Source organism: Youngiibacter fragilis 232.1 (assembly GCF_000495435.3).
In the GTDB taxonomy this organism is placed as follows: Bacteria; Bacillota; Clostridia; order Clostridiales; family Clostridiaceae; genus Youngiibacter; species Youngiibacter fragilis.
In genome coordinates this window covers 1-57671 of record NZ_AXUN02000185.1, presented here as the reverse complement: position 1 = coordinate 57671, position 57671 = coordinate 1, and the positions used below count along the sequence as shown (strand labels likewise).

Genomic DNA, 57671 nt, shown 5'->3' with positions numbered 1-57671 from the left:
GGAAATGAATACAAGGATCCAGGTCGAGCATCCTGTAACAGAAATGGTAACTGGTGTGGACCTTATAAAGGAACAGATAAGGATCGCCCTTGGCGAAGCCCTTTCCATAACAATGGAATCAGTGGAATTCAGAGGACATGCCATAGAGTGCAGGATCAATGCTGAAGACCCATGGAACAACTTTGCTCCATGCCCGGGAAAGCTTACATTCGTCCACTTTCCTTCAGGCAACGGTGTGAGGGTAGACAGCGGAGTATACAGCGGCTTCACGATCCCTCCTTTCTACGACTCCATGGTGGCAAAGCTCATAGTCCACGGCAAGGACAGGGATGACGCAATCATGAAGATGAAGAGCGCACTTGACGAGCTTACGATTGAAGGCATCAAGACAAACGTGGAGTACCAGGAGAGGATACTTAGAAGTGACTTCTTCCTTACAGGCGGTTACCATACTGCGACGCTTGATGAGATTAGGTGGGATGACTGATGGGAATCTTTAAGAAAAACAAGCAGTATTTCACGCTGCCGCCTCAGGAGACAATGGATCGGAGAGACGAGGCTGCCGCTTCAGCCCCTTCGATCCCTGAAGGCCTGTGGACCAAATGCGTGAAGTGCGAGAAATTCATAATAACGGATGACCTTGAGAAGAATCACGGGGTATGCCCCAAATGCGGAGCATACCACAGGCTCGGGGCACATGCCAGGATCAGCCTTGTGGTTGACGCTGATACCTTCAGGGAGATCAATGAGAACATAGTCGGCAACGATCCGCTTGGATTTCCGGGCTATGGCAACAAGCTTGAGACCTCAATGAAGAATTCAGGTCTCAAGGAAGCTGTCATCACAGGATATGGGAACATAGGAGGCATAAGGACTGCCATAGGCGTAATGGAACCCGGCTTCATGATGGGCTCAATGGGAACCGCTGTAGGCGAGAAGCTTGCTTCACTCGTTGAGTTCGCGATCTTCTACAAGCTTCCTCTTGTAATATTCTCTGCTTCAGGTGGAGCAAGGATGCAGGAGGGGATAATGTCCCTCATGCAGATGGCGAAAGTATCAGCAGTACTCAAGAGACATTCGGATGAAGGCCTTCTGTACGTATCGGTCCCGACGGACCCGACCACAGGCGGAGTGACCGCGTCATTCGCGATGCTCGGTGACATTATAATCGCTGAACCCGGAACGCTTATAGGTTTCGCAGGCAGAAGGGTGATAGAGGGAACCATAAGGCAGAAGCTGCCTGAGGATTTCCAGAGTGCGGAGTTCCTGCTGGAACATGGCTTCCTCGATGCTATAGTAAAGCGTGAGGACCTGAAGGATTACCTTCACAGGCTCCTCATGATACACAGGAGAAATTAGATGGGTGCATGGGAAAAGGTACAAAAGGCAAGAGACAAGCACAGGCCGCTTCCACTTGACTTCATAGACGCCATGATAGATGGCTTCATGGAGTTCAAGGGAGACAGGCTGTTCAAGGAAGACGGAGCTGTTATTGGCGGAGTCGGCTTCTTCATGGGCACTCCTGTGACAGTGGTCGCAATTCAGAGAGGCAAGACACTTGAGGAGAACATAATGAGGAACTTCGGCAATCCAAATCCGGAAGGATACAGGAAGGCGCTGAGGCTCATAAGGCAGGCGGAGAAGTTCAAAAGGCCTGTCATAATCCTCATTGACACCAAGGGTGCAGGCTGCGCTGTCGAGGCTGAGGAAAGGGGACAGGGCGAGGCCATCGCAAGGTGCCTTTTTGAAACAGCAACTGTGAAGACCCCGATAATAAGCTTCATAACAGGAGAAGGCGGAAGCGGTGGGGCTTTAGCCCTTGCTGTAGGAGACCAGGTGTATATGCTCGAGAATTCCATATACTCCATACTCTCACCGGAAGGCTTCTCATCCATACTTTACAAGGATGCCTCCAAGGCGAAGGAAGCCAGCGAGATCATGAAGATAACCTCCGATGAGCTCCTCAAGCTGAGGGTGATCGAGGGCATTGTCCCTGAGTACGGCGGTATCGACAAGGACTTCAACCTTGTGGTAAGGGATATGTCAGGAATAATAAGGACCTTCATCGACAATGCCAGGAAAGAGACAGACGATACTCTTGTAGAAGCAAGATACAACAGGTTCAGGTCATTCGGAATCGGAAAATGGGATGCATAGGAATCCAATAGGATGCCTGGCGTCCCATTTCCATTTTTGAATCTGTCAATTCTGGTCTGTACATATGGGTACTCTTCCGGCAAGAGGTGCTTCACCGGAAAGTAAAATAATGTTGGAAATATGCATGGATTAGGATATAATAATTTGGTTGAATACAATTTGGTTTACCCTTTTGGAGGAATGATTTTTGGACAAGTACAAGTTAGGTCTCGTGAGCCTCGGCTGCGACAAGAACAGGATAGACTCTGAGATAATGCTGGGGATGCTCAGGGACAAGTATGTCCTCACCGAGGATCCGTCTGAGGCTGATATCATAATAGTCAATACATGCGGATTCATTGAGAGCTCGAAGCAGGAATCTATAGATACCATCCTCGAGATGGCAGAATACAAGAAGTCGCACAACTGCAAGCTGCTTATGGCCACAGGGTGCCTGACCCAGAGGTACGGTGAGGAGCTCCTTACGCTCATGCCTGAGCTTGACGTCATCCTCGGTGTCAATAACTATGGCTTCCTTGACACGTACGTGGAGAAGTTCATAAACACGAGGCAGAAGATAATGATGCTGGATTATTCGGATTCAGGTATCAACGAAGGCGAAAGGGTGGTTACCACAGGCTTCGGTCAGACCGCATACCTGAGGATCTCCGAGGGCTGCAGCAACTTCTGCACTTACTGCATCATCCCGAAGATAAGGGGCAAATACAGGAGCAGGGAAATGGACCATATACTGAATGAAGCCAGACTACTCGCTGAGAGCGGAACCACCGAACTGATCCTCGTTGCGCAGGACACGACCAGATACGGTACCGACCTATATGGGAAGAAGGCTCTTCCTGAGCTCTTAAGAGGTCTCAAGGAGATAGGCGGCATCAGGTGGATCAGGGTCCTTTACCTCTATCCTGAGGAGTTCGACGATGAACTCATATATGAGCTGAGGGACAACGAAAAGGTCGTTAAATACCTTGACCTCCCGATACAGCACATATCGGATTCCGTCCTCAAGAGAATGGCAAGAAGGACCACAAAGAAGACAATAACCGAGCTCATATCGAAGCTCAGGAAGGAAATACCTGAAATAGTCCTCAGGACATCCCTCATTGTAGGCTTCCCTCAGGAAACCGATGAGGAATTCCAGGAACTTCTTGATTTCGTCAATGATGTCAAATTCGACAGACTCGGCGTATTCACCTATTCCAAGGAGGAAGGGACTCCGGCAGCCCTTATGCAGGGACAGGTAAAGAAGTCAGTGAAGGAACAGAGAAGGGACGCCATAATGTCGCTTCAGCAGGGAATATCCAGTGATGTCAACGGTACCAAAGTCGACAGGGTATACGATGTCCTTGTTGAAGGTATTGATGAGAACGGATGGTATGGAAGGACGTCTGAGATGGCTCCTGAAATTGACGGTCTCGTATATATCGAGACTGACGAAGAGCTTATCGCAGGCTCCTATGTCAGGACCAGGATAACGGAATCAACAGAATATGACTTGTACGGAGAAATAGAGATCCAATAATATCTATGGGGGTGCTTTCCTTGAATTATGTGGTAATCATACTGATAGGCTATCTTTTCGGTAATCTGCAGTCAGCATACATACTTGGCAGGATTTTCAAGAAGGTGGACATCAGGAAGCTCGGCTTCGGGAACTCAGGAGCTTCAAATGCGGCTGTATCCTTCGGCTGGAGCTGGGGAATCGCAGTTGCTCTTCTTGACATAGCAAAGGCGGTCCTGTCGGTTGTGATCGTAAGAAGGCTCATGGCATCAGGCTATGTGGACCAGGGCTATCTGCCCATGTACCTTAACGGTGCGGCAGTAATCTTCGGCCATGACTTCCCGTTCTACATGAAGTTCAAGGGAGGCAAAGGCACCGCCTCATATGCGGGAATGCTCCTGGGCATCAATCCCCTGCTGGGAATTGCAGGTATACTCCTTACAACCCTGGTAACTGTGGTTACAGACCATATAGCCATAGGAACCCTGGTACTGGTCACCTCGGGAGTGATCAGCGCAATAGTCCTTGGGCATGGATTGCCGAGCGTCATGGTATCCCTGCTTCTGTGGGCAGTAAGCTTATGGAAGCACATCCCCAATTTCAAGAGGATCATGGCAGGTACTGAACACGGCCTGAGGCATGCCATAAACAAGCACAAGAAAAATAAGTGATAAAAGATGGAAGAAGCACCCTCGATGAGGNNCCTCATCGAGGGTGCTTCTTCTTTTCAATTCACTATATCCTAATAATCGGATCCGAACCATACCTCAGCCTCTCGCTTTGCGCTTTCCGGACTGTCGGAGGCGTGTACTGTATTTTCAGACGTGCTAATCCCATAAAGTGCACGTACTGTTCCTTCTGCGGCCTGTCTGGGGTCGGTCTTGCCGTTTATCTCCCTGACCCTTGTGATGGCATCTTCCCCTTCAAGTACCATTGCAACGATTGGGGAACGTGTGATATAGCCTATGAGGTTGTCATAGTAGGGTCTTCCGAAGTGCTCCATATAGTGCTCCTCGGCAGAAGCCTTCGTTGCATGGACCATCTTAAGTCCTGTCACCTTCATGCCATTCTTCTCATAAAGGGCGATGATGTTTCCAATAAGGCTGCGCTCCACCGCATCCGGTTTTATCAGCACAAGTGTCTTCTCCATATGCATCAACTCCATATCCTAGGTTTATGCTCCAGCATTCGCTGAAAGCGTTTAAACCGATTGTACCACAAGAGTACGCAGAGTCAAAGCACTGAGGCATACTGCAGCCCGGCTTATGACCAAAACAAGGATCCTATCCTTAATCGCGAACTTCCCAGATTTCAGCTGATGATGTGCCATTATTCGCTGAACTGGAAATTCATGTTCTTATATTTTTGTTAAAGAATAGTCCAGGTAGTGCAAATTCGCCCGGGCTATGTGATAATTTATTTACTGCAGTTAATTTTTTTATAATAATTTAGCGCAGAGCTAATTTATTGCAGCTATATTCTTAACATATTGGCAATGTTATAAATATCTGATTAATCGCCACTAACTTATATGGAAATTTGCACGAATAATGCTGCCAATTGTCGGATTGCTGACTTCTAAAGATTCTAATATGCACGGAGTGATATTATGTACGATGATAACCTGATAAATATACGGACGGACGACTCCTGGGCCTTTATCGAAGTTGACGGGCAGGGAAGAATAACTGACTTCAATGACAAGGCTGTAAGCTATTTCAAAAGCATAAAGGCAGGAGAAATGCTGACTGGTCTGCTTCCATGGTTCAGTGCGGGCTGGCTGAAAGACAACATCTACAAGAGGATCGCAAAGACATCGCTCGAGGACAGGTTCCTTCTCCAGTTCGTAAAGAAAGGGGAAGACAGTGTAAAGGTCCTTCTAAACGACATCTTCGAGTACAAAGATGTCATGCAGGCGTGGTGTGAGATAGGAGAAAGCCTAATAAAGCTGCAGTCGTTCATCGACTGCTATGATGATTCTGTCATGATCACTAACGGCAAAGGTATAATCAGGGCATTCAACCAGAATTTCAAGAGGGTTTCAGGCCTTGAGAATGTTGAGATCATGAACAGGTCCATATATGAGCTCGAATCTGAGGGCCTGTTCCCTTACTGTTCAGTAATGGAGGTCATAAAGATCGGGGAAGAAAGGGATTCCGTCGTAAGGTTCGCAAACGGTACTGAAGTCATAATGACTTCAAAGCCTCTCTTCCATGACGGCAGGCTGATAAGGATAACCTCGAACATAAGGAACGTGAACGAGCTCAACAGGCGCTATGAGGAGCTGTCTGAGAACAGGATCAGGAACAAGAAGAAGTACATTACAAAACTAAAGCTTAATGAAGCTGTTGAAAAGCTGAATATCGGCCTCTACTCAAGTGAAAGGATGGAATCTGTGATGGATGTCATCGAGACAGTCGCAGACTACGACCTTCCGCTTCTCCTCACCGGTGAGTCCGGAACAGGGAAATCTATGATCGCCAAGTGCATATACCTGAGCAAGAGCAGCTGCAGGGGCAGCTTTGTCCACATAAACTGCAGCGCCATTCCTGAGAACCTAATAGAATCCGAGCTGTTCGGGTTCGAAAAGGGATCCTTCACAGGAGCCGACAAGCCAAAGAAGGGGTTGTTCGAAGAAGCGAAGGATGGCGTCATCTTCCTCGACGAGATTGGCGACATGCCTGTCCAGCTTCAAGCGAAGCTGCTTAACGTCCTTCAGGAAAAGAGGTTCTACAGGGTTGGAGGGACTAAGCCCATCGAAACCAATGCCCAGGTCATTGCTGCAACGAACCGGGACCTTAAGGACCTTGTGGCAAAAGGGCTCTTCAGGGAAGACCTTTACTTCAGGCTTAATGTCATACCTATCGAGATACCTGCCCTGCGTGACAGGAAGGAGGATATCCCGATACTCGCAAAGAACATGGTGGATGAGCTGAATGCAACATACGGATGCAATAAGATCATTGATACTGAAGCGATGAATCTCCTCAGGGAATATGAGTGGCCTGGCAATATCAGGGAGCTTAGGAACCTGATGGAGAGGCTCATACTTCTTTCAAAGAACAGCCTGATCACTGCAAAGGACCTTCCGGAAGATATTGCTTCCGCATCAGGAAGGAGATCCTATCTGGGAAGCAATACTGTCAGAGAAGGCGACATTTTTGATTCAGGAAAGAGCTTCAAGGAGATAATGTGCGAGGTTGAGGCTGAGCTGATCGAGCATGCCATCGAAAAGTACGGATCGATAAGGAAGGCTGCCGCTGAACTGTCAATAAACGAATCTACCATAACAAGAAAGAAGAAGAGGTCAAGAGTCAGTCAGCCTAATGTATGAACCTCAAATGCCGTGTGCAAAAATGCATTATATTGCAGATTTGCACACGGCATTTATTTTTCCAACCCTGTTTTATTCTTGACAAGCTTGTTAAAAAAACCGCTCAGTATACTGACATTTCCTTGTCAAAGACTTGTTTTTTATCTCTACCCACATTTTGGCATGACTTTTGCTGTATAAGACATCGTTAATAGTAAAACAAAAAAAGGGGAGAGCAAAAAATGACAGTGAAAAACACAATAATACCTGAATTCGGGCCGCTTGCAGGAGTGCGGGTGCTATCACTCGGATCAATAGTTGCAGGTCCAAACACAGCAAACCTTCTGGCCGATTTTGGCGCTGAGGTTGTCCATGTAGAGAGGCCTGGAGTAGGAGACACTTTGAGGGTGCTTGCTCCTTTTGCCAAGCACGGGGACAAGAAGGTATCGACGACCTGGGCACAGGATGCGAGAAACAGGCTTAGCCTCACCATGGAGTTTTCACTTGATGTCCCTGAATGCAAGGAAATGTTCATGGACCTTGTCAAGTCGTCTGATATTGTTGTGGAGAACATGGTGTGGCTTGACAAGTTCGGCATCTACAACGAAGAGCTGCTCGCTGCTAATCCAAAGCTTGTAATCTGCCACATCAGCGGCTTCGGCAGGCCTCAGTTCGGAGGAGACCCGGAGATATGCGACAGGGCTTCCTATGACATGATCGGTCAGGCATATGGCGGATATGCGTTCATAAACGGCAATCCTGAGCCAGCTCCACCAGCGATAGTCAAGCCATGGTTCAATGACTACCTGTCATCCTATGTCGCTGCGTTCGGAATCCTTTCAGCCTACATCAACGCTGAGAAGACCGGCAAAGGACAGGAGGTCGACCTCGCGCAGTTCGAGGCCTGTGCCAAGCTTCTTGCCGATACAGTCGTGACCTATTCAGAGACAGGAGCAGTCAAGAGAAGGAGCGGCCCTGATTCACCGGCATTCCAGCCTTACGGATTGTTCCAGGACAAGACCGGCGCATACCTTGTCATCGGAGCATACGGACCTGGCGTCTACAAGAGGGCCATCCAGGCATTCGGGCTTGACATAAACACATATTCCTTTGCAGAGGCTGGCGGATCACCGCAGGCCATGAACTCCGAGAGAGGCAAGGAACTCAGGGCATACATCGTCAACTGGTGCGGTGAAAGGACCTGTGAGGAGATTGTCAATCATCTGGCAAAGTTCAAGGTCCCTGCAAGCAAGATCAACTCTGTCGAAGACATAATAAATGACCCGCACTGGATAGACAGGGGCGACATCATCACGTACAGGGACGAGACACTTGAGAAGGATATCAAGGCTGTCGGAATAATTCCCAAGCTCTCGGGAACTCCGGGAAAGGTATGGAGGGGAGCGCCTACTTTGGGACAGGACACTGAAGACATACTCAGGAAAGTTCTGGGTTACTCCGAAGAAAAGATAGAAGTCCTTAAGGATAAGAAGCTTGTTTAGATAAAGCAAAAAGGAGGTACTGACTTTAATGAACATAAAACAGAATGAAATGGTCAGAAAGATGGCAAGGGAGCTCGTGAAGAACGAGGTAATGCCATACGACAAGGAGATGGACCAGACGTCCGAATTTCCCTGGCACGTAATGAAGGAAATAGCAAAATACGGAGCCTTCGGCCTTACTGAGGATCCAGCATATGGCGGCGCAGGGCTCGATTCCTATGCAGAGGCCATATTCACGGAGGAGATGGCTTATGGAAGCTCAAGCGTTGCAATAACACTCGACGCACACTACCTGGCATCACACATATTCGCCAAGTATGCCAGCAAGGAGCTCAAGGACAGGCTGATGCCCCAGATAACTGCGGGAGAATGCATAGGCTGCTTCGCCCTTACTGAGCCCTCAGCCGGGTCTGATGCTGCAGGTATACAATCAACAGCACACCTCGATGGAGATGAATGGGTTATCAACGGCCAGAAGGCATGGATAACTAACTACAGCGTAAGTGGATTCTATCTGCTGGCAGTGCTGACAGACAAATCAAAGGGTACAAGAGGCATCAGCGTCATCATGGTCGAAAAGGGCAATCCCGGACTTAAGTTCGGACACAAGGAAGACAAGATGGGCATACGGGGCTCCAATACCGGAGAGATATACATGAACAACTGCAGGGTACCAAAGGGCAACCTGATAGGCGAACTTGGCAAGGGCTTCAAATACTGCATGGAGGTACTTGACGTAGGAAGGCATCTCATAGGTGCGATGAGCGTTGGAGTAATAAGAAGATGCATAGACGAATCAGTTAAGTACGCAAACGAGAGGAAGGCATTCGGACAGTCCATAGGAAAATTCCAGGCAATCTCCTTCAAGATAGCTGACATGAAAATCGCTGAGGAGACTACAGCAGCACTCACTGAAAAGATATGCGCACTACGTGAAAACAAGCAGCCGTTCTCAGTACCTGCAGCCTGCCTTAAGGCCTATGGCGGCCAAAGGGCAGTCTGGGCAGCTGATTCAGCCATCCAGATCCATGGCGGGAATGGATACAGCAAGGAGTTCGTTCCTGAAAGGCTGCTGAGGGATGCGAAGATACTTGAAATAGGTGAAGGCACCACTGAGATACAGAAGATGATCATAGGAAATTCAACGCTGAGCATGAAATAACTGGAGGTATGATACTTTGAAAATCGTAGTTTGCATCAAGGAAGTATTCAATTCTGATGATGTCAAGATAGACAAGAAGACCAAGAACATAGACAGGAGAGGAGCAGAGCTTTTCATTAACCCATACGACCTCAATGCAGTAGAGCTTGCCCTCGAGCTGAAGGAAAAGTTCGGAGCCGAGACCTATGCAATCACAATGGGTATACCTTCAGCTGAAAGCTCACTGAGAGAGTGCCTTGCGATGGGAATAGACAAGGGTATCCTTCTTACCGACAGAGCCCTTGCAGGATCAGATACAATCGCCACTTCCCTCGCACTCACCGAGGCAATCAGGAAATATGTTCCTGATTGCGACCTGATACTCTGCGGAAAGCATGCAATAGATGCTGAGACAAGCATAGTAGGACCGGCAATCGCTGAAAGGCTTGGAATCGCACAGCTGACATACGTGGACGAGCTGGTTTCCATTGAGGCTGGAAAGGTGATTGTAAAGAAAGCCGCAGAGAACGGTGACCTTGAAGTTGAGGCAAAGCTTCCGGCAATGCTCTCTGTAACCGGAGAGGTCAACAAGCCACGATACATGGACCTTAAGAACATCAGGGTTGCAGTAAGCTCTGAAATCGAAGTCGTTGATATTGCAAAGCTCAACCTTTCAGCTGAAGATGTAGGAGTACCAGGCTCGCCGACTGTAGTCGGAGAAATGCACATGGTTGAGAGGGCAGCAGGAGCATGCAGGATGCTTTCCGGCAGCACAGTCGATATCGCCAGGAAGATTGCAGAACTTGCAAAAGCCGCTAAGTAAACAATATGCGTGAAGTAAGGATAGGTGAAGACATGTCTACAGATACAGGAATTTGGGTTGTTGCCCACAGCAGCCAAGATAAGGTACCTCAGGTCACATTCGAGCTGATAGGCAAGGCTAAGGCTCTGGGGACGAAGTTTGATGAGAAGGTTACCGCAGCCATTATCGGCCATGGAATGAAGAAATCACTTCTTCAGCCATACGCCTACGGAGCTGATGAAGTCATATATGTCGATGAGGAGAACCTCAAGGATTATGATGCAAACAGCTATGCTAATGTCCTGGAAGTCCTGATAGGTAAATACAAGCCCGCATCGGTCCTATTCGGAGCTGACAGCGTCGGAAGGGACCTTGCACCAAGGATAGGTGTCAGGCTTGAGACAGGCATCTCAGCCGACTGCATAGACCTTGACATGGATATCATAGACGGAGCCAAGCTCCTCATGCAGAAGAAGCCATATCTCAACGGTGAAGTGGTAGTCGACATACTCTGCAAAGAAAGAAGACCTCAGATGGCTACAGTGAAGCCCGGAATGCTTGAGCTTGTGAAACCTGATGAGTCAAAGTCAGGCACTCCCATAAGAGAGGAAGTAAAGGTCAATGACGCTGAAATCCTGACCAGGATAATCAAGTCGATCCCAAGGGTCGAATGCGAAAACGACATATGCAAGGCTGATGTCATAGTCGCAGGCGGAAGAGGCTTCAAGACGAAGGGTGACTTCGACAGGCTTCAGGAACTGGCAGACCTCATTGGCGGAATGGTTGGAGCAACCAGGCCAATTGTCCAGGAAGGATGGATATCAGAGGAGTTCCAGATAGGACAGAGCGGAAAGATTGTAAAGCCCAAGCTCTATATAGCCTTCGGAATAAGCGGTGCCGTCATGCACACCGGCGGAGTCATCAAGCCGGGAACATTCATAGCCGTTAATGAAAATCCCGAAGCGCCAATTTTCAACGTAGCCCACTACGGCGTGGCAGGAGACTGCAAGGACGTCCTGGCAAGCCTTATCGAGACTTTGAAGAAATAGCACAGGCTGCATTCCAGGATACCGGGACAAGCTGAGGCTTGCACGAAAGTCAAATAAGAATGTATAATTGAGCCATCCTAGCGATGGCTCATTCTTTTGCTGAATTTCCCCCCAGGAGGCTTGTATGGTTCACTTAAGGCTTTCAGGTAAATCAGGCCTCGATGAGATCATTCCACTGATATCCCTTGTCGAAGACAAAGCTACAAAACGCAGCGGCAAAAAACCTCCTGAAGAGGGTAGCGGATGCCTTCTGGCAATCATTTTGGCAGTCATTTACTTTCTGCTGAGGCTCGCTGGCTTAAGGTGAAGCAACCTTTCTGCCTTCAGGCTTCAGATCATGGTTAACCATTTTGCATTTGTCCCTTTTTCCTTTTTCATTTTTGCTTTTTGCCATATTTTTTTGTTGACATGCCTGTTTGGTTTGGATATAATAACTTGGTAAAGAAGAAACGGCCGTTTCTCACCTTACGGTTATGCTGTATGGTCAAGGATTCATGGATTTATCAATGAGTTTTGAGGACGGTTCATACCGTCCTTTTTTATTATCATTGTTTCAGCATTCCAAATTCGGAGGTGAAAACTATAAATAAAAACGTACCAATCAACAACGAGATCAGGGAGAAGGAAGTAAGGCTCATTTCCAGCACAGGCGAACAGCTCGGCATCGTATCATCGAAAGATGCATTAAGGATGGCAGAAGAGAAAGAACTTGACCTTGTCATGATAGCACCTACTGCAAAACCGCCGGTGTGCAAGATCATGGACTACCACAAGTTCAACTATGAGCAGGCAAAGAAGGAAAAGGAAGCCAGGAAGAACCAGAAGGTCATAACCCTCAAGGAAATACGCTTCAGTCCGTCAACTGAGGAACACGACATCGACATCAAAGCCAATAATGCAAGGAAGTTCCTGCAGGACGGCGACAAGCTGAAGGTAACCGTGAGATTCAGAGGAAGAGAAGCTGCTTATTCTCAGAACGGTTTGAAGATACTGGAATCCTTCGCCGGCAAGTTGGAAGATGTTGGCATCATTGAAAAACCTGCAAAAATGGAAGGCAGGAACATGATTATGATTATGACACCTAAAAAATCTTAACTCAAGGGGAGGAAACCACTATGCCAAAAATGAAGACACATAGAGCCACTGCAAAGAGGATAAAGAAGACAGGAAGCGGAAAGTTCAAGAGAGCGAAGGCGTTCAAGAGCCACATCCTCACGAAGAAGTCTTCCAAGAGGAAGAGAAACCTCAGGAAGAGCGGATATGTATCAGCTTCCCAGGTAAAAACGATCAAGAAGCTGCTGCCTTACATTTAGTAGGAATACGGGAGGATAGAAAATGGCAAGAGTAAAAAGGGCGGTAAACGCTCATAAGAACCATAAGAAAGTATTGAAGCTCGCCAAGGGTTACTACGGCGGAAAGAGCAAGCTCTTCAGGACTGCTAATGAAACAGTAATAAGGGCACTCAGAAATGCATATGTTGGAAGGAAGCTCAAGAAGAGAGACTTCAGAAGCCTCTGGATAGCAAGAATCAACGCTGCAGCAAGGATGAACGGACTCACCTATTCAAAGATGATGAACGGACTCAAGCTTGCAGGTATCGAGATCAACAGGAAGATGCTCTCAGAGATCGCAATCAATGATCCTAAGGCATTCACTGAGCTTGTTAACACAGCAAAGACAAAGCTAGCTTAATTAAATAACTCATATTGAGCCAATAAACCTGACTTCATGTCAGGTTTTATTGATTTGAAGGCAAAACATCCCAGTACTTAGAGGTTTCACTGGACATGATTGCTTGAAGTAAAGCAATAATAGATATATTATTATAGAATAACAAAGTTTCGAGGTGCGTCATGAGAATACCCGTTACCAAGAAAAGATCGCTCAATCCGGTCCAGATATTGTCGATAGGCTTTGCAGCGGTTATACTGACCGGAGGACTTGTGCTTTCCCTGCCGGTTTCTTCACAATCCGGTGAGTTCACAAATTTCCTTGATTCGATATTCACAGCGACATCAGCTGTGTGTGTGACCGGACTTGTCACACTTGACACAGGCACACATTGGAATTATTTCGGCAAGACCGTGATTGCAATATTGATAGAGCTTGGCGGTCTTGGATTCATGTCCGTGACTACTTTGGTGGCATTGGTCATCGGAAAGAAGATCACTCTCAGGGAAAGGCTTGTAATGCAGGAAGCTTACAATGCCCAGAACCTTCAGGGGATCATAAAGCTTGTCAGGTACCTGCTGTTCTTCACCTTTGGAGTCCAGCTCACAGCCGCATTGGTATTCATGACACAGTTCATACCTGTACATGGCGTAGCCAAGGGCATATACCTGGGTTTCTGGCATTCAATATCAGCCTTCTGCAACGCGGGATTCGACCTGTTCGGAAACGAAGTCACCGGAAAGTTCCAGTCCCTGACACTCCTTAACACAAACAAGATAATCATCATTACGACCGGGGCACTGATAGTCATAGGTGGTTTAGGATTTTCGGTATGGCTTGAGCTATGGAATAACAGGAAGAGTCCAAAGCTGCTGAAGAGGCTTTCACTGCATGCCAAGGTAGTGCTCCTTATAACCGGCATACTTATATTGGGGGGCATGCTTACCTTTCTGGTGCTTGAATGGAACTATACCCTGTCTGGAATGACATTCGGGAACAAATTGACAAATGCCTGGTTCGCTTCTGTCACGCCCAGGACAGCTGGCTTTAATTCTGTGAGCCTGACAGACATGGCACCGGCAAGCAGATTCATAACCATGCTCCTGATGTTCATAGGAGGTTCTCCTGGCTCTACTGCAGGCGGAATAAAGACTACCACCTTCGGTATTGTACTGTTCACCATATATTCAGTACTTAAAGGCCGGGAGGATACCGAGCTGTTTGGCAAGCGACTGTCCAAGGGTACCGTATACAAGGCAATTTCGGTCTTTGCAATAGGTATTGCACTTGTACTCCTTGATATCATACTCCTGGCTATGACTGAAGCCGGAAAACCTATGGAAATGATCATGTATGAGGTTTTCTCGGCGTTTGGTACAGTGGGACTTTCACTTGGAATAACTCCTGACCTGTCATCGATGGGAAAGGTCATAATAGGAGTCACCATGTATCTTGGAAGAGTAGGGCCGCTGACTGTAATGCTGGCACTTGCCAACATCAAGCATCCGGCTGCAATAAAATACCCTGAAGACAAGCTATTAATCGGATAAAGGCGGTAGAATTCAAATGGCAAGCAAGCAATATGTAGTTATAGGACTCGGAAGATTCGGAAGGTCTGTCGCAGAGACACTGTTTACCATGGGACATGATGTCCTGGCAATTGATTCGGATGAAGACGTCATACAGAATATCTCTGACAAGGTCACCCATGCGGTCCAGATGGATGCAACTGATGAGTATGCGCTGAGGACCCTTGGGATCAGGAATTTCGATGTGGCTGTCGTCACCATAGGCTCGAATGTGCAGGCATCGATCATGACAACACTTATCCTAAGGGAATCAGGTGTCAAATATATAGTAGCAAAAGCTCAAAGTGAGATGCATGCCAAGGTTCTCACAAAAATCGGCGCTGACAAGGTCATACTTCCAGAAAAAGACATGGGAGTCAGGGTCGCCCACAACCTTGTTTCATCCAACCTGCTTGATTTCATCGAGCTTTCACCAGATTACAGCTTAATTGAGATACAGGCACCTCCAGAATGGTACGGGAAGAACATCCTTGAGCTCGATGTAAGGTCCAAGTATGGCATTAACATAATGGCCATCAAATCACATGATGACATCAACATATCTCCCAATGCCAAGGATATGATCAAAGAAGGAGACGTGCTCCTATGTATCGGAAACACCGATGACCTTGCAAGGCTTGAGCACATGATATCAGGTGACTAGAGTAATAGCCATAGAGAGCAAAAGCAACCCCAGGATCAGGGAAATCAGAAAACTCCTGGACAGGAAGGAACGGCGCCTTAAGGGACTTTTCCTCACCGAGGGCTTCAGGATGGTCCAGGAGGCCTTCAAGGCCGGAATGGACGTGAAGACTGTCATCTATGATTCCGGATCGGAAGACCAGCTGCAGAGGTATCTTGGAAGTTTCCTTGCTTCTGACGGTATCGAACTGATCTCAACCAATCCGGATGTGATAAGACAGCTTTCCTCAACAGAGACGCCTCAGGGAATCGTGGCGGTTGTTTCAGATTCAAGGAAGGTCACTGGATCCAGAGGACTTGTAGTCTATCTCGACAGGCTTCAGGATCCGGGTAATGTAGGAACTATAATAAGGTCCTCACATGCAGGAGGAGCTTCAAGGGTCATTCTTGGAAAGGGCTCGGCAGACCCTTACTCTGAGAAAGCCATGAGAAGCTCAATGGGGTCCATATTCCACATACCTGTTACAATTGACGGGGACGACGAACTTGAACGACTTGCAGCTGAAGGCATCCCTCTTGCTGTCACTTCGCTGGAGGCCAGCAAAAGCATATATTCAGCAGACCTTACAGGAGATATGATACTTGTAATCGGAAACGAGGGGAACGGTGTCAGGCAGGAACTGATGGACAAGGCTACGATCCTCCTCAGGATACCCATGCCAGGTAACGCTGAAAGCCTAAATGCATCGATAGCTGCCTCAATAATCATATTCGAAAGGGTACGTCAGCTGGAGGAACAAAGGAAATCCTGATAAAACATGGGTCATACCCTGCTTGAATTTCGTTTTCCAATGAATTATAATTAATTGGCATATTATTTACAGGCACTGATTAAGAGAGTAGTCTGGAATGCTTCCACAAAGGGATGCTGCGCCGCAGACTGAAAGCGCACATGGAAAGCACCTGATGAAGTTCACTTATGAGCTCCGGAGATGAAAAAAGTAGTCTTCGGCGGTTAGAACCGTTATATTCCTAAAGTGGGCTGAATTAAGCCAACTTAGGGTGGTACCGCGGAAATATCCGTCCCTATCCAGGGGCGGTTTTTTTATTTTCAAAAATCTTGTTTTATTAAGCACGGAAATGGAGGATAACATGAGAAACCAGATTGAATCGATCAAACAGGACTTTCTTGCGAAAATAGCTGAAGTATCAAATATGGAAGAGATTGAGAAGCTGAGAGTTGATTTCCTTGGAAAGAAAGGCGCATTCACACAGGTGCTGAGGAGCATGGGAGCTCTTTCACCCGAAGAGAGGCCGCTTATGGGCAAGCTCGTGAATGATGCGAAGGAAGAGCTGGAATCAAGGATTGAAGCTCTCAAAGGTGAGCTAAAGAACAAGGAGAGGGAAAGGAAGCTTGCATCGGAAGTAGTTGATATAACACTTCCAGGCAAGAGGCCGGTAATAGGCGGTAACCATCCGCTCAGCCTTACCCTGAACGAAATTGAGAAGATATTCCTTGAAATGGGCTTCACCATAGAGGAAGGACCTGAGGTCGAGCTCGACTACTACAACTTCGAGACACTAAACATTCCGAAGGACCATCCTGCACGAGGCGAGCAGGATACCTTCTACATCAACGACAATGTGGTCCTTAGGACCCAGACCTCACCAGTCCAGATCCGCACAATGGAGACGCAGAAGCCTCCGATAAAGATGATATCCCCGGGTAAGGTATACAGGTCAGATGACCTTGATGCAACCCATTCGCCTATCTTCTACCAGATCGAAGGTCTTGTCATCGACAAGGGAATAACCTTTGCAGACCTCAAGGGCACTCTGGAGCAATTTATAAAGAAGCTATACGGCGAAGGGATAAATACCAAGTTCAGGCCTCACCACTTCCCGTTCACCGAGCCTTCGGCAGAAATGGACGCCACCTGCTTCGTATGCGGCGGCGAAGGCTGCAGGGTATGCAAGGGTGAAGGCTGGATCGAGGTTGTCGGCTGCGGGATGGTCCATCCGGATGTCCTCAGGAGCGGCGGAATAGACCCTGAAGTATATTCAGGCTTCGCATTCGGCTTCGGACTGGACAGGCTTGTAATGCTCAAATATGGAATCGACGACATCAGGCTCCTGTACGAAAGCGACATGAGATTCCTGAAGCAGTTCAGATAGGAGGAACGGAATATGAAATTACCTGTGAATTGGCTGAAAGACTACGTAGATGTAGATATAGACATAAAGACTCTCGGTGACAGGCTTACAATGTCAGGCTCCAAGGTCGAGGGCATCGAGGAGACTTTCAAGATAATCGAGAATGTAGTCACCGGAAAGATAGTTGAGCTAGGAAAGCATCCCGAAGCTGACAAGCTCTTCGTATGCCAGGTGGATACCGGAAACGGGTCAGTTATTCAAATAGTGACAGCAGCAACCAACATGAAGGAAGGGGATACCATTCCTGTTGCGCTTCATGGCTCCACCCTTTGGGGAGGTCTGAAGATAAAGAAGGGCAAGCTCAGGGGAGTTGAATCCAATGGGATGTTCTGTTCCATGGAGGAACTTGGTCTCGCCGAAGAGGGTACCTGCGATGGCCTGATGATCCTCAAGGATGGAACACCTCTGGGAAAAGATATCAAGGATGTCCTCGGCCTGAACGGCGGAGTGCTTGACCTTGAGATAACCTCCAACAGGCCAGACTGTCTCAGCATGCTCGGAATGGCAAGGGAGACGGCAGCAACCCTTGGACTGAGGTTAAGACAGCCCGGTTATTCATATACGGCAACTGCAGTCTCTGATGAGCCGGTATCCGTTTCAATCGATACCGACAAATGCAGAAGGTATATGGCAAAAGAGATCGTGAACGTTAAGATAGAGGAAAGCCCTGAATGGATCCAGTCAAGGCTTCTTGAAGCCGGGGTAAGGCCTATAAACAATATCGTCGACCTGACGAATTTCGTAATGCTTGAGCTTGGCCAGCCCCTTCACGCCTTTGACAGAAGGGAGATCACCTCAGGAACAATAAGGATAGCGGAATCAGTTGAAGGGACCAAGTTCACAACACTTGATTCAGTCGAGAGGACCTTAAACTCCGGCACAGTTCTCATACAGGATGATTCCAAGGTCATAGGGCTTGGAGGAATCATGGGCGGACTTGATTCGGAGATAAAGGAAGATACCACGAGGATAATCCTTGAGGCGGCAAACTTCGACGGAGTATCCATAAGAAGGTCAGAGGGCTTCCTTGGCCTCAAGACTGAAGCATCCCTGAGATTCAACAAGGATATTGACCCCAACCTCTGCGAGCTTGCAGTGAACAGGTTCTGCAGCCTGGTGCAGGAGCTAAAGGCTGGAGACATTGTCTCTGAAACTGTCGATGTGTACAATGCGAGAAGGGTACCGAACACTATCTCCCTTGGTGTAAGCTATGTGAACTCATTCATAGGTACAGACATAAGCGGAGAAGAGATGGTAAGGATACTTGAGAGCCTTGACATGAAGGCAGAGCTTGATGGTGACATTCTTACCGTGACTACTCCGACCTTCAGGGGTGACCTTAACATAAAGGAGGACATCACCGAGGAGATTGCGAGGATCTATGGATATGACAGGATTCCAGCTACGGTACCTTCCATAAGGACTGTCAGGAGCGGAAAGTATCCTGTCCAGAGGATGAGGGATACTCTGAAGCAGGTTCTAGTCGCATCCGGACTGTATGAATCCATTGCCTACTCGTTCATATCAAGGAAGGACCTTGACAAGGTGCTTGTTCCTGCTGATTCAGACCTGAGGAAAGTAGTCGAGATAAGGAATCCCCTTGGAGAGGACTATTCGATAATGAGGACAACCTCCGTACCTTCAATGATGGAAAACCTTTCAAGGAACCTGACAAGGAGCAATCCTGAAGCAGCCCTGTTTGAAATCGGCAGGATATACCTGGACAGGAATGAAGTCCTTCCTCTTGAGAAGGAAGTCCTTACCGTCGGCATGTATGGCGGAGACCTCCTCTTCGAGGTCAAGGGTCTGCTTGAGACGATTTTCGAGGAATTCGGCATAGAAAAGGTAGCTTACGACAGGTCGAAGAAGGTAGCCTACCATCCGGGAAAATCAGCAGACGTATCGGCTGCAGGCGAAGCCATCGGCACATTCGGCGAGATCCACCCTTCAGTTCTGGACAACTATGGAATAGATGTTCCGTGCTACGTACTGGAGCTGGACCTTGATACTCTTTACAGAAAGGCATCGCTTGCAAGAAAGTACAGCCAGCTTCCTAAGTACCCGGCAATTACAAGGGACCTTGCGGTGCTTGTTGATGATTCTGTGCTTTCAGGCCAGATTGAGGCAGTGATAACCAAGCAGGGCGGAGCCCTCCTCGAAAGCGTAAAGCTCTTCGATGTCTATAAGGGATTACAGGTTCCGGAAGGCAAAAAATCAATAGCATACAGCCTGGTCTACAGGAATCAGGACAGGACATTAACTGACGGAGAGGTCCAGAAGGTCCATGACAAGATCCTCAGGAGCCTTGAGTACCAGCTTGGGGCAGTTCTGAGATAACCAGATAGGCCGCTAAAAAGCGGCCTTCCTGCTGTCAATAAAAGCAAAATCCTGATTGGGAGGGTCTGCAATGAAGGAAAACAGCAAAAGAAGGATACAGGCTGAAGAGACCAGGGACAGGATATACAAGTCAGCCATATACCTTATGAAGACAAAGGGCTACGAGAATTTCACTGTAAGTGAGGTTTGCAGGAATGCCGGGGTTTCCGTAGGTTCGTTCTACTCCTACTTTGTAACCAAGTACGATATTCTGGTAGAGATATTCAAGAAAGCCGATGATTATTTCAAGGATGTCGTTGAGGAACACCTGATGAAGGGAAATGGCCTTGATGATATCGTACTTTACTTCAGATATTACGGAATGTATATCAACATGACAGGCACGGATCTTCAGAGGCAGCTCTTCAGTCCTAAGTCCAAGATGTACGCTGCACAAGCGCGCTATATGGTTGAGCTTCTCAGGAAGGTCGTAGCCCGGGGACAGGAAATAGGAGATATAACCAATGATATGACAACTGATGAGATTATGGATCTCCTTCTGATTACTGCAAGGGGAGTCTCATTCGACTGGTGCGTGAAGGATGGAGAATATGATGTCATATCGCGCATTGAAGACTATACACGAAAACTTACTTCAATATTGAAACCTTGAAGAAGGAGGCAACATGAATCCAATAGTTCACTTTGATGCAAAGGACAACCTGGCTACCACCCTGAGACCTCTCTCAGCTGGAGAGAAGGTAATTGTAGAAGGCCACGAGATTGCTGTAAATGAGAATATTCCGCAGTACCACAAGATAGCACTCACCTTAATCAGAGTTGGTGAACCGGTCATAAAGTACGGAGAGGTCATAGGAAGGGCTGCAAAGGATATCGAAGAAGGAACCCATGCCCATGTCCACAATATTGAAAGCCTGAGAGGCAGGGGGGACAAATGAGGATCAGGGGATATGCAAGGGAAAACGGAAGCTTCGGAATAAGGAACCATATTCTTGTCATACCTGCTTCAGTCTGCGCTTCTGAGACTGCTTCCAGGATAGCGTCACGGGTCGACGGTGCCGTAGCCATACCTCACCAGCATGGCTGCTGTCAGGTGGGGGCTGACCTTGTCCAGACTATAAGGACACTCATCGGTTTCGGAAGGAACCCTAATGTAGGGGGTGTGCTTGTCGTAGGTCTGGGCTGTGAGGGAATACAGGCGAATATTATCTCGGATGGCATAAGGGATACTGGAAAGCCAATTGAGACAGTAATCATCCAGGATGAGGGCGGTACTCCAAACACCATTGAAAAGGGTGTTAAGCTGCTCGAAAAGATTGCTGAAAAGGCAAAGGAAGCAATTTTAAGCGAGTTTGACATAAACGAGCTCATCCTCGGGCTTGAGTGCGGAGGGTCCGACCCCACATCTGGAATTACAGCCAATCCTGTGATAGGAGCGGCTTCGGACATCCTCATCGGTCATGGGGGAAGCTGCATACTGAGTGAGACAACAGAGGTTATTGGTGCGGAGCACCTTCTTGAGAAGAGGTTCCATGATGAAAAGGCAAGAAGGAGATTCCTTGAGATGGTCGATGATGTGGAGAAGAAGGCTGTCGCCATGGGCTCAGACCTGAGGGGGACTCAGCCTACTCCCGGGAACATCGAAGGCGGACTTACAACAATCGAGGAAAAATCCCTTGGATGCATGTTCAAGGCAGGTGAAAGCGATTTCGAGGGAGTCCTTGAATATGGTGAACAGCTTCCTTCATCTAAGAAGGGCCTTTACTTCATGGATACTCCCGGTGAGGACATAGACTCCATTACGGGCATGATAGCCGGAGGGGCACAGATAATCGTATTCTCGACCGGGAGAGGAACTCCTACAGGAAGCCCCATAGCCCCTGTCATCAAGCTTACAGGCAATCCTGAGACCTACAGGAGGATGAAGGTCAACATAGACCTCAATGCCGGCAGCGTAATTTCTGAAGGCAAGACAATAAAGGAAGTCGGCAGGGATCTATTTGACATGATAGTTGAAGTGTCAAACGGAAAGCTGGTCAAGGCTGAGGAACTTGGACACAGGGAATTCGGCATTTACAGGATCGGGGCAACCTTCTAGACCGGAAAACAACCACATAAGTATTCCAAATGAAAAGAAGCGCAGATTTTGCGCTTCTTTTCATTCCTATTCTAGTGTTATTGTGAAGGATGCCCTGAATTCGCCATCCTTATCAAGTCTTACATTGTCTTCCTTGCGACTGAAGTCACCGAAAAAATCCTCATAGTCAGCGTGGCCGAACCATGGTTCGAGGCATATGAAGGGTGCTCCTCCAGTCTTTGTCCATATTCCAAGGAGTGGGAATCCGGGGAAATCGAACCTTACTGCCTTATTGCTCCTTGCTGACTTAAGCCAGATGGTGTTTTCACTCAGATTCCCAAATACAAGGGCATCATCATCAAACAGGCTGAATGAAAGGTCAAGCCTTTCCATTGTTCCTATGCTTACGAGATTCCTTGACATGAAGCCTGATGGAAGTATCCTTTTTGACATGAGTGTCTCCATGGCGCTAAATTCGATGTAGTAGTCCGTAAACTCTTCCCCTTCGCTCCTGGGCGCCTGAAATGCAGGATGTCCTCCTACTGAAAACCATATTGGGCCATCATCCCTGTTTCTAACCCTGTATTCAACTTCAAGGCTAACCCCTTTGATCCTGTATGTCACAAAGAATTCGAACCTGAATGGATATGCCTTTAGGGTTTCGTCGCTTGAAGCCAGCCTGAACGAAACAGTGTCCGAAGCTGAGGAAACCACCTCAAAATCAGAGACCCTGGCAAATCCGTGCCTCACCATGTTGAAGTGCCTGCCTTCATGATGAAGCGTGTCATCTATGAGCCTTCCCACAACCGGAAACAGATGCGGTGCATGGTATGTCCAGTATTTCTTATCTCCCTGCCAGACGAATTCCTCACCTTCTGCATCCCTGATGCTCAGGAGCTCCGCACCGCGGTCCTCAAAGGTCGCTTCAATTTTCCCGTTTGATATAGTATGCTTCATAAGATCACTCCTTTGTTTCATCATAGCACTTCGGAGCTCTTTCATACAGGCATGGCTGAACAAATCGATGCAATAACCGGATGTAAAATTTCCCTGAAGGTTGCAGAGGTCCTGCCAAATGTGTATCATATATCTTAAAGCGGGTCAAATTAAAGGGGGGTCTTTCTTTGAACAGGGTCACCATGAGAATCAATGGAACTGAATACAGCATCAAGGGCAATGAGACCGAGGAACACTTGCGCAGGGTGGGAACCACAGTTAACAAGATGATCGAGTCGATACTCGAGAAGAATTACATGATCAGCACCCAGTCGGCTGCAGTGCTTGCGGCTATGAATGCTGTTGATGAGAAACTGAAGGCGGAAGATAAGCTTACGACTGTAAAGTCCCAGGCGGGGAGCGTTGAAAGCGGGGCAGCATCCCTGAACAAGGAAATATCCGACCTGAAGCTGGAGATAGACAGGCTCAGAAGCGAGAACGAAAACCTTGCAAAAGCATTGGAAGATAGAAAGAACAATGAAGGTGACGACTTGCTTGCAAAGGACAAGGAGATCAAGAGGCTTGAGACCGAGCTTCATTTGACCTCGGAAAGCGCCCGTGAGTACAGGGACGACAATGAACACATCTCAAAGATGAACAAGGAGCTGAAATTCGAGCTCCAGTCATACAAGTACAAGGTCCTGGACCTGCAGAAGAAGCTTTTCGATACGCAGATCAACCAGGTCAAGGACAAGAAGGAACGAAATCCCGTAATCAGGGAAAAGGCAAGAAGCACTAATCCATAGCAAAGATCCCGGACCATATCGGTACCGGGATCTTTGCTTTTCCAGTGTTTCCATCATGTCATGACATGAACAGGTATGCGATAAGAGGAAGTGTGGCTACCGAGGCCAGTGTGGTTATGAAAACGCCGATGGAGGCCATCCTGGTGTTGCCATTGTACTGGCTGCTGATCATGACTGTCATGGTACCTGCTGGAAGTCCGACATTTATTGTGATCATGTTGACAAGGAACTGGTCCTTCAGGACAATACTTAGCAGCACATAGCAGACCGATGGCATTATCAGGAGCTTTATCACGGAAAGCACATAAAGCCTTGGCTCCCTGAAAAGATCCTTTACCGGAATGAGTGCCAGTGATGACCCTATTGTCAGCATCGAGAGAGGTACAGTCGTGTCACCGACCAGGCTCATGATACTGATGATGCCTGAAGGAAGCCTGATCCCAGTGAAATACAGGATAAGCGCAACAAGCGAGGCAACGACCCCGGGATTCAGTATCTCCCTGAAACCGAACCTGAGGCTGTCCTTTGAACCTCTTGAAACCAGGTAGACACCGTATGTGAATACGAGGAAATTGAACGGCATATTGAGGATCGAACTGTAGAACACCGCCCAGTCACCGAACAGGGACTTCATTATTGGATATCCTATGAAGCTTGTATTTGCAAAAATCAGCATCATCTCATATGTTCCTGAATCATCGGGCTTCACACGCAGCAGTCTGACAGCGATCCTTGAGAATAGAGGGAGTATTGCGTACATCCCCAGCCCCAGCAGGAAGATTGTCACTACTTCAGATTTGTCGCCTGTAAGCGATTCGCTGAATACAGCCTTGATGATCATGAGCGGTGTTGTGATGCTAAGTACAAGCCTTGAAATCCTTCCGTTTGATACCTCGTCAAGGATTCCAGCCTTGTTTGCCCCGTAGCCAAGTGCCATTATCCCGAATAGCACCATCATCGTATCTAAAATAATAGAAATATCCATACTTCATACCTCGCAACAGATTAAAAATTCCATACTTATAGAGATTACACCTTATCATGACTCATTTGCAACTTCAGAAGTCATCTTTCATTCAATTTTTTAGAATCAGAAAAATTCTTGATTACTCAACAGGGACTATAACGGCTGGAATATCTACCATACCGTTTCTTAATGTTCCGAGAAATTTTTGCAGTATGTTTGAGATAACTGCATAATGGCTGATCATTAGATATTCTTACCCTTTGGTTCGCATTAATTTATGAATATTTGAAAATCCTATTGATTTATTCCTTATTGTTACCTATAATTGCATTAACATCACGTGAAAGGAGTTTTAAGAAATGAATGAGAAGTATTACACCGTTGAACAGATTTCAGAGATGCTTAACATGCATCCCAAGACCATACAGAGATATATAAGGGAAGGCAAGCTTAAGGCTGCAAAGGTCGGAAAGGGCTGGAGGGTCACCGGTCATGACCTGTCTGTGTTCACAGGAGGTTCCGAGAAGGAACCGGTCAGGAAATCAGGCTTCGATGGAGACGAGAGGAAGATAACCGTATCTTCGGTGGTAGACATAGAGGTCCTTGACCACAGTGAAGCTTTAAGGATCGTGAACACGGTAACTGCGCTCATGAACTCAAAGCCATCGGAGTACGGAAGGTCGAAGATGGCCACTCAGTACATTGAATCAGAAGGTACTGTGAGGATCATGATAACTGCAAGCCTCAGGGTAATGGAGATAATGCTGGCTTCAATCGCGTCATTGACAACGGAAGACTAGCCTTATGAAGATATGGCTTTCCGGAGTTGGGGGCAGGTACAAGGGTTTGTGCCTGTCCCTTGTTCCTGTGGTATAATCTATAGGGAAATAAATTTTGGAGTTGAATGAATTGGATAAGATAGAACTCCTTGCTCCTTCGGGGAGTATAGAAGCTATGGTTGCGGCGGTTCAGAACGGTGCCGATGCGGTATACCTTGGTGGTACAAGATTCTCAGCCAGGGCATATGCTTCGAACTTCACTGATGAAGAGCTTGAAAAGGCAGTGGATTACTGCCATGGCTACGGAGTCAGGGTATATATAACTATCAACACCCTCATCAAGGACAGCGAAATGGATGAGGCTCTTTCCTATGCTGAATTTTTATACAGGATCGGAGTTGACGCTCTGATTGTCCAGGACCTGGGGCTCGTATCCAACCTGAGGAGATTTCTTCCGGACTTTGAACTTCATGCGTCGACTCAGCTTTCTGTTCACAACGGTGAAGGCGCACTATGGTTCACTGAAAAAGGAATTAAAAGGATTGTCCTGGCCAGGGAACTGTCCCTGGAGGAGATCCGTCATATAAGCATGGATCTTGGGGTCGAAACTGAGGTCTTCATACATGGTGCACTCTGCATAAGCTATTCTGGACAGTGCCTAATGTCTTCAATACTTGGAGGCAGGTCAGGCAACAGGGGCAGATGCGCACAGCCATGCAGGCTTCCATATGACCTGATGGATTCAGAAGGGAAAAAGGCTGCATCGGCTTACCTTATGAGCCCTAAGGACATAACAGCTATAGACATGATCGGAGACATCAGGGCTGCCGGGACATCTTCCCTGAAGATAGAAGGCAGGATGAAGAAACCTGAGTACGTCGCCGAAACTGTGCGTGCCTTCAGGGAGGAGCTCGATGGGAAGTCTGACCCTAAGCATCGCGAAGAGCTGCTCCAGGTATTCAACAGGGAAGGTTTTTCTGATGGCTGGTTCAAAGGCAGGCATGGCAGGGACATGATGGCCTTCAAGAATCCGAAGAATGCAGGGCTTGAGATAGGTACTGTACTTCCAGACGGAACCATAAAGCTCAGGAAGCCTTTGTCAAAGGGTGATGGTGTAAGGGTCGGGGACGAAGGACAGACTGTCTCCAGGATGTATTCAGGCAGGGAAACCGTTGAATCGGCAGGAAAAGGAGATACCATAAAGCTTGACAGCAGCAGGAGGCTTCCTTCAGGCACACTCTACAAGACACTTGACAAGGGACTGATGGATGAGCTTTCAAAAAGCTATGAGAACAGATATGGAAGAAAACTCCCTGTCACTGCGAGGCTTAAATTCGCACCAGGAAGGGAAGCTGAAATAAGCACAGAGTTCGATGGAAGGATTTTCAAGGCCAGTTCCCGGACAGTGGAGACTGCGATGAAGGCACCTCTGAGCCTTGACAGGATCACAGAAGCCATGAAAAAGACGGAGGGACCATACTTCATATCAGAGCTTGTTCCTGATGTCTTCGAGGATGGCTTCCTGCCGGTTTCAGAGCTGAATGCAATGAGGCGTGACCTCCTTGAACAGCTTCTTGCATACCGGGTATCGGCTGCAAAGAGGTCTGTCCATGAAAGGAAGGTATCCGGTGCTGCTCGCAGGGTATCCCATCCTTCCATTCCATCAAAGCTTGTTGTTGCTGCCACAATAAAACAGGTTAAGGCCGCACTTGATGCCGGTGCTCTGGATATAGCCGTCTACCCCTGGTACAGAGGTATCCAGTATGTTGACCTCAAATCGCTTGAAGGTCTTGCAGGTGCGAACCCTGATGTAAGGTTTTACCTGAGGGCTTCATCGATACTTAAGGGGGAGTTCGACATGGTCCTTGCTTCAGCCAGGAGGCTTGCCGAATCCGGATCCATAAAAGGCGTGCTTACCTCCAACATGGGGCTTGTAAGAGCCCTCAAAGGCATCTGTCCGGTAATCGGGGACTATAAGCTGAACCTGTTCAACAGTTCAAGCCTTGATATTTTTGGCGATGAACTATCAGGCGGCACTGTCAGTGAAGAGCTCAACAGGTCTGAGCTTAAGGAACTTAAAGGTAAGGATGCCCTCATGTGCATCCTTTATGGAAGACAGGAGCTGATGCACAGTGAATACTGCCCAGTAGGGGCTGCGGTTGGAGGAATGACAAGGGAGAAAGCCTGCAACCAGGCCTGCATGAGGGAAAGCTATTCACTGAGGGACAGGATGGGTGAGGAATTCAGGGTAATGACAGACTGGTTCTGCAGGAGCTTCATCATGAATTCCAAGCCGAAGAACATCCTTGATTCAGTTAGTGATTTGAAGTTTCTCGGCTTCTCCTCCTTCAGGATTGACCTTACCCTGGAAAGCCATCACGAAGCGTTTGAGCTTGTCAGCGCATTCCTTGCGGAAAGGGCCTTCAGCACATCTGACTTCAACAGGGGACATTACAAGAGGGGTGTTGAATAGTGAACAGAAAGAGCATGGAAAAGCTCGAATACTTCAAGATAATCGAAAAGGTCAAATCATATGCTGTCTGTTCCGCGGGGGCGGACATGATATCCCTGATGGAGCCCTATGAGCACAGGGAGGATATCGAAAGGTCGCTGTCGGAGACAGAGGAGGCTGCTGCCCTCCTTTATTCCAAGGGATCGGCACCATTCGAAGGTATCTATGATGTCAGGGACACGCTGAAGTTCATAGGAAAGGGAGGTTCTACAGGAGCATCAGGACTTCTGAGGATAGCCAACATACTTAAGAGCAGCAGGGAATTCAAGGATTACGTCGGCTCCTCGGACAGCCACAGGCACCTGAGGGAGATACTGTATGGTGTCACGCCATACAAGGCACTGGAAAATGAGATATTCATCGCGATAATAGGTGAGAATGAAGTCTCGGACAAGGCGAGCACTGAGCTTTTCGGAATCAGGAGAGCACTTAAGGACAAGACTTCCAGCGTCAAGGAAAAGATCCAGTCTCTTGTGAGGTCCAATGAAAAGTTCCTTCAGGACAACCTTTATACTGTCAGGGGTGACAGGTATGTGCTGCCTGTAAAATCTGAACACAAGGGCAGTGTCCCGGGCCTGGTCCATGACCAGAGCGCCACCGGACAGACGCTTTTCATTGAACCCATGAGCCTCGTTAACCTTAACAATGAGATCAAGGAGCTCATGCTGAAGGAGAAGGCTGAGGTCGAGAGGATCCTCAGGATGCTTTCAGGAAGGGTACAGTCAAATATTGCAGGAGTGACAAGGAATGCAGATGCAATATATGAGCTGGACATGATATTCGCCAGGGCGAAGTATTCCATGTCCGTTGACGGCACAAGGCCCGAGGTCAAGGACGACCTTTCATTTGAGCTTGTACAGGCAAGGCATCCCCTCATACCGAAGGATGTGGTCGTTCCGTCTACCATATACATGAAGAGCGACCACACGGTAATAGTCATCACTGGCCCGAATACCGGAGGAAAGACCGTTACATTGAAGACAGTGGGCCTGCTTCACCTGATGGCTATGGCAGGGATACTGATCCCTGTGAATGAGGGTTCATCAATCGGCAATTTCCAGGAGATCTATGCCGATATCGGTGACGAGCAGAGCATAGAACAGAGCCTTTCAACCTTCTCGTCCCATATGACCAACATAGTATCCATAATCGACAAGGCAGATGAGAGGTCACTGGTGCTATTTGACGAGCTTGGAGCAGGCACTGACCCTACCGAGGGTGCAGCTCTGGCTGCTGCAATCCTTGATACCCTGAAGGAACGCAAGGTGAGGATCATCGCCACAACCCATTACAGCGAGCTCAAGGTGTATGCGCTGAAAAGTACCGGTACAGTAAATGCGTCTGTGGAATTTGATGTTGAGACACTCAGGCCTACCTACAGGCTGCTTATAGGCGTTCCCGGGAAATCCAATGCCTTCCTCATTTCCAAGAGGCTCGGACTTCCTGACTACATTGTCGAACGTTCAAAGGGCTTCATTGACAGCGAGACCCTGAAGTTTGAAGACCTGCTTGAAAACCTCCAGACCGACAGCATGAAGGCAACAAGGGAGGCTGAGGAAGCAAAGGCTCTGAGGGTCGCCCTTCAGAGGAAGCAGGAGGAGCTTGACAGGAAGCTATCAAGGATAGACGAGATAAGGGAGAATGCACTTCAGGATGCAAAGAGGGAAGGCAGAAGATATCTCAGGGAAGCCAAGGAAAAGTCTGACGAAATACTCAAGGACCTACGCGAGCTTGAGAAATCCGGGTACAGCACCGAAGGAAGGAAAAAGCTGCAGGGTATCAGGGAAAAGATACAGTCAGGCCTCGACAGCCAGGGCACAGAAGAAAGGGAACAGGAGCGCGTCAAAGGTACTGCCGCAAAGGACCTTACCCCTGGAAGCGAGGTGCTGCTTGCAACTCTCAACCAGAGGGTAACGGTGCTGACAAGGCCAGACAGGGACGGGAACGTCCAGGTCCAGGCAGGGATCATGAAGATGAACGTCCATATGAGCGACCTTCTTGAAGCCAAAGAGACAAAGGAACAGAAGCAGGTCAGGAAGAGGGAAGTCAGGCTGAACCTCAAGGCAGTTTCCTCATCATGCGATGTGAGGGGCCTTGACTCCGGCGAGGCTGCCTACAGGGTGGATATGTACCTGGATGAGGCCAGCCTGGGGGGACTTACAGAGGTCACGATAATACATGGCATTGGCACAGGTGTGCTTAAGGATGAAATAGGCAAGATGCTGAGGAATCATCCGCATGTAAGGAAATCAAGGCCGGGAGAATATGGTGAAGGCGGACAGGGTGTCACAATCGTCACACTGAGATAGGAGCATAAGCATGGAAAAGATAATTGTCAGCGCCTGCCTGCTTGGCGAAAAGGTAAGGTATGACGGAACCGGCAAATCAGTTGAAGGAATAATCGGCCTTTCAGGCAAGTATGAGCTGATACCAGTCTGCCCTGAGGTACTCGGCGGACTTCCGATACCGAGACCCAGGTCTGAGATACGTGAAGGCAGGGTGTTTACAATAGACGGGAGAGACGTAACACATGAGTTCAGCTCAGGTGCAAAGAAGGTTCTGAAGATCTCCCTGGAGAAAGGAGCCCTAAAGGCGATCCTCAAGGCCAGGAGCCCGTCCTGCGGCAGGGGAATGATCTATGGCGGGTCGTTTGACGGAATGTTAGTTGAAGGCAATGGCATTGCCTGTGAACTTCTTCTGGAAAACGGAATAGAAGTATTTGATGAGAATGATTTTTGGAGGTTGATCAGATGAATTTGAAGGAAGTATCACAAAAGGCGAAGGAACTAATGATGCCGCAGTGCAGGATGTGCCCTGAGTGCAACGGGGTTGCCTGCAGGGGAGAAGTCCCGGGTATGGGAGGTAAAGGCACTGGCTCATCATTCATGAACAACTATAGCGAGCTCAAGAAAATAACCCTCAACATGAGGTCCATCCATGACGTTAAGGAGCCGGACACTTCGGCAGAATTTTTCGGAGTCAGGATGCCGATCCCTGTATTCCCAGCCCCAGTCACTGGAGTTGCGATCAACATGGGGAACAAGATGACAGAAAGGGAATATATTACAGGTCTTATTGAGGGCTCAAGGAACTCAGGGATCATACCGATGGTGGGGGATTCGGCCTTCAAGTCATTCATCGAGGAAAATATTGCAGCCCTCAAGGAAAAGAAGGTCCGGGGCATAGTGTTCATAAAGCCATGGGACAACAGCGAACTTCTTTCTCGTATCGAGCTCGCCATGGAGTCTGATCCGATAGCAATCGGAGTGGACATCGACTCATGCGGACTTGACACATTGAAGATGCATGGACACAGGGTTGATCCAAAGACCCTTGAGGACCTGAAGGAGATAAAGGCGGCGCTGAAGGTGCCATTCATAATAAAGGGCATCATGACGCCCTGCGAGGCCCTTCTTGCGATCCAGGCAGGTGCTGATGCCATCGTGGTGTCAAACCATGGCGGAAGGGTTCTCGACAGCACTCCTGCGACCTGCAGCGTGCTGAGCACCATTGCTGAGGTCGCCAAAGGAAAAGCTGTCATTTTCGTCGATGGAGGTGTCAGGTCAGGCGTTGATGTATTCAAGATGCTTGCGCTTGGCGCTGATGGTGTGCTCATCGGCAGGCCATTCGCCCAATATGCCATAGGCGGCGGTGCTGAAGGTGTTTCACTGTATGCTGACAAGCTGCGGTCCGAACTCAGGGGGGCTATGCTCCTTACTGGTTCAAAGGACATCGGATCTATCGAAGAGTCATCAATAAACTACTAGAACATATATGGTTTTAATTCACTTTTAACAATACTTGTTTATAATCTGAATGTAAGTTAACGAAACTTCGGAGGGCATATAATGAGAACCCTGACTGAAATCATTACATCGGCCAAAGGCCAGAGCGTAAGGACTGCAGTCGCCTGCGCAGGCGACTGGGAAGTTCTTGAAGCTATCCTGAGCGCAGTGTCACAAGGGTTGGTGGAGCCGATCCTTTATGGCGACGGGGAGAAAATCAGCACCATCCTGTATGAGCTGGGAACCGACCCAGAATGCTTCTCCATTGTCAGCTGTCCTTCTGACGAGGAAGCCTGCAGGGCAGCCTGCAAAGCTTGCAGCGAAGGCGGTGCCTCGATTCTTATGAAGGGCTTTGTTGATACCAAGGTGATCCTTAAGGCGGTCCTTTCTGAGGGGCTCGTGGAGGATGGAGGGCTTCTGTCACATGTCATGACCTTCGGGTTCAGTGACAGGGACAAGCTCCTCATGGTTTCGGACGGGGGAGTAGTGATGTTCCCTGGATTATATGAAAAAAGCGTAATGATAAGGAACGCGAAGAGACTTGCAGATGCTCTGGAGCTAAGCCCCTTCAAGGTAGCCTGCCTCAGTGCAGTTGAGAAGGTGAACCCCAAGCTGCAGAGCACCATTGACGGGCTGGCCCTGAAGGAAATGTCAGGAAAGCCAGGCTTTGAGGAGATCATAATTGAAGGGCCGATTTCCTTCGACCTTGCGGTATCTGAAGAAGCAGCAAGGATCAAGGGCTATGACAGCCCTGTGGCCGGAAACGCAGACATGCTGCTTGTTCCGGACCTGGAGGCAGGTAACATCCTTGCAAAGTCAATGACATACATGGCTGGAGGGGACAGCGCCGGGCTTGTCCTTGGAGCCAAAGTTCCTATAGTGCTCGTTTCAAGGGCTGACTCAAGCAGAGTTAAGCTCAATTCCATCGCACTCGCAGTTCTTGTGGCAAAAAAGGGGGAAGGTTAGATTGACCTGGGACAGAAAAGAGATGAAGATGAGGGCGAAGTCTTCGCTAAAAGGAATATTCCTCATGGCTGGCATAGCTGCCCTCATATACTTGGTGCTCGCGGGCAAGAACTTCATAGATGTCGCATCTACCTACAGCAGCGACTCAATAAACAGGTCGATACAGGTAGGGAACTTCAAATGGGACTTCAATGTCGGAGGAGGTATGCCAGGCGTAGTGGAGAAGGATTTCAACTGGCTCCTGAGCCTCCCTTACCTGTGGATGGGATCGTTAGCCGGTATAGCAGGAATCCTGATTTCAATCTTCGTCGGCGGACCAATCGTAGTAGGGCTTTCGAGATATTTCCTCACCGTATCAAGGAACAAGGACAGGGCTGACCTTGGCGTATTGTTCTCCGTATTTGGTGACGGAAGCTACATGAACATCGTGTCTGCAGTATTCATTACGAACCTGAAGATATTCCTCTGGACATTGCTATTAATCATACCCGGAATAATAAAGTCATATGAATACTACTATGTGCCATGGATCCTGGCGGAGAATCCTGCAATGAAACAGAAGGAGGCACAGGAGCTTTCCTCAAGGATGACCTTTGGAAGCAAGGGAGCCATGTTGATTACTGACCTTTCATTCATAGGCTGGTACATGGTGAGCGCCTTTGCGCTCGGATTCCTTAACCCATGGGTCAAGGCATATTCAACAGCAACCTTCACTGAGATATATGAGGTGCTTTCAACTCCACAGGTTGGAACGCAGTACTAGAAAACACTATAATCTGCCTGGCCGTCATTATTGACGGCCTTTTAAGCTTTTCTGAGCCATTGCAGACAATTCATACAAGCCAATGCAAGCGGATGCTTGGGAACCTGGCTGCAAGCTGCAGCGAAATGAGCCTGGCCAGGACCTCAGTATGTACCTTTGCAAAGCAGGTGACAACGAAATACTCGTCAGTCACAGGGATGCATTCCTGGGGTTCTGGGTCTCAGCAACAACTCATATAAAGGGTACCTGCAAGATAAACACATTTTCAATGGATGCCTGTATCAGCAGGCTAAATGAGGGGTCTCTCCCGACTTCAATGACCCTTGACTTCACCAAGCGCCAGCGGGCAGTCTGCTTCCTTTTCTGGAGCCCATATGCACTAAAGACAGATCCAGAAAAGTTCAAGAGGATTGTTGGGGCACCCCTTGAAAGGATGTACGGACTGGAGATTGCAATTGCTGAAGTGCCCGGTTTCCTGACCAGAAAGGACAAAACCTATGAGCTGACTGACAAATCTGCAGCAATCCATCACCATATGGAACAGATGTATACCGCAGCCTATATCGGAAAGATGTGGAACGTCTCAGGAAAGCAGGCTTTTCCGGAAAGGATTGTCCAGAAATAGCTGTCAGGACAAAAACAAAAAAGTGAGCTGGAAGCACTGTTTGCCTCCAGCTCATTCGACATGGAACTGTCAATACACCGGATTGCTTACTGGAGCTGTCCTCCAGGTAACCAGACCCCGCTGTATCTTCTATAATGATATCCAGGAAATAAGAAACTGGTATTATCTCTATTTGAACAAACAATTAATTTTGCCCAAAAAATTCAGATGCTGATTCCCATGTTTTCGATGTGCCTGAGGAATCCTTCGTTTTCCATGATAAGCCTGAACCAGTGGGTGAAGACCTGAGGTTCACTCACTATCATTGCCCTTAGCTCAGGGATAGGAATCCATCTCGCTTCATGTACCTCATTACTGTCAATTCCATAATTACCGTCATACCAGCCGACAAAAACATGGTCATATTCATTCTCCCATACGCCGCTGTCGAACCTGACCTCATAGCTCAGCTCGAAGGCATGCTCAAGTTCAGCGTCAAAGCCCATCTCTTCAATCAGTCTGCGATGAGCTCCCCCAATTGAGGTTTCATCAGGTCTCGGATGACTGCAGCATGTGTTTGTCCAGAGGCCTCCTGAATGGTACTTGTCCAGCGCTCTCCTCTGAAGGAGAAGCCTGCCTTCAGAATCGAATACGAACACTGAAAAGGCCCGGTGCTTAACTCCCCTGACATGGGCTTCCATCTTTTCCATTGAACCTTCCTCATTGTCCTTTTCATCTACAAGAATAACCATTTCCATTCAAATCACTCCTAGTGTCGTCTCATGAGATTCTACACCATGAAGAAGATCATGTCCATGGATAAGGTTCAATTAATGAAATCTTAAAGTCGCTGGTCGATTTTTTTTGTTATACTTTTCATTATACGGAGGAAACTATGGAATATAGGATTATAGAGCATGGAGATTCAAGGTACATCACAGTCCCGCAGTTTGAAGAGATGGGGCTGAAGGTCATGTTCACGACCAGGTCAATGGACATGGGGAGAAAGACCGCAAAGTCCATGGAGAACGTTGCGGAAGGTTTCAGGAAGGTATTTTCGGCAATGGAGCTGGAGAAGGCTCCTCATTTCTTCATGGACCAGGTCCATTCAGATATTGTCATTGAAATAAATTCGAATGAAGAGGGCATACCTCACCCACTCGGCAGGCTTCTTGGTGAAGGGGACGCCATGGTTACAAGGCTTAGGGGCACAGCGCTTTCAACCACCTTCGCAGACTGTGTGCCTGTAGTCCTTTTCGATACCAGGAATAAGGTGCATGCCAACATCCATTCAGGCTGGAAGGGTACTCTGGCAAAGGTGACCGAAAAGGCTCTCATCAGGATGGTGGAATCATATGGAAGCAACCCTTCCGATATTGCGGCAATCATAGGACCTCACATAGGATTCAGCGATTTCGAGATTGGAGAAGATGTCTTCAGTCTCTTCAGAGATGAATTCGGAGAAGGTAATATCCGGTATGAAGCCCTTGATAACGGGAAATATCACCTTGACCTTGGAGACCTTGTCGCAAGGATGCTTACCGGCAGGGGAATTCCTAAGGATGAAATATTACAGATAGACCTGTCGACCTATTCCGAACCCGGTCTGCTTCACTCCTACAGGCGCGACAGAGGGGATTTCGGTCTGATGTGCATGGTCACCAGCTGCACTCAGGATGTACTGGATAAGGGGGAAGCCAATGAAGGATTTTGAGAAATCCATTAAGATAGACTACAGGGATGTGGACAGGTTCACTGACATAAGGTTCGATTCACTTCTTCAGATGCTTGGCACTGTATCGATGTATCATACCGTCAGCATTGGCTTCGAGCCAGACTACATGGACGAACTGGGACTCATGTGGGTGCTCAGGCAATGGAAGGTGAGGCTCGAGGAGACAAGATACTACGCAAGGGACCTGAAGTTCCTTACCTTTGCCGTTTTCGACAAGGGTGTCTGCTCCTACAGGTACTACAGCATTTCCGATGATACCGGAAAGGTCGTGGGAACCGCTGTTGCCCAATGGCTTGTCATCGACCTTGAGAAGAGAAGGATGGCCAGGATCCCTGAATCAATCGCCGATTCTTACATCGGTAAGGACAGGAGCCTTAATGATTCCCAGAAGGCGATCTTTGACAGCATAGACACTGAAGCCCTCAGACGACGCAAGGACGTTACCTGGACCTCGGAGAAGGTCATTGAAATAAGGTTCGGAGAAATTGACCCAAATGGTCATGTCAACAATGTAAAGTATGTGGAATGGGCCATGGAAACTCTGAAGACTCCACTGGATGAATCATTCCTGATCGAGAATCATCCGCTTGAGCTCACCATTGTCTACAAGAAGGAAAAGATGCCGCTTGGCCATATAGTCTCAAAGGCATGTCTTACCGGGCAGGATTCCTATCATGAGATCCTGGATGAGGACGGAACGCTGCTCTCAATAATCGAAATGACCTGGCGCCAGAGGGATCTGCAATAGGAGGGAAAAATGGACGATACCGCAAAAACCATAAAGAAGATCCTTGTCTATTTATCGCTTACCATCATATTCCTCGTTGTCATAAGCGCGGTTGACCAGGCTGCCTCAATATATGAGCGGGCATCACGGATTCACCCGTATTTCGGATATGCGGTTCTTGCACTTATCATAGCAGGCTTCATGGCAATAATTTCTGTTCCTGTCGCGGCATTTCTTGGACTCAGGAAAAGGCCTGAATTGCCCAAATCCAAGGAAAGCCCTGAATATGCGGCATACCTTGAAGATTTGAGGCAAAGCCTTTCCACTAACAGGATCCTGAAAGATAAGGGTTTTGCCTTCAATGATACGGATGTGCTGTCATCGCAGATCGATAAGGCACTATTTATCCTGGGGGTTGAAGCGGACAAGGTCATCAAGTCCAGCGCTTCCGCTGTTTTCGTGACTACTGCCATTTCCCAGAACGGCTCACTGGATGGGGTGTTCGTGCTTTCAAGCATAACGCGGACCGTATGGGACATATCAAGGATATACAGGCAGAGGCCTGGTATGCGTGACCTTGCCTTCCTCTATGGAAACATCGGGGCTACTGTGCTCGCTGCAAGAGGGATTGAAGACCTTGACCTCCTTGATGAGCAGCTGGAGCCGATACTCGCTTCAGTGCTTGGCGGCGGACTTGGAAGCCTTCTTCCGGGAGCGGTGAACATTACAAATCTCATAGCGAACTCGATAACAGAAGGCTCTGTCAATGCTATGCTTTCACTTCGGGTTGGAGCAATGGCAAAGAGATACTGCGCAAGCACAGTGGAGACCGACAGGAAGCTCCTGAGGCGTTCGGCAACCCTCGAGGCTGTATCTCTCCTGGGAGGCATAATAAAGGAGAATTCCGCAATCATAGTCTCATCATTCGGCAAAGCGGCGAAATCCGCAACAAGGAAGCTTTTCAAGCTCTAGAAAGGAGCGCAATATGGCAAGGAAGCTGCTAACAGTCATCCTAATAATCATGGCAGCAGCGTTCATCGCTGTGGAAACCCTTATACTCATATACGGAAGGAAGCCCTATGACAATGAGGCTGACATAGTCATAATACTCGGGGCAAGGGTCTATGGAAGCACTCCGTCACCAGCGCTGTCCCTCAGGCTCGAGAAGGCTCTGGAATACCTTGAGTCCAACCATGAGGCGGTCATAATAGTCTCAGGTGCACAGGGCATGGGAGAGGATGTGGCAGAAGCCATTGCAATGAAGAGATACCTGGTAGAAAGGGGCATATCAGAAGACAGGGTCATCCTCGAAGAGGAGTCCACAAATACCTTCGAGAACATAAGGAACAGCCTGAGCCTTCTTGGCGGCAGACAGGAGGGTAGAAGGCTGCTAATTGTATCCAATGACTTCCATATGCTGAGGGCGAAGCTCATCGCCAGGAAGCTCGGATGGGATGCAGGGACCTTAGGTTCCCCTTCTCCGCCAAGTGTCGTAGTCCAGTATCATGTCAGGGAATTTTTCGGGTTGATTAAATCACTTTTATTAGACAGATGACCGTCCGGCACCCGGACGGTCATTTCTTCCCATTTTCTTCAAGCTCTCCGGTCTCCACCAGGTTCTTCCAGTATCTGACCGGCATAGACCTCTTCTGCTGTCTGGGATTGGCACGCTCCCTTATTGCTATGTTCCCGTAGTATTCCCTCCAGAATTCAGTGAAATTGTCAGTAATGATATATCTTGGGTCAAGCTCCACACCTGTCCTTATGGTGGTTTCACCATCATGGTGGAGGAGGGCCTTTTTTCTCTTCTCATCATATATCAGAAAATCCTGGTCGCTGTACCTGTCAGTAAAATGGTCAGCGAGGAACTCAAGGATATCATGGTCAGGGCAGATCTTGGATACATATACTCCGCCTTTTTCTGAGAACCTTACAAATCCAGTGAACCTGTGGGTTTCCAGGGATGCCTGCCTTGACAGCCTCTCCGCCTTCATTATGGCCTCATCCTGGAAATCGCCCTTCTTCGCCTTGTTGCCGAAGCAAGCTATAATGTACCTCAGCGTTACGGCAGGCGCTTCCTTATTGCTGTTGGCAAGGCAGTATGCTATGGTATCCAGCGTCTCCCTGTCAAATCTTCTGACCATGGCATCCCTTACCTTGGTAAAGGATTCGTCTGAGTAAAGGACGTCTACCGGCTCATCAAGAAGGTTGTGCTGGTACTCATCCCGTCTCAGGAGATTTGGAGGAAGCTTTCCATAGTAGACCAGGTAGACTGCACAAAGAAGCTCACCCATGCTGCCATCAAATAGCATGACCTTCATGATTCACCTCCAGCGAGCGCTGCTCTTTTTCCCGGCAATGGAACAGGCTCCTGGATAAGCTTTGGAACATGTGATTTGATCCTTATTGCTGGCTCCTGTGTGTCTATCTTGTCAAAGAGGTCTGTCTGTATCTCATCCTTCCTTTCGGATAATGCGCTGTAGATCATGTCAGGATCCTGTGAAAATGAGCCGTAATACCTGCCGCTGACCAATATGAAGTGCTTTGCCCGCTTAAGGACTATACCCATACGCTTCAGTCCATCCCAGGTGAGAGGGGAGAGCCGTCTTGCCTTTGCCATCCTCTCTGCTGAGATAAGTCCGACTCCGGGTATCCTCAGGAGCATGTCAAAGCTTGCGCGATTGACCTCAACCGGGAAAAGATGCATGTTCCGGAGTGCCCATTGGGTCTTCGGGTCCACATTGACATCAAGGTTTTCATCCGGAGACACAAGCTCCTCTGTCTGGAACTTGTAGAACCGAAGGAGCCAGTCTGCCTGGTATAGCCTGTGCTCCCTCAGGAGAGGAGGTGCTGTAAGCTTAGGCAGCAGTGCGCTCGTTCCTACAGGTATGTATGCCGAGTAGTATACCCGCTTAAGCCCGTAGGCCTTGTAGAGACCTCCGCTTAAAGTGAGTATCTTCCCGTCTGTAGCCGGAGTCGCGCCAACTATAAGCTGAGTGCTCTGGCCTGCAGGAACGAAGTCCTCGGAGTATCGGAATATCCTCTTCTCCTCAGTGTTCTCACTTATCTTCCTTGAAATCTGGGCCATCGGCCTAAGTATCAGCTCCCGGTTCTTCTGTGGGGTAAGGGAGGCATAATCAGCCTCCTCTGGAAGCTCTATGTTTACACTCAGCCTGTCCGCGAATTTACCCGCCTCTGCGATGAGATACGGGCTGGCACCCGGTATTCCCTTGACATGTATGTAGCCATTGAACTTTTCCCTTATCCTCAGCGCCTTCAGAATCTCGACCATAAGCTCCATGGTGTGGTCGGGGCTCTTTATGACTCCAGAGCTCAGGAAGAGACCTTCGATGTAGTTTCTCCTATAGAAGCTCATGGTAAGGTCAATGAGCTCCTCAGGCTTGAAGAAGGCCCTCTCTATGTCGTTTGAGACCCTGTTCTGACAATACGCGCAGTCATAAATGCAGTAATTGGTCATAAGTATCTTGAGGAGTGAGATGCATCGTCCGTCGCTCGTGAAGCTATGGCATATCCCTCCCTGGACAGCATTACCAAGCGCACCTTGCTTGCCCTGCCTCGAGTTTCCCGATGATGAGCATGATACGTCATATTTTGCAGAATCCGAAAGTATCCTTATCTTTTCCCTGGTATCCATGAAATCACCGCTTCAAAATTTATTTCATGACCCATTATAGCACATATGTTCGATGTTCGCAAATAACATGAAAATACCCCTGCCAATCTCATTGGCAGGGGCTGCATTACACTTATCTGATCACTACCTTGATTGACTCTACCTTAGGGTCTTCCGTGCCCTGTACATAAAGTCCGGTCTTCTTGAGGTCACCCACGTACTTCACTATCTCTTCCGTGATTACCTCTCCCGGACATAGCACCGGGATTCCCGGAGGATATGCCATGAGGAACTCGCCGCTGACTTCTCCGATGCTGTCCTCGAGGAGAACCGATTCCTTGTATCCGTTGAAGGCTTCCCTGGGGATCAGGACCTGCTTGGGTATTGCCGGAATGTCTATGAAATCAGGCTTCACAGCATTCTTGTCCATGTATTCCTCGCTTATCTCCTTGAGCGCTGCTATGAGCGTATCAAGATTCTCCCTGGTATCTCCGAAGGAGCCCACTGCAAGCACGTTGTAGAGGTCCGAAAGCTCCATCTGGATGTGGTACTTGTTTGAAAGTATCATGTCCAGGTCGAATCCTGTAATTCCCAGGTCCCTGCAGGTTATGCAGATCTTTGTTGGATCAAGTGCGAATACTCCGGGATTACCAAGGATCTCCTTTCCGAAACAGTAGAAGCCTGGTATCTTGTTTATTTCAGCCCTTGCATATTCCGCATTCTCTATCGCCTTGTCGAGGAGCTCCTCACCCTCCAGTGCGATCTGCTTCCTTGATGTGTCAAGTGATGCAAGCAGCAGATAGGAAGGGGATGTAGTCTGAAGAAGGTTCATTATCGCCTGAACCCTTGACTGGCTTACATACTTCGTCCTCACATGCAGAAGCGAGGCCTGGGTCATCGCACCGATTATCTTGTGCGTACTCTGCGCGCACAGGTCGGCACCGGCCTCCATGGCGCACATCGGCAGCTTATCATTGAATGCCAGATGTGGTCCGTGGGCTTCATCGACGATGAGAGGTATGTCATACTCATGGACTATGTCCGCGATCCTCTTCAGCTCTGTAGCCACACCATAGTAGGTAGGATTTATTATGAGCACTGCCTTGGCATGAGGATTCTGCCTGAGTGTCTCCTGAACAGTCTCCGGGGTCACTCCCTGAGCTATGCCAAGTTTCTTGTCAAGTTCAGGCTGCATGTATACCGGGATAGCTCCTGACAGGATTATGCCGGCTGTTATGGACTTGTGCACGTTCCTGGGGACTATTATTGTATCTCCTTCACTAACCACGGACATGATCATTGCCTGTATGGCTCCCGAAGTCCCGTGTATGGAAAAGAAAGTGGCATCGGCGCCATAGGCGTCCGCAGCCAGCTCCTGGGCCTTCTTTATAGGTCCTGTGGGGTGGTGGAGGGAGTCAACCAGCTGAAAAACAGTCACGTCTATCTTGAATGGATTTTCTCCCATGAATTTCTTGAACTTCTTCTCTACACCTTCACCCTTCTTGTGCCCTGGCACATGAAAGGGAATCGTCTCTCTGTCGACATATTCCATTAAAGCGTCAAACATCGGAGTCTCGTTCTGATTAAGCTTGTACAACTTTCAACGGCACCCTCTTTCTTGGATTGTGACGGCCATGCGGCCATATGGAATCAGCGGCAGGGTGTTACATGCCAGTACCAAAATCACTATTTTATATAATAACACAATTTGGTTTCGATTCAATTAATTATACGATATTTTAGGAAACCGTGCAGAAGTTTTGGATTCCGGGGCCAATGCATTTTCCTATCTTACTACAACTGCCCACCTGAGTGCGTTGTAGGCTGTCTCAAACTTCACCTGGCTCACCCAGTAGGTGTTCCTGGAGCTTGCCGGATCGGTGACATGGTACTCGCCATCTGAATTGTAGCCGGTAAGGACCATGACATGCATGTTGTCGACGATGTTCACGCTGCCTGAAGGACCCATGTCATAGACCTTCCAGACAGGTGTCTCGTAGTTTCTGGTAGTGACATAGACTACAACAGGATTTCCCTTGTCTATCTCTGCCTTCAGCTGCGCAGTGGTGTATCCCGAACCATCCGCCACATTGCCGCTGTACCTCTTGCCGAAGGCTGTAAGTGCAGCAGGGAATATTGACTGGAATATCTCAGGAACTCCAGAGACTATCTTGTATGGAGTGCTTGCGAATCCGTTGAAGGGGTCCCTTTCAGTCTTCGGCATCGCATCAAGGAATGCCTTGAGGTCGAGTGAAGTGTATCCCTTGTATTTGAGTGCCATGAGGAGGCTTGCTCCCTCGCAGCCCATGGGGGCGTATACCGGTGAGTACTGGTTCACGTAGGGGATCCCAATTACCTTCTGGGTGTAGCCTGAGAGTATTGATACATATCCTCCTGACACCCAGCCGGTCCTTCCGTTGTAGCTGACCTTGTGCCACCCGCCTGATGTCGCCAGTGATTCAAGCTTCGTACCAGAAGGTATGGTCGTAATTATGGAGTATCCTGTACTGGCTCCGGTCCTCATGTTGAGGTTTGCAGTTGTCCTTATGTATGTCGCGCTTGCTGATGGTGCTGGTGATGGAGCCTGCGTGTCAGGAGAAACAAGATATGCTCCTGAAGCCCAGCCGGTTGATCCCTGGTACGTGACCCTGTACCATCCGTTTTCGGATCCAGATGCCGTGACCTGCGCACCCTTTGGAATCACCATGATTATCTGGTAGCCGGTACCCGGTCCAGTCCTCATGTTCAGGTTTGCAGTTGTTGTCTTTATTTCAGGAGCAGGAACTGAAGGCGCTGCAGACTGGCTGAAGGTTACATACGCTGGATTAGCGCTGATGTAAGCTCCGTTTGAGAGCCTGTACATATCCCTTCCTTCTACTGATATCTTCTCAGAAGCCGTGAAGGATTCACCTCTGTAGGCTACCTTTGTCCTTGCTGTCCAGTCAGGTCTGCTGTAAGTCCAGAGGGCACTGCAGGTCACAGTGACCGTACCCTGAAGCTCAAGGGCGGAAACCTCTGTTACTGTGCCTTCCATGTCTGTCCACGTTGTAACTCCCGATATTGCCGAAGCTGAAGCTATGACCAGAAAGGCTGTCGCCTTTATTATAATGCTGCGTATTTTCCTGCTGTGCATATCTTGTCCTCCTGTAGTGTGATTTGTTGAGAAATGTGTACTTTGAAGCAAATTTGACAGATATTGATCTTAACGACTGCATTCAACTCAATCTTATTATATAATATTAGATAAAGATATGATTATGTTTTAGGAGGTTTATCATGACCTATATGGAAAAGTACGAATCATGGCTTAAGGACGACAGCGTGCTCCCGGAATTCAAAGAGGAGCTGAAGGCGATTACTGATGAAAAGGAAATAGAGGACAGGTTTTACCAGGACCTGGAATTCGGTACTGCAGGACTCAGAGGAGTCTTAGGAGCCGGAACCAACAGGATGAACGAGCATACTGTCGGAAAAGCCACTGAGGGACTCGCAAGGTACATTGCAGAGACCTTCCCAGGTACGCCATCGTGTGCCATCGCGTATGACTCGAGGATCAAGTCTGACACCTTCGCAAAGACTGCTGCCCTCATTCTTGCAGCACACGGAGTAAAGGCCTGTCTATTTGAAAGCCTGAGGCCTGTGCCAATGCTTTCCTATGCTGTAAGGTACCTTAATGCAGATGCAGGCATAGTGATAACTGCATCCCACAATCCGAAGCAATACAACGGCTACAAGGTATACGGAGCTTATGGCGGGCAGCTTACTGACGAGGCAGCCGACATAGTCCTTTCAAAGATCGGGGAAGTGGCTTCCTTTGGTGACGTGAAATCAATGAGTGAGGACGAGGCCATTGAAAAGGGTCTTCTAGTCTACATTGGCGAGGAGGTCGACAAATCCTACATAGACTCGATAAAGACAGTCACTGTAAAGAAGGACCTCGTAAAGGAAAGCGCATCTGAGCTCCAGATAATATACACGCCTCTTCATGGCTCAGGCAATGTCCCTGTAAGAAGGGTCCTTGGAGAACTTGGCTATACCAGCGTCCACATAGTGAAAGAACAGGAGGCTCCGGACGGGAACTTCCCGACAGCCCCTTACCCTAACCCTGAGAACCCTGCGGTATTCACACTGGCTCTGGAGATGGCAAAGGAAGTCAAGCCTGACATCATTTTTGGAACAGACCCTGACTGTGACAGGATAGGCGTTGTTGTAACTGAAAAGGACGGCGGAAGCAGAGTCCTTACAGGCAACCAGACCGGAATGCTGCTTACCTACTATCTCCTGAACGCATTGAAGGAAGAGGGAAGGCTTCCTGCCAACGGTGTTGTAATAAAGACCATTGTGTCCACTGAGAGCGTAAGGAAGATAGCTGCATCATATGGTGTAGAACTCATGGATGTCCTCACAGGTTTCAAGTATATCGGAGAAAAGATCGAGGAGTTCAAGGCCACCAAAGAAAAGACCTTCATATTCGGCTTCGAGGAATCCTTTGGCTACCTTGCCGGGGACTTCGTAAGGGACAAGGATGCTGTCGTTGCTTCCATGCTTGTATGTGAAATGGCTCTTTACTACAAGAAGAAGGGCATGACCCTCTATGATGCGCTGATTGAGGTTTACGAGAAGTACGGCTACTTCAACGAAGCCATAGTCTCCTTTACCCTGGAGGGCAAGGACGGTCAGGACAAGATCAGGAAATGCATCGAGTACATGAGGGACACTACCCTCACAGAGGTTGACGGAGTCAGGACTCTCTCCAAGGAAGACTATAAGCTCAGAGAGAAGACCGACCTTCTGACAGGCAGGAAGGAAGAGATAACACTTCCATCTTCCAACGTAATAAAGTATACTCTTGAAGATGATTCCTGGTTCGTTGTCAGGCCATCCGGAACAGAGCCCAAGATGAAGGCCTATGTGGCAGTCACAGGGAAGGACCTTGATGATTCCAGGAACAAGCTAGAAGCCTTCAAGAAGGCAGTAGTCGATGCCGTCAACAAGGGCTTCGAATAAACAGAACGGTTTAATAATTAAAGATTTGAACGATGGCATACCATCTTTGGTATGCCATCGTTCTGGAGGTAATATGGATTTTAGGCTAGGACTGAAGGAGAAGCTTTCAAAGCTCATTTTCCTTGAACTCAAGAAGGATTTCGCTGCCAAGGCATTCAAGGCTGACGGCCTGGCTGACATCGAAGGCGAGGTGTATGTCCCTTTGTCGCCTGACTACATCGCAAAGAACCTGGAAAGGGACATGGTCAGGAATCTTCCTGTCGGAGAGTTCGTCAAGGGTATGTACTACTGCCTTGGAGCGGACAGAGGATTCAGATATAAGGAAGCCTACAGGCTCATGCTGGAGAACATAGGGATGGAAGGCCTGGTCAAGAGCCTTGTTGCCCGACTGATAAAGGATGGGAGGAAGGATGAAGCTATCGTGTATCTCCTTGGCCTTTATGAGGTCCACAGGGATAAGGACGTGGCTGTCAACACTCTGGCTCTTCTCGAAGAGATGTCCATCGATGACAGGAGCTATCTCGATGGCTTCCTCGCTTTGGCTGAAGAGGTGGCTAAGGATGGACTCCTTGATGCCAAGCTGTTCCTTGGCTCTGCGCTAAGGATGAAGGGTGACTTCCCGAAGGCGCTTGTCGTCCTCAGGGACTACATTGCGTCCGGAGGCGAGGAGACTGAAGAGCTTTCGTCTGAGCTTGAGAGGATAGGCAGGAAGGCACTCCTTGAAGAGTCGGAAGCTATCCTTTATGATGACCCTGCAAGGTTTTTGGATATGATCCTGCCAGTCCTCCCTTCGGAGTCTGACAATCCAAAGCTTTTGCTCCAGGTTGCAATAGCCTGCAGGAACCTGAAGAATCACGACAAGGCTGTCTATTACCTGAACGAAGCACTGGCTCTGGACGACGGTTACGCTGATGTCATCAATGAGCTTGGAATAAACTATGCTGCCATGGGAGACTTCGAGACCGCGGTTTCCTATTTCAGGCCTCTCTTTGACAGGACCATGACAATTGAGGTTCTTACGAACCTCATCATGTGCTACGTCAACCTCGGGGACATGGAATCTGCCATGAAGCATATAGCAATAGGGGAAAAAATCGCTCCTGATGATGATGTCCTGTCGGACATCAAGAAGTACCTGAAGGGCTAAATACACGCTGAAAGGACTAAATATGAAGATAATGATTACAGGAGGAGCTGGATTCATAGGCTCCCACATTGCCGACCTGCTTGTTTCTGAAGGACATGATGTGGCGGTCATTGACAGCCTGGTCCATGGAAAGCTTGAGAACCTTAACGAAAATGTCAGATTCTACGAATATGACATAAGGGACAGGGGAATAATGACCGCATTCGAGGAATTCAGGCCTGAAGTGCTTATACACGAGGCTGCGCAGATAAAGGTCCCGAACTCGATAAAGGATCCTCTTTATGACGCTGAAGTGAACATACTCGGAACCCTCAACCTTCTTGAGTGCTGCAGGGAATTCAAGGTAAGGAAGGTGATATATCCTGCAACCGCGGCCATGTTCTCGGACCCGCAGTATCTTCCGATAGACGAGAAGCATCCGCTCAGCATGATGAGCGGCTATGGGGTATCAAAGCATACTGTCGAGCATTACCTTGAGGTCTATTCCAGACTCTATGGAATAAGCTATACCGTGCTGCGCTACTCCAATGTCTACGGACCAAGACAGGATTCTACCGGTGAGGGCGGAGTAGTCGCCATCTTCTGTGAGAAGATGACTGAAGGTCTGGTTCCAGATATCTATGGGGATGGAAACCAGACAAGGGACTTCATCTACGTGAAGGACGTGGCAAAGGCAAACGCACTTGCACTTGATTCTCTGGACAACGAGATCTACAACTGCTGTACGGGCACTGAGATATCAGTTATGGAACTTTATAACGAGATAGCCCATGACCTTGGTTTCAACGGACTTCCTGTATTCAGGGAGCCAAGGGAAGGCGACATATACAGGACGTACATGACATACAGGAAGCTTAACGATGCCATTGGCTGGGCCCCCAGCTGGAACCTCTCAGGAGGAATAAGGGAGACCCTCGATTACTACAGGAGCAGAAAAAACAACTGATATCGTGCAAGAATTGTGTGGATGATTGCATAATGTATATGCGTGCATTGTTGACAGCACCATTAGGGTGCCTTATAATAAAAATGAACTAATGTTCGACACTCGTCGACTTAGATAGGAGGAATGAATAATTGGCAAACATTAATCCCGATAAACTGAAGGCCCTTGAAGCAGCAGTCAGCCAGATAGAGAAGCAATTCGGCAAGGGCTCTGTCATGAAGCTCGGCGAAGAAGCCAACCACAGCCTTGAATCGATACCCACAGGATGCCTTGACCTGGATATCGCCCTCGGAATTGGCGGAATACCCAAGGGAAGGATAATTGAGATATACGGACCTGAATCTTCAGGTAAGACCACTGTATCCCTCCATGTCATAGCGGAGGCCCAGAAGCTGGGCGGTGCGGCGGCATTCATTGACGCTGAGCATGCCCTGGACCCTCAGTATGCGAAGGTCCTTGGAGTCGATATTGACAACCTGCTGGTCTCTCAGCCTGACACAGGCGAGCAGGCACTGGAAATCGCAGAAGCACTGGTAAGGTCAAACGCCATAGACCTCATAGTTGTCGACTCTGTAGCGGCTCTCGTACCAAGGGCGGAAATCGAAGGCGAGATGGGAGACAGCCATGTAGGACTTCAGGCAAGGCTCATGTCTCAGGCCCTTAGAAAACTTGCAGGTACGGTTAACAAGACAAAATGCTCCATAATATTCATAAACCAGCTCAGGGAGAAGGTCGGTGTCATGTTCGGAAGCCCTGAGGTAACACCTGGAGGAAGGGCCCTGAAGTTCTATGCCTCAGTGAGGATGGACATAAGGAGGATAGATTCGATCAAATCCGGCGACAGCGTCACAGGAAACAGGACGAGGATCAAGGTCATTAAGAACAAGGTCGCACCTCCCTTCAAACAGGCTGAATTCGACATCATGTACAACGGTGGAATCTCCAGAGAGGGTACAGTACTCGATGTTGCAGTCAGGGAAGAGATTGTCCAGAAATCCGGAGCCTGGTTCTCATACAATGACGTCAGGCTTGGCCAGGGACGTGAAAATTCCAAGGCCTACCTCTCAGAGAACAAGGATGTGCTTCTAGAGATCGAGAACAAGATAAGGAGCAAATACAAGCTGCCTCTTGCAAAGTCTGATACAGCAGAAGCAGCTCCGTCTGCACCGGAAAAGAAAAGCAAATAGAGTCCAAACCCGGATCGAAAGATCCGGATTTTTAACTATCTGGCCATTGCAATGGGAACGGATGTTTTGGAAATAAGATATCATGCAGCACCGCTTTTGTTTGACACTTTTCGTTGTGTAGGATACAATTGATTTATATTGGTTTATCATTTATCACAGTGAGAAAATATGCACTTTCAAGCTTTCATCCTTGGCTTAATAGGATGATAAAAAAGCAAGGAGGTGTTATGATGCGCCCAGAACAAATGGCGATACTGGTAACAGGTCTTTTGACTGCAGCGGTCGTCGGAGCCATCATATTATATTTAGCAAAGACAAAGCTGAAAACCGCTAAGGATATCCTTAGCAACGCGGAAAAGCAGGGTGTAGCAATCGTTGAGGACTCCAGAAAGGCGGCGGAAGCCATCAGGAAGGAAGCAGTCCTTGAAGCGAAGGATGAAGTCCACAGGTTGAGGAACGACCTCGACAAGGAACTCCGCGAGAGAAGAACCGAAGTACAGAGACTCGAGAGAAGAACCATCCAGAAAGAAGAGACACTGGACAAGAAGACAGAACAGCTTGAGAAGAAGGAAGAGGCACTGGTCAAGAAGATGCAGGATGCTGCAGACAAGGAGACCAGAGCTGAAGAACTTATAGCCGAGAGAAGGCAGGAGCTCGAAAGGGTAGCCGGACTTACTCAGGACGATGCCAAGAAGTTGCTTCTTGATGAAGTGAGAGGCGAGATCGAACACGAGACAGCTCAGATGATCAAGGACATTGAGGCAAGGGCAAAGGAAGATGCCGACAAGAAGGCAAGGGAGATAATAACCACATCGATCCAGAGGTGTGCGGCGGACCATGTGTCCGAGACGACAGTACATGTAGTTGCACTTCCAAACGATGAGATGAAGGGTAGGATCATAGGCCGTGAAGGCAGAAACATAAGGACCCTTGAAACACTGACCGGCGTTGACCTCATCATTGATGACACGCCTGAGGCAGTTATCCTGTCAAGCTTCGACCCGATCAGAAGAGAGATTGCGAAGCTGTCGCTTGAAAAGCTTATCGTGGACGGCAGGATACATCCTGCAAGAATCGAAGAGATGGTTGAGAAATCGAAGAAAGAAGTGGAGAACGAAATCAAGGAAGAAGGAGAACAGGCTTCCTTCGAGGTAGGTATCCACGGAATCCATCCTGAAATACTGAAGCTGCTCGGGCGGCTCAAGTTCAGGACAAGCTATGGCCAGAATGTGCTTAAGCACTCCATCGAAGTCGCAAACCTCGCAGGCCTGATGGCAAGCGAACTTGGACTTGACGCCACCTTGGCCAAGAGGGCGGGCTTGCTCCACGACATCGGAAAGGCTGTAGACCATGAGGTTGAAGGACCTCACGCCGTTATAGGCGCTGACCTGGCTAAAAAATTCCATGAATCCGCGCTGGTAGTGAATGCCATCGGAGCACACCACGGTGATTTCGAAATGCAGTCCATGGAAGCTGTACTTGTACAGGCTGCTGATGCCATATCAGCGGCAAGACCAGGTGCCAGAAGGGAAACCCTCGAGAACTACATCAAGAGGCTTACCAAGCTGGAGGAGATTGCAAACTCCTACGAAGGTGTCGACAAGTCATATGCGATCCAGGCAGGAAGAGAAATCCGTATCATTGTAAAGCCGGATGTCGTCGACGATGCAGGTGCTATGAGCCTGGCAAGGAATATTGTAAAGCGAATTGAGAGCGAGCTTGAATATCCTGGTCAGATAAAGATCAATGTCATCAGGGAGACACGTTCAGTGGACTACGCAAAATAACCCGTGAAGGAGGTGCAGAGCATCTCCTTCATTTTGTTTCTGTCAATTGTTCTAAAATGGCGCTCTTGATGATATATTATTATTAGAGTTGCCAGAGGTGGTTTTATGCTGAATGATCTTCACATCCATACGACATATTCTGATGGTGCATTCACACCGGACGAGATTATTGAAGCTGCAATCGAAAAGGAAATCAGATGTATCTCCATTACCGACCATGATACGCTGAATGCCTATGGCAATTTCACTCCAAGGAGTGAAATTACCATCATACCGGGAGTGGAGATCTCAGCTTACTACAAGGGAATGGAGATACATATCCTGTCTTACTTCCACGACCCATTTGACAGTGAGCTCAGAAAGCTTCTCGAAAAGGTCAAGGTCGACAGGGTTGAGAGGTACCGGAAGATCCTTGGGAATCTCAGGGCTTTGGGGCTTGATCTGCCCACGGACGCCCCTCCTTTGGACTCATACGGAAGAGCCCACATAGCCAAGCTTCTCCTGAGCGGCGGGCACGTCAGGACCTTCAGGGAAGCCTTCTCGCTTTATCTGGATGTTGACAAGCTTGCTTATGAAAAAAGGTTCAAGATCGATGCAAGGGATGCTGTCAAGCTGCTTTCAGCAGCGGGAGGAACCCCGTGCATAGCTCATCCAGGTGAAAAGCTGCTCACCATGCATTTCGAGGACCTGCTCCTTGACCTTAAGCCCTGCGGGCTGCAGGGACTTGAGGTATACCACCCGTCACACACCAGAGAGCAGATGAGCAGGCTATACAGCCTCGGCAGGAAGTACCAGCTGGCTATCACCGGCGGCAGTGACTTCCACGGCAGAAAAGGTGCTCCCATGGACCTTCTTGGGAAATATGGGGTAAATGAGATGCTTTTAAAGAAGCTCACTCAATGCAGCACCAGAAGACTCAGGAAGCCAAACAGATGAAAACACATCCTATCATAACAACACTAGGAGGAGTAAAATGCAGTATTCGACAAAAGCACAAAGCCTTACACCGTCACTCACCCTTGCAATAACCGCCAAGGCGAAGGAACTCAAGGACAAGGGACTTGATGTGGTTGGCTTCGGTGCGGGTGAACCGGACTTCAACACCCCGCAGAACATAATAGACGCGGCAACAAAGGCAATGAACGAGGGGAAGACTAAATATACCCCTGCATCAGGAATAAACGAGCTTAAGGATGCTGTGGCAGAAAAGCTCCTTGCTGAGAACGGCCTTAAATATGCCAGGGAGCAGGTCATAATCTCAACCGGAGGAAAGCAGTGTCTGGCAAATGCTTTCGAGGCTCTCCTGAATGAAGGTGACGAGGTCCTTATAGCGACACCATACTGGGTAAGCTATCCTGACCTTGTGACCCTGTCCGGAGGAAAGAGTGTTTTCCTCGATACAAAAGAGGAGAACAGCTACAAGATAACGGTCGAAGTCCTCGAGGCGCAGGCTACCGCTAGGTCCAAGGTCCTTGTCATCAACAGCCCCAACAATCCTACGGGCACCATATATACAAGGGAAGAACTTGCAGAGATAGCTGAATTCTGCAGAAAAAGGGATATTTTCATAATCTCTGATGAGATGTATGAAAAGCTCATCTATGGAGATGAGAAGCATGTATCCATAGCATCCCTTTCTGACGACGCCTATTCGAGGACCCTGGTAGTAGGAGGCTTCTCGAAGTCCTATGCCATGACGGGCTGGAGGCTTGGTTATGCAGCGGGTCCGAAGGAGCTGGTGAAGCTCATGGGCAGCATACAGAGCCACACCACCTCAAACCCTACGAGCTTCGTGCAGTACGCAGCTGTTGAGGCACTTAAGGGAAGTCAGGACTCGATATCGAAAATGAACGCTGAATTCGCAAAAAGAAGGGACTACATGGTCGAGAGGACCATGGGAATAGAAGGACTTTCCTGCATTTATCCCAAGGGTGCGTTCTATGTGATGATGGATGTCAGGAAGCTTATGGGAAAGACCTACAAGGGCAAGACAGTGAAGGATTCCCTGGATTTCTCTGCATTCCTCCTTGAGGATTACCTTGTAGCGGTGGTGCCGGGAGTGGCATTCGGGCTTGAAGGGTTCGTAAGGCTTTCTTATGCGACATCAATGGCTAACATTGGAAAGGGCTTCGACAGGATATCCGAGTTCGTGTCCCTCTTTGAATGATATGGGAGTGAAGGCTATGAGACCAGACCTTGAGCTATACATGCCTGTCGCGGGAAAAGTGATTCCCCTTGAGGATGTCAACGGGCTCCTTGCCGAGGACATGGTAGGTGGAATGGGTGCCGGGATAATACCCAGCGGAGACATATTCTACTCTCCTGTTTCCGGTAAGGTGGTAATGGTGGCGGAGAATCTCAATTCTGTTGCCATAGCGACAAAATCCGGAATCACTATACTCATACATGCAGGAATAGATACCGCCAAGCTTGGCGGCAGAGGGTTCTGTGTATATGTCAGAGAGGGTGACAGTGTCACTGCAGGCGACAAGCTCCTCTACATGGACAGGGAGTACGTCGAGTCAAGGGCCAAAATTACCACTCCTCTGATCATCACTACCCCTGAGATGGTTGGTAATGTCGAAACGGATTATTATGTAAACGATGCCTTTGTCAAATTCATGGAAATTTTTTTAGCAAAGGATTGACTATTGAGAAAAGAACAAAACATGTTATAATGAATTTGTTAATGTTTCAGAATAATGTATATGAGGTGAACTATATGGTTTCAAAAGAAGTATTTGTAAAAAACCCAACCGGTCTTCACGCAAGACCAGCAACCCTCCTTGTAAAGAAGGCTTCATCATTCAAGTCTGATGTAAGCGTTGAATACAATGGAAAGAAGGCTAACGTAAAGAGCCTTATCGGAGTCCTTTCTCTTGGAGTAACAAAGGGAGCTAACATAGTAGTGTTTGCAAACGGCGAAGACGAAGAGCTTGCAGTAGAAGAAGTATCTAAGCTTATCGCTACACTGGAAGAATAGGATATAAAACCCTGGAAACAGGGTTTTTTAAATTTTACGGAGGATAATATGAGAGATACCTATGAGACCCCATTGAACAGGAGATATGCTTCCAAGGAAATGAGCTATGTATTTTCTGACCTTAAGAAGTTCAGGACATGGAGAGAGCTTTGGATCGCACTTGCAGAGGTCGAGATGGAGCTTGGGCTTCCAATAACTGCCGACCAGATAGAAGAGCTCAGAAGCTTCAAGGATGACATCAACTTCAAGGAAGCCGAGGAGAGGGAAAAGAGCGTCAGGCACGATGTAATGAGCCACGTCTACGCATACGGTCTGCAGGCTGTCGGAGCAAAAGGAATAATACATCTCGGAGCCACCTCCTGCTACGTCGGCGACAATACCGACCTCATAATCATGAGGGAGGCTATGCAGATAATAAGGGCAAAGCTAGTCCATACTATCAGAAACCTCAAGGAGTTCTCACTGAAGTACAAGGACCTTCCTACACTCGGCTTCACCCACCTCCAGCCGGCTCAGCTCACCACCGTGGGCAAGAGGGCTTCAATGTGGATGCAGGACCTGGTACTTGACCTGGAGCAGCTTGACTTCGCCATTGAATCACTTAGGTTCAGGGGAGTCAAGGGAACCACGGGAACACAGGCAAGCTTCATGAGCCTCTTCGACAATGACGAGGAGAAGGTAATGCTCCTTGACCAGAAGGTATCAGATAAGTTCGGCTTCAGCAAGGTTTTCAGGATCACCGGACAGACCTACACGAGGAAGGTCGACTCAATGATACTGAACACTTTAAGCGAGATCGCACAGAGCGCATACAAGTTCAGCAACGATCTGAGGCTGCTGCAGAACATGAAGGAAATCGAGGAGCCATTCGAGAAGAACCAGATAGGATCCTCAGCAATGGCCTACAAGAGGAACCCCATGAGGAGCGAAAGGATCAGCGCACTCGCAAGGTATGTCATCGTAGATGCGTTGAACCCTGCAATCACCGCATCGACCCAGTGGTTCGAGAGGACCCTTGATGACTCGGCAAACAAGAGGATATCAATATCAGAGGCTTTCCTTGCACTTGACGGTGTCCTCAACCTGTATATCAACATAACCTCGGGCATGGTCGTCTATGAAAAGATGATAACCTCACACGTCATGAATGAACTTCCCTTCATGGCAACAGAGAACATCATCATGGAAGGCGTCAAGAGAGGCGGGGACAGGCAGGAGCTGCATGAACTCATAAGAGGCCACTCCATGGAGGCTTCAAAGAGAGTCAAGCAGGAAGGCCTGGACAACGACCTTCTGGCAAGGATCGGAAACGACCCTTCATTCAGGCTTGGCAAGGATGAGCTCAAGGACATAATGGACCCTGTCAACTACATCGGCAGGGCACCGGGTCAGGTAGTTGACTTCATAAAGAATGAGGTTGATCCGATACTTGAGAAGTATGCCGATGAATCAGCACAGGAATCCGAAATAACCGTATAATTTCAAACCAATACAAAGCCATCCGCAGACTAAGACCTGCGGATGGCTATTTATTTTCCTTCAGTTCCAGTAATCCAGAGGATCATAAAGGGAACCTAAATCTGATACCTTTGGATGATGTTTCAATTGGATTGTCCGAAGGGTATTTCTATTTCTTCTGTCCTCTCGTTTCCATGGTTGTCGATTATGACTGCAACAGCCCTCAGGCCCTTGCCCCCATAGAGGATATCAGCATCCAAAGCGATAGGGTCGGTGTAGAGGTTCGCCTCAGTAATCTCTCCGGAAAGGTCTGTGAACGCCTCGCTGACAGGCAGCGATGCTTCCATAAGGAAAGCTGTGTCGTTGTACAGCATTACCTTTCCTGACACAGGCCAGTTCGATATCTTCCTTCCCTGATCTCCTCGGGAGAAAGCAGGGAACACCTTCAGCATTATCTGGCCTGATATGCTTGATTTTCCATTCCTTACCCTGGTGGTTCCTTCGAATCTCAATTCAGTCTTCATGACATACTGGGACTTGAGGTCCCTGATTATTTCCAGGAATTGGGGCTCAGAAACAGTTCCTTCCCTGAATACCACTGAAAGCCTTATTTCATCGCTTAGCGGCAGCTGGACCTCACACGCGAACAAATATCCTGTCGATTGCTCTCCCTTCACGGATATGGGCTCACTGCCCGGAGTTGCAGCAATGAATTCTGCAGTCATGCCTTCCTTATGTACCTTTGGAGATGCAGCAAGCTTCAGGGTTACTGTCCCTTCCTTCTCGTTGAATTCGCTTACCATGACAGAGTAATCCGAAAGGTTTGTGTTCCCGGTCTTCAGCTTGTCTTCAAGGGCATCAGCAATGCTGCCGGGCTGGCTGATTATAAGGCTGTTCAGGAGGTCGACCCTGCTGTTAAGTTCAGCGTTCCTTGTAGATTGTGCTGCCATTTCCGACTTCATCAAATCGATGCTTTTTGAGAACAGAAGATATAGTGAAAGCATTGAAATCGCTGTGACAGCAATTGCCACTGCTCCGATTGTCCTGTTCCGCCTTGCTGTCCTCTCGTTGGCTTCATTCTGCTCTGTGAATAGCCTTACGAGCTGTGGGTCTATCTCCGAACCCTTGGCCTCATTTTCCGGACCATCCCCGAAGAGGCTGCCAATTGATACATCAAATGCCTTTGCCAAAGCTATTATGTTCACCATTGTTGGCTGGGCTGCATCCGACTCCCATTTTGATACCGCCTGCCTGGACACACCAAGCATCTCTGCAAGGTCTTCCTGGGAGAGGCCTGATTCTTTTCTTAGCTTCTGTATGTTTTCCCCGATCACCATATTCAATCCCTCCTAAGCTGCATGGTACCATCTGTCCTTATTTTCCTCCACCAATCAAGGCTTCCAAACAGTCAACTGCGGGTTGCAGTTCAAAAAAAGGAGCCTTTCGGCCCCGTTTGGTCAGCTTTTCCTGCTTCCTATATACTTTTCGGTGTACTTAAGGAATATGTAGTCCAGGACATAGAGTGAAGCGTACCTTATGGAAAGGTTCATTACCGACATCCCTGTGTTGCCTGTAAGCTTCAGGTAAACATCAACCTTGTCGAAGAAATCCCTGTAATCAAGCTGGGAGATGAATATGATCTTACACTTCGATGATTTTATCTTTTCAGCTATGATCCTGTTTCCGGTTATGAATTTGCCTGATGGGCTGAATATTATTGCCAGGCAATCCTTATCGAAGGTATCCAAGAGCTCCATTTGCTTCTGGATATCCAGGAATGCATTGATGAACTTGCCTTTTGCCAGGAAATTTATCTCCATGTCCTGAGCGTATGCCTGTGAAAGGTGTGTTCCGAAAATACCAACTGTCTCAGTATCATGGATCATGTCGACTATCCTGTTGATGAGCGATTCATCCATGTTGTTCATGCTGTCCAGGTCACTGATGATCTTGTTGTACAGCATTTCCTTGAGTGTTGCATCCTCGCCGAACTCAGCCCTAAGGTCATGTATGAAGTCCCTCTGCCTGTAACTCCGTATGGTGGCAGCAAGAGTCTCCTTGAACTCACCGAAGCTCTCGTAGCCAAGCTTCCTGCAGAACCTTGAGATTGCGGAAGGTGACGTATAGCACTTGTCAGCAAGCTGGTTTATTGTGAGCTTTCCCACCACATTGAGGTTCTTTAGGATATTTATGGCGATGTTGTAGTCAACATCGTTATTCTTGTTTGTGCTTATGAATACTATGAGCCTGAAAAGAATATCTCCCATTTTATCGCCTCCGGCCAATTCCTATACGTTTATTATATATCATGCCCAAGGTTATTCATAATGCTATTGTCCGTTTTTTTGACCAACACTTAACGAAAGTGGCTGCAACGTTACAAATATGGTTCAAAGGAATATAATGTAGTCAGAAACGATCAGGGAGTTGATGAAAAAGCTTGCGCAAACTCGTGACTTCAGTCGTGAGTTAGCAAGCGAAGTGAATAAATAGGCAGTACTTAAGACATTAGCATATATCATGTAATGATTACCACAAAATACCTTGACCAGTAGTTTTCATTATACAAATGTTATAGGGACCTGAGGTATTCTTATGTCTAAAATATATTATGGATGCGGATATGTCCATACAATCCAGAATCATTTGGGCTGACTCGTAATGAACTAACATGATATCGGATAAGAAAGACGGATAAAAATGTGAAGGATTTGTTAAATCTGATTGCTGATGACAAAGCTTTGTATATTTTGGATATGGGAACGCATAATGATTATGTGTATCTGCAGAGTGAAAACACCGAGGAGCAGATCCGCAGGTACATACAGAGTTAGAAAAAGAAATGAGACAGTTCAAGCTTTTATAATGGTGGAGGTGAGTGCATTGCTGCAGCATAAGGCCTATGAATACCGTATCTACCCAGATAAGAAACAGGAAACGCTGATTGCAAAGACGATAGGCAGTTCAAGGT

General features: G+C 48.2%; 56 protein-coding genes and 2 other annotated features (1 of these 58 running past the window's edge). Of the genes, 46 read left to right on the top strand and 10 right to left on the bottom strand.

Features of this window, described 5'->3' with window-relative positions:
• The 5 genes from accC to T472_RS12355 form a co-directional block, all read left to right on the top strand.
• Nucleotides 1–487 carry the 3' portion of an acetyl-CoA carboxylase biotin carboxylase subunit gene (accC, locus tag T472_RS12375; RefSeq protein ID WP_023388255.1) on the top strand. It extends 857 nt beyond the left edge of the window, so 487 of the gene's 1344 nt are visible here — the last part of the coding sequence; its start codon lies beyond the left edge, outside the window; it ends in the stop codon at nucleotides 485–487.
• On the top strand, nucleotides 487–1359 hold the full coding sequence (gene accD / locus T472_RS19955; protein WP_040907516.1) for an acetyl-CoA carboxylase, carboxyltransferase subunit beta: 873 nt from the start codon (nucleotides 487–489) through the stop codon (nucleotides 1357–1359). Before accC ends, accD begins: the two co-directional genes overlap by 1 nt.
• The gene (gene accA, locus T472_RS19950) at nucleotides 1360–2157 is read left to right on the top strand and encodes a carboxyltransferase subunit alpha (protein WP_040907514.1); all 798 of its coding nucleotides are present in this window, start codon (nucleotides 1360–1362) and stop codon (nucleotides 2155–2157) included. It abuts the gene before it with no gap.
• A 187-nt stretch (nucleotides 2158–2344) separates the two neighbouring features.
• On the top strand, nucleotides 2345–3676 hold the full coding sequence (gene rimO, locus T472_RS12360) for a 30S ribosomal protein S12 methylthiotransferase RimO (RefSeq protein ID WP_023388254.1): 1332 nt from the start codon (nucleotides 2345–2347) through the stop codon (nucleotides 3674–3676).
• A 29-nt stretch (nucleotides 3677–3705) separates the two neighbouring features.
• On the top strand, nucleotides 3706–4326 hold the full coding sequence (locus tag T472_RS12355) for a glycerol-3-phosphate acyltransferase (protein WP_242864809.1): 621 nt from the start codon (nucleotides 3706–3708) through the stop codon (nucleotides 4324–4326).
• Nucleotides 4327–4397: 71 nt separating this feature from the next.
• On the opposite strand, the gene ndk is transcribed toward T472_RS12355, so the two are convergent.
• Nucleotides 4398–4805: a nucleoside-diphosphate kinase gene (gene ndk, locus T472_RS12350; RefSeq protein WP_023388252.1), complete on the bottom strand. Its 408-nt coding sequence runs from the start codon at nucleotides 4803–4805 to the stop codon at nucleotides 4398–4400.
• Nucleotides 4806–5264: 459 nt separating this feature from the next.
• Here ndk and T472_RS12345 point away from each other — a divergent pair, with 459 nt between their 5' ends.
• From T472_RS12345 to T472_RS12265, 17 genes are all read left to right on the top strand, one after another.
• Nucleotides 5265–6989: a sigma-54 interaction domain-containing protein gene (locus T472_RS12345; RefSeq protein ID WP_023388251.1), complete on the top strand. Its 1725-nt coding sequence runs from the start codon at nucleotides 5265–5267 to the stop codon at nucleotides 6987–6989.
• 221 nt (nucleotides 6990–7210) lie between these two features.
• Nucleotides 7211–8470, top strand: coding sequence for a CaiB/BaiF CoA transferase family protein (locus T472_RS12340; RefSeq protein WP_023388250.1), 1260 nt, complete (start codon nucleotides 7211–7213; stop codon nucleotides 8468–8470).
• Nucleotides 8471–8498: 28 nt separating this feature from the next.
• Nucleotides 8499–9632, top strand: a complete 1134-nt coding sequence (locus tag T472_RS12335; protein WP_023388249.1) for an acyl-CoA dehydrogenase family protein — start codon at nucleotides 8499–8501, stop codon at nucleotides 9630–9632.
• 16 nt (nucleotides 9633–9648) lie between these two features.
• Nucleotides 9649–10434 (top strand): electron transfer flavoprotein subunit beta/FixA family protein, encoded by a 786-nt coding sequence (locus T472_RS12330; protein WP_023388248.1) that lies wholly within the window; start codon nucleotides 9649–9651, stop codon nucleotides 10432–10434.
• Nucleotides 10435–10439: 5 nt separating this feature from the next.
• On the top strand, nucleotides 10440–11462 hold the full coding sequence (locus tag T472_RS12325) for an electron transfer flavoprotein subunit alpha/FixB family protein (RefSeq protein ID WP_082447678.1): 1023 nt from the start codon (nucleotides 10440–10442) through the stop codon (nucleotides 11460–11462).
• 124 nt (nucleotides 11463–11586) lie between these two features.
• Nucleotides 11587–11769, top strand: a complete 183-nt coding sequence (locus tag T472_RS12320; protein WP_023388246.1) for a hypothetical protein — start codon at nucleotides 11587–11589, stop codon at nucleotides 11767–11769.
• A gap of 128 nt (nucleotides 11770–11897) precedes the next feature.
• Nucleotides 11898–12009: a sequence feature (ribosomal protein L20 leader region), on the top strand.
• Between the two features lie 26 nt (nucleotides 12010–12035).
• The gene (gene infC, locus T472_RS12315; RefSeq protein ID WP_082447686.1) at nucleotides 12036–12557 is read left to right on the top strand and encodes a translation initiation factor IF-3; all 522 of its coding nucleotides are present in this window, start codon (nucleotides 12036–12038) and stop codon (nucleotides 12555–12557) included.
• Between the two features lie 20 nt (nucleotides 12558–12577).
• Nucleotides 12578–12775 (top strand): 50S ribosomal protein L35, encoded by a 198-nt coding sequence (gene rpmI / locus T472_RS12310; protein ID WP_023388244.1) that lies wholly within the window; start codon nucleotides 12578–12580, stop codon nucleotides 12773–12775.
• Between the two features lie 22 nt (nucleotides 12776–12797).
• Nucleotides 12798–13154, top strand: a complete 357-nt coding sequence (gene rplT / locus T472_RS12305; protein WP_023388243.1) for a 50S ribosomal protein L20 — start codon at nucleotides 12798–12800, stop codon at nucleotides 13152–13154.
• Nucleotides 13155–13315: 161 nt separating this feature from the next.
• Entirely contained in the window at nucleotides 13316–14683 is a 1368-nt protein-coding gene (locus T472_RS12300) for a TrkH family potassium uptake protein (RefSeq protein ID WP_023388242.1), read from the top strand.
• A gap of 16 nt (nucleotides 14684–14699) precedes the next feature.
• Complete coding sequence (locus T472_RS12295) at nucleotides 14700–15365, top strand: potassium channel family protein (protein ID WP_023388241.1); 666 nt, start codon at nucleotides 14700–14702, stop codon at nucleotides 15363–15365.
• The gene (locus tag T472_RS12290) at nucleotides 15358–16155 is read left to right on the top strand and encodes a TrmH family RNA methyltransferase (RefSeq protein ID WP_023388240.1); all 798 of its coding nucleotides are present in this window, start codon (nucleotides 15358–15360) and stop codon (nucleotides 16153–16155) included. Before T472_RS12295 ends, T472_RS12290 begins: the two co-directional genes overlap by 8 nt.
• A gap of 66 nt (nucleotides 16156–16221) precedes the next feature.
• Nucleotides 16222–16434, top strand: a binding site (T-box leader).
• 61 nt (nucleotides 16435–16495) lie between these two features.
• Nucleotides 16496–17518: a phenylalanine--tRNA ligase subunit alpha gene (gene pheS / locus T472_RS12285; RefSeq protein ID WP_023388239.1), complete on the top strand. Its 1023-nt coding sequence runs from the start codon at nucleotides 16496–16498 to the stop codon at nucleotides 17516–17518.
• 12 nt (nucleotides 17519–17530) lie between these two features.
• Nucleotides 17531–19894, top strand: coding sequence for a phenylalanine--tRNA ligase subunit beta (pheT, locus tag T472_RS12280; protein WP_023388238.1), 2364 nt, complete (start codon nucleotides 17531–17533; stop codon nucleotides 19892–19894).
• A 70-nt stretch (nucleotides 19895–19964) separates the two neighbouring features.
• Nucleotides 19965–20546, top strand: a complete 582-nt coding sequence (locus T472_RS12275; protein ID WP_023388237.1) for a TetR/AcrR family transcriptional regulator — start codon at nucleotides 19965–19967, stop codon at nucleotides 20544–20546.
• 13 nt (nucleotides 20547–20559) lie between these two features.
• Nucleotides 20560–20832, top strand: coding sequence for a UxaA family hydrolase (locus T472_RS12270; protein ID WP_023388236.1), 273 nt, complete (start codon nucleotides 20560–20562; stop codon nucleotides 20830–20832).
• Nucleotides 20829–21992: a UxaA family hydrolase gene (locus tag T472_RS12265; RefSeq protein ID WP_023388235.1), complete on the top strand. Its 1164-nt coding sequence runs from the start codon at nucleotides 20829–20831 to the stop codon at nucleotides 21990–21992. The genes T472_RS12270 and T472_RS12265 overlap by 4 nt, the downstream gene beginning before the upstream one ends.
• A 66-nt stretch (nucleotides 21993–22058) precedes the next feature.
• On the opposite strand, the gene T472_RS12260 is transcribed toward T472_RS12265, so the two are convergent.
• The gene (locus T472_RS12260; protein WP_023388234.1) at nucleotides 22059–22928 is read right to left on the bottom strand and encodes an aldose 1-epimerase family protein; all 870 of its coding nucleotides are present in this window, start codon (nucleotides 22926–22928) and stop codon (nucleotides 22059–22061) included.
• A gap of 167 nt (nucleotides 22929–23095) precedes the next feature.
• Here T472_RS12260 and T472_RS12255 point away from each other — a divergent pair, with 167 nt between their 5' ends.
• Nucleotides 23096–23713 carry a cell division protein ZapA gene (locus tag T472_RS12255; protein WP_023388233.1) on the top strand — a complete coding sequence of 206 codons (618 nt, stop codon included), beginning with the start codon at nucleotides 23096–23098 and terminating at the stop codon, nucleotides 23711–23713.
• Between the two features lie 58 nt (nucleotides 23714–23771).
• Here the strand turns inward: T472_RS12255 and T472_RS12250 are convergent, their stop codons facing one another.
• Nucleotides 23772–24698 (bottom strand): AEC family transporter, encoded by a 927-nt coding sequence (locus T472_RS12250; protein WP_023388232.1) that lies wholly within the window; start codon nucleotides 24696–24698, stop codon nucleotides 23772–23774.
• A 341-nt stretch (nucleotides 24699–25039) separates the two neighbouring features.
• Here T472_RS12250 and T472_RS20525 point away from each other — a divergent pair, with 341 nt between their 5' ends.
• From T472_RS20525 to T472_RS12210, 8 genes are all read left to right on the top strand, one after another.
• Nucleotides 25040–25480, top strand: coding sequence for a helix-turn-helix domain-containing protein (locus tag T472_RS20525; RefSeq protein ID WP_023388231.1), 441 nt, complete (start codon nucleotides 25040–25042; stop codon nucleotides 25478–25480).
• A gap of 109 nt (nucleotides 25481–25589) precedes the next feature.
• Entirely contained in the window at nucleotides 25590–27932 is a 2343-nt protein-coding gene (locus T472_RS12240; protein ID WP_023388230.1) for a U32 family peptidase, read from the top strand.
• The gene (locus T472_RS12235; RefSeq protein ID WP_023388229.1) at nucleotides 27932–30280 is read left to right on the top strand and encodes an endonuclease MutS2; all 2349 of its coding nucleotides are present in this window, start codon (nucleotides 27932–27934) and stop codon (nucleotides 30278–30280) included. The genes T472_RS12240 and T472_RS12235 overlap by 1 nt, the downstream gene beginning before the upstream one ends.
• Nucleotides 30281–30290: 10 nt before the next feature.
• Entirely contained in the window at nucleotides 30291–30725 is a 435-nt protein-coding gene (locus T472_RS12230; protein WP_023388228.1) for a 2-thiouracil desulfurase family protein, read from the top strand.
• Nucleotides 30722–31738: an alpha-hydroxy-acid oxidizing protein gene (locus tag T472_RS12225; protein WP_023388227.1), complete on the top strand. Its 1017-nt coding sequence runs from the start codon at nucleotides 30722–30724 to the stop codon at nucleotides 31736–31738. The genes T472_RS12230 and T472_RS12225 overlap by 4 nt, the downstream gene beginning before the upstream one ends.
• 81 nt (nucleotides 31739–31819) lie before the next feature.
• Nucleotides 31820–32722 carry a phosphate acyltransferase gene (locus T472_RS12220; protein ID WP_023863621.1) on the top strand — a complete coding sequence of 301 codons (903 nt, stop codon included), beginning with the start codon at nucleotides 31820–31822 and terminating at the stop codon, nucleotides 32720–32722.
• Nucleotide 32723: 1 nt separating this feature from the next.
• Nucleotides 32724–33485: a DUF975 family protein gene (locus T472_RS12215; RefSeq protein WP_023383270.1), complete on the top strand. Its 762-nt coding sequence runs from the start codon at nucleotides 32724–32726 to the stop codon at nucleotides 33483–33485.
• Between the two features lie 82 nt (nucleotides 33486–33567).
• Nucleotides 33568–34110, top strand: a complete 543-nt coding sequence (locus T472_RS12210) for a hypothetical protein (protein ID WP_052011810.1) — start codon at nucleotides 33568–33570, stop codon at nucleotides 34108–34110.
• A gap of 203 nt (nucleotides 34111–34313) precedes the next feature.
• On the opposite strand, the gene idi is transcribed toward T472_RS12210, so the two are convergent.
• Nucleotides 34314–34847, bottom strand: a complete 534-nt coding sequence (gene idi, locus T472_RS12205) for an isopentenyl-diphosphate Delta-isomerase (protein ID WP_023383269.1) — start codon at nucleotides 34845–34847, stop codon at nucleotides 34314–34316.
• 137 nt (nucleotides 34848–34984) lie between these two features.
• On the opposite strand from idi, the gene T472_RS12200 reads away from it, so the two are divergent.
• The 4 genes from T472_RS12200 to T472_RS12185 are packed head-to-tail and all read left to right on the top strand — an operon-like array spanning nucleotide 34985 to nucleotide 38106.
• Nucleotides 34985–35803 carry a purine nucleoside phosphorylase YfiH/LACC1 family protein gene (locus tag T472_RS12200; protein ID WP_023383268.1) on the top strand — a complete coding sequence of 273 codons (819 nt, stop codon included), beginning with the start codon at nucleotides 34985–34987 and terminating at the stop codon, nucleotides 35801–35803.
• Nucleotides 35790–36572: an acyl-[acyl-carrier-protein] thioesterase gene (locus T472_RS12195; RefSeq protein ID WP_023383267.1), complete on the top strand. Its 783-nt coding sequence runs from the start codon at nucleotides 35790–35792 to the stop codon at nucleotides 36570–36572. Before T472_RS12200 ends, T472_RS12195 begins: the two co-directional genes overlap by 14 nt.
• Before the next feature lie 9 nt (nucleotides 36573–36581).
• Nucleotides 36582–37523 carry a DUF697 domain-containing protein gene (locus T472_RS12190; protein WP_023383266.1) on the top strand — a complete coding sequence of 314 codons (942 nt, stop codon included), beginning with the start codon at nucleotides 36582–36584 and terminating at the stop codon, nucleotides 37521–37523.
• A 13-nt stretch (nucleotides 37524–37536) separates the two neighbouring features.
• Complete coding sequence (locus T472_RS12185; protein ID WP_023383265.1) at nucleotides 37537–38106, top strand: YdcF family protein; 570 nt, start codon at nucleotides 37537–37539, stop codon at nucleotides 38104–38106.
• Nucleotides 38107–38125: 19 nt separating this feature from the next.
• Here the strand turns inward: T472_RS12185 and T472_RS12180 are convergent, their stop codons facing one another.
• The 4 genes from T472_RS12180 to T472_RS12165 form a co-directional block, all read right to left on the bottom strand.
• Complete coding sequence (locus T472_RS12180) at nucleotides 38126–38872, bottom strand: TIGR03915 family putative DNA repair protein (RefSeq protein ID WP_023383264.1); 747 nt, start codon at nucleotides 38870–38872, stop codon at nucleotides 38126–38128.
• Nucleotides 38869–40206 carry a putative DNA modification/repair radical SAM protein gene (locus T472_RS12175; protein ID WP_023383263.1) on the bottom strand — a complete coding sequence of 446 codons (1338 nt, stop codon included), beginning with the start codon at nucleotides 40204–40206 and terminating at the stop codon, nucleotides 38869–38871. Before T472_RS12175 ends, T472_RS12180 begins: the two co-directional genes overlap by 4 nt.
• 112 nt (nucleotides 40207–40318) lie before the next feature.
• Nucleotides 40319–41782: an aminotransferase class I/II-fold pyridoxal phosphate-dependent enzyme gene (locus tag T472_RS12170; protein ID WP_023383262.1), complete on the bottom strand. Its 1464-nt coding sequence runs from the start codon at nucleotides 41780–41782 to the stop codon at nucleotides 40319–40321.
• A gap of 189 nt (nucleotides 41783–41971) precedes the next feature.
• The gene (locus T472_RS12165; RefSeq protein WP_023863619.1) at nucleotides 41972–43318 is read right to left on the bottom strand and encodes an SH3 domain-containing protein; all 1347 of its coding nucleotides are present in this window, start codon (nucleotides 43316–43318) and stop codon (nucleotides 41972–41974) included.
• Between the two features lie 143 nt (nucleotides 43319–43461).
• Here T472_RS12165 and T472_RS12160 point away from each other — a divergent pair, with 143 nt between their 5' ends.
• The 10 genes from T472_RS12160 to purB all read left to right on the top strand — a co-directional run bounded on the left by T472_RS12160 (nucleotide 43462) and on the right by purB (nucleotide 54721).
• Nucleotides 43462–45192, top strand: coding sequence for a phospho-sugar mutase (locus T472_RS12160; RefSeq protein WP_023386520.1), 1731 nt, complete (start codon nucleotides 43462–43464; stop codon nucleotides 45190–45192).
• A gap of 73 nt (nucleotides 45193–45265) precedes the next feature.
• Nucleotides 45266–46339: a tetratricopeptide repeat protein gene (locus T472_RS12155; protein WP_023386518.1), complete on the top strand. Its 1074-nt coding sequence runs from the start codon at nucleotides 45266–45268 to the stop codon at nucleotides 46337–46339.
• 22 nt (nucleotides 46340–46361) lie between these two features.
• Nucleotides 46362–47285 carry an NAD-dependent epimerase/dehydratase family protein gene (locus T472_RS12150; RefSeq protein WP_023386516.1) on the top strand — a complete coding sequence of 308 codons (924 nt, stop codon included), beginning with the start codon at nucleotides 46362–46364 and terminating at the stop codon, nucleotides 47283–47285.
• Between the two features lie 131 nt (nucleotides 47286–47416).
• Nucleotides 47417–48472 carry a recombinase RecA gene (gene recA, locus T472_RS12145; RefSeq protein ID WP_023863618.1) on the top strand — a complete coding sequence of 352 codons (1056 nt, stop codon included), beginning with the start codon at nucleotides 47417–47419 and terminating at the stop codon, nucleotides 48470–48472.
• Nucleotides 48473–48717: 245 nt separating this feature from the next.
• Nucleotides 48718–50259 (top strand): ribonuclease Y, encoded by a 1542-nt coding sequence (gene rny / locus T472_RS12140; RefSeq protein WP_023383923.1) that lies wholly within the window; start codon nucleotides 48718–48720, stop codon nucleotides 50257–50259.
• Nucleotides 50260–50364: 105 nt separating this feature from the next.
• Nucleotides 50365–51195 carry a PHP domain-containing protein gene (locus tag T472_RS12135; RefSeq protein ID WP_023383924.1) on the top strand — a complete coding sequence of 277 codons (831 nt, stop codon included), beginning with the start codon at nucleotides 50365–50367 and terminating at the stop codon, nucleotides 51193–51195.
• A 37-nt stretch (nucleotides 51196–51232) separates the two neighbouring features.
• Complete coding sequence (locus T472_RS12130) at nucleotides 51233–52426, top strand: pyridoxal phosphate-dependent aminotransferase (protein WP_023383925.1); 1194 nt, start codon at nucleotides 51233–51235, stop codon at nucleotides 52424–52426.
• A gap of 16 nt (nucleotides 52427–52442) precedes the next feature.
• Nucleotides 52443–52907 carry a PTS sugar transporter subunit IIA gene (locus T472_RS12125; protein WP_023383926.1) on the top strand — a complete coding sequence of 155 codons (465 nt, stop codon included), beginning with the start codon at nucleotides 52443–52445 and terminating at the stop codon, nucleotides 52905–52907.
• A gap of 74 nt (nucleotides 52908–52981) precedes the next feature.
• Nucleotides 52982–53242: an HPr family phosphocarrier protein gene (locus tag T472_RS12120; RefSeq protein ID WP_023383927.1), complete on the top strand. Its 261-nt coding sequence runs from the start codon at nucleotides 52982–52984 to the stop codon at nucleotides 53240–53242.
• A 48-nt stretch (nucleotides 53243–53290) separates the two neighbouring features.
• On the top strand, nucleotides 53291–54721 hold the full coding sequence (purB, locus tag T472_RS12115; RefSeq protein ID WP_023383928.1) for an adenylosuccinate lyase: 1431 nt from the start codon (nucleotides 53291–53293) through the stop codon (nucleotides 54719–54721).
• 122 nt (nucleotides 54722–54843) lie between these two features.
• Here purB and T472_RS12110 read toward each other — a convergent pair whose 3' ends face one another.
• Nucleotides 54844–56037, bottom strand: a complete 1194-nt coding sequence (locus T472_RS12110) for a helix-turn-helix domain-containing protein (protein ID WP_023383929.1) — start codon at nucleotides 56035–56037, stop codon at nucleotides 54844–54846.
• A gap of 120 nt (nucleotides 56038–56157) precedes the next feature.
• Nucleotides 56158–56967, bottom strand: a complete 810-nt coding sequence (locus T472_RS12105; protein WP_023383930.1) for a MurR/RpiR family transcriptional regulator — start codon at nucleotides 56965–56967, stop codon at nucleotides 56158–56160.
• 523 nt (nucleotides 56968–57490) lie between these two features.
• Here T472_RS12105 and T472_RS20020 point away from each other — a divergent pair.
• Nucleotides 57491–57671, top strand: a 181-nt coding sequence (locus tag T472_RS20020; RefSeq protein ID WP_201781766.1) for a helix-turn-helix domain-containing protein, incomplete at its 3' end; no start/stop codon positions are given.

Coding starts and splice junctions, on each gene's coding strand:
- accD (WP_040907516.1), top strand. CDS start 487: ATGGGAATCTTTAAGAAAAACAAGCAGTATTTCACGCTGCCGCCTCAG.
- accA (WP_040907514.1), top strand. CDS start 1,360: ATGGGTGCATGGGAAAAGGTACAAAAGGCAAGAGACAAGCACAGGCCG.
- ndk (WP_023388252.1), bottom strand. CDS start 4,805: ATGGAGAAGACACTTGTGCTGATAAAACCGGATGCGGTGGAGCGCAGC.
- T472_RS12345 (WP_023388251.1), top strand. CDS start 5,265: ATGTACGATGATAACCTGATAAATATACGGACGGACGACTCCTGGGCC.
- T472_RS12340 (WP_023388250.1), top strand. CDS start 7,211: ATGACAGTGAAAAACACAATAATACCTGAATTCGGGCCGCTTGCAGGA.
- T472_RS12335 (WP_023388249.1), top strand. CDS start 8,499: ATGAACATAAAACAGAATGAAATGGTCAGAAAGATGGCAAGGGAGCTC.
- T472_RS12325 (WP_082447678.1), top strand. CDS start 10,440: ATGCGTGAAGTAAGGATAGGTGAAGACATGTCTACAGATACAGGAATT.
- T472_RS12320 (WP_023388246.1), top strand. CDS start 11,587: ATGGTTCACTTAAGGCTTTCAGGTAAATCAGGCCTCGATGAGATCATT.
- rpmI (WP_023388244.1), top strand. CDS start 12,578: ATGCCAAAAATGAAGACACATAGAGCCACTGCAAAGAGGATAAAGAAG.
- rplT (WP_023388243.1), top strand. CDS start 12,798: ATGGCAAGAGTAAAAAGGGCGGTAAACGCTCATAAGAACCATAAGAAA.
- T472_RS12300 (WP_023388242.1), top strand. CDS start 13,316: ATGAGAATACCCGTTACCAAGAAAAGATCGCTCAATCCGGTCCAGATA.
- T472_RS12295 (WP_023388241.1), top strand. CDS start 14,700: ATGGCAAGCAAGCAATATGTAGTTATAGGACTCGGAAGATTCGGAAGG.
- pheS (WP_023388239.1), top strand. CDS start 16,496: ATGAGAAACCAGATTGAATCGATCAAACAGGACTTTCTTGCGAAAATA.
- pheT (WP_023388238.1), top strand. CDS start 17,531: ATGAAATTACCTGTGAATTGGCTGAAAGACTACGTAGATGTAGATATA.
- T472_RS12275 (WP_023388237.1), top strand. CDS start 19,965: ATGAAGGAAAACAGCAAAAGAAGGATACAGGCTGAAGAGACCAGGGAC.
- T472_RS12270 (WP_023388236.1), top strand. CDS start 20,560: ATGAATCCAATAGTTCACTTTGATGCAAAGGACAACCTGGCTACCACC.
- T472_RS12265 (WP_023388235.1), top strand. CDS start 20,829: ATGAGGATCAGGGGATATGCAAGGGAAAACGGAAGCTTCGGAATAAGG.
- T472_RS12260 (WP_023388234.1), bottom strand. CDS start 22,928: ATGAAGCATACTATATCAAACGGGAAAATTGAAGCGACCTTTGAGGAC.
- T472_RS12250 (WP_023388232.1), bottom strand. CDS start 24,698: ATGGATATTTCTATTATTTTAGATACGATGATGGTGCTATTCGGGATA.
- T472_RS20525 (WP_023388231.1), top strand. CDS start 25,040: ATGAATGAGAAGTATTACACCGTTGAACAGATTTCAGAGATGCTTAAC.
- T472_RS12230 (WP_023388228.1), top strand. CDS start 30,291: ATGGAAAAGATAATTGTCAGCGCCTGCCTGCTTGGCGAAAAGGTAAGG.
- T472_RS12225 (WP_023388227.1), top strand. CDS start 30,722: ATGAATTTGAAGGAAGTATCACAAAAGGCGAAGGAACTAATGATGCCG.
- T472_RS12220 (WP_023863621.1), top strand. CDS start 31,820: ATGAGAACCCTGACTGAAATCATTACATCGGCCAAAGGCCAGAGCGTA.
- T472_RS12210 (WP_052011810.1), top strand. CDS start 33,568: ATGCAAGCGGATGCTTGGGAACCTGGCTGCAAGCTGCAGCGAAATGAG.
- idi (WP_023383269.1), bottom strand. CDS start 34,847: ATGGAAATGGTTATTCTTGTAGATGAAAAGGACAATGAGGAAGGTTCA.
- T472_RS12200 (WP_023383268.1), top strand. CDS start 34,985: ATGGAATATAGGATTATAGAGCATGGAGATTCAAGGTACATCACAGTC.
- T472_RS12195 (WP_023383267.1), top strand. CDS start 35,790: ATGAAGGATTTTGAGAAATCCATTAAGATAGACTACAGGGATGTGGAC.
- T472_RS12190 (WP_023383266.1), top strand. CDS start 36,582: ATGGACGATACCGCAAAAACCATAAAGAAGATCCTTGTCTATTTATCG.
- T472_RS12185 (WP_023383265.1), top strand. CDS start 37,537: ATGGCAAGGAAGCTGCTAACAGTCATCCTAATAATCATGGCAGCAGCG.
- T472_RS12180 (WP_023383264.1), bottom strand. CDS start 38,872: ATGAAGGTCATGCTATTTGATGGCAGCATGGGTGAGCTTCTTTGTGCA.
- T472_RS12175 (WP_023383263.1), bottom strand. CDS start 40,206: ATGGATACCAGGGAAAAGATAAGGATACTTTCGGATTCTGCAAAATAT.
- T472_RS12165 (WP_023863619.1), bottom strand. CDS start 43,318: ATGCACAGCAGGAAAATACGCAGCATTATAATAAAGGCGACAGCCTTT.
- T472_RS12160 (WP_023386520.1), top strand. CDS start 43,462: ATGACCTATATGGAAAAGTACGAATCATGGCTTAAGGACGACAGCGTG.
- T472_RS12155 (WP_023386518.1), top strand. CDS start 45,266: ATGGATTTTAGGCTAGGACTGAAGGAGAAGCTTTCAAAGCTCATTTTC.
- T472_RS12150 (WP_023386516.1), top strand. CDS start 46,362: ATGAAGATAATGATTACAGGAGGAGCTGGATTCATAGGCTCCCACATT.
- rny (WP_023383923.1), top strand. CDS start 48,718: ATGGCGATACTGGTAACAGGTCTTTTGACTGCAGCGGTCGTCGGAGCC.
- T472_RS12135 (WP_023383924.1), top strand. CDS start 50,365: ATGCTGAATGATCTTCACATCCATACGACATATTCTGATGGTGCATTC.
- T472_RS12130 (WP_023383925.1), top strand. CDS start 51,233: ATGCAGTATTCGACAAAAGCACAAAGCCTTACACCGTCACTCACCCTT.
- T472_RS12125 (WP_023383926.1), top strand. CDS start 52,443: ATGAGACCAGACCTTGAGCTATACATGCCTGTCGCGGGAAAAGTGATT.
- T472_RS12120 (WP_023383927.1), top strand. CDS start 52,982: ATGGTTTCAAAAGAAGTATTTGTAAAAAACCCAACCGGTCTTCACGCA.
- purB (WP_023383928.1), top strand. CDS start 53,291: ATGAGAGATACCTATGAGACCCCATTGAACAGGAGATATGCTTCCAAG.
- T472_RS12110 (WP_023383929.1), bottom strand. CDS start 56,037: ATGGTGATCGGGGAAAACATACAGAAGCTAAGAAAAGAATCAGGCCTC.
- T472_RS12105 (WP_023383930.1), bottom strand. CDS start 56,967: ATGGGAGATATTCTTTTCAGGCTCATAGTATTCATAAGCACAAACAAG.